This window comes from Streptomyces anulatus, from assembly GCF_014650675.1.
GTDB lineage: Bacteria > Actinomycetota > Actinomycetes > Streptomycetales > Streptomycetaceae > Streptomyces > Streptomyces anulatus.
The window spans coordinates 466,385-523,536 of record NZ_BMVK01000002.1 but is presented as its reverse complement, the minus strand read 5'-3'; the positions used below and the strand labels follow the sequence as shown (position 1 = coordinate 523,536).

Genomic DNA, 57,152 nt, shown 5'->3' with positions numbered 1-57,152 from the left:
TGCCCCGCGATGGACGCCACCATGTCCAGCACCTGCCGCGTCTCCTCCACCTCGTGCACCCGGTACACCCGCGCCCCCAGCCACGCCGAGACCGCCGTCGTCGCCAGCGTGCCGATGACGCGCTCCTTCACCGGCCGGTCCAGCGTCTCGCCCACGAAGTCCTTGTTGGACAGGGACACCAGCACCGGCCACCCGGTCTCCGCCATCTCCCCGAGCCGCCGCGTCGCCTCCAGCGAGTGCCGGGTGTTCTTCCCGAAGTCGTGCCCCGGATCGATCATGATCCCGTCCGGCCGCACCCCGAGCTCCACCGCCCGCTCGGCCAGTCCCACCGTCACCCGCAGGATGTCCGCCATGACGTCCTCGTACGCGATCCGGTGCGGCCGGGTCCGCGGCTCCGCGCCGCCCGCGTGCGTGCACACGAGGCCCGCCCCGTACCGCGCGGCGACCTCCGCCAGCTTCGGGTCCACCCCGCCCCACGCGTCGTTCAGCAGGTCCGCACCGGCCTCGCAGACCGCCTCGCCCACATCGTGCCGCCAGGTGTCCACGCTGATCACCACGTCCGGGTGGCGGCGGCGGACCTCGGCGACGAACCCGACCGTGCGGCGGGCCTCCTCCTCGGCGCTCACCTCCTCGCCGGGACCTGCCTTCACCCCGCCGATGTCGATGATCGCGGCGCCCTCGGCCACCGCCTGCTCGACCCGGGCCAGCGCCGGCTCGTCGCCGAAGGTGGCGCCCTGGTCGTAGAAGGAGTCCGGGGTCCGGTTCACGATCGCCATGATCACCGGCTCGTGCGGACCGAATTCCCGCCGCCCCAGCCTGAGTGCACCGCTTCGCATCCCGTGTTTCCTCCTCAGATAGCCCGCTTGCGACCCTAAGGCCTTATCGGGTCGGCCCTGACTTGTCCGTGTCGCATGGCACGATCGGAGCCGGACGAGGTTTCCGCCCCCGGGGAGATGCGCGTGTTCTGGTTCTTGCTGCTCACGATGGTCGTGGTCGTCACCGCGGTCACCCTCGCGGTGGTCGGGGGCGGTGGGAGCGCGGTGCTCCAGGACGTCCCGCCCGACCGGTTCACCGATCCGCTGCCCGCGACCCGCCCGGTCGGCCGGGCGGACATCGAGGCGCTGCGCCTGCCGATGGCCCCCCGCGGCTACCGGATGGCGGACGTCGACGAGGCGCTGTCCCGGCTCGGCGCCGAGCTGGCCGAGCGCGACGCCCGGATCGCCGAGCTGGAATCCGCCCTGGCCGGGGTGCAGGCGGCCGCGGTGACGACGGGCACCGACCTGTTCAAGCAGCCCGGCGACCGGCAGGGCGACCGCCCCGCCGAGCCGACCGGCCAGGAAGGCGTCCGGGACCGCACCGAGGAGGACGGGCGATGACCGGCGCGGCCGTGGCCGCCCCCGACGGCGGGCTGCGGTGCCCGTGGGGCCTGTCCGCCGAGGACTACCTCGCCTACCACGACACCGAGTGGGGCCGGGCGGTCCACGGGGACGACGCCCTGTTCGAACGGCTCTGCCTGGAGGCCTTCCAGTCCGGGCTGTCCTGGATCACGATCCTGCGCCGCCGCGAGACCTTCCGTACCGCGTTCGAGGGATTCCGGATCGAGGCGGTCGCGAAGTTCACCGACACCGACCGGGAGCGGCTCCTGGCCGACCCGGGGATCATCCGCAACAAGGCCAAGGTCGACGCGACCCTCGCCAACGCGAAGGTGCTCGCCGACTGGTCGGAAGGGGAGCTGGACGAGCTGATCTGGTCCTACGCCCCCGACCCGGCCGGCCGGCCCGCCCCGCGCAGCCTGTCGGACGTCCCGGCCGTCACGCCGGAGTCCACCGCACTCGCCAAGGCGCTGAAGAAGCGTTCGATCCGCTTCATCGGTCCCACCACCGCCTACGCGCTGATGCAGGCCTGCGGACTGGTCGACGACCACCTCGCGGACTGCGTGGCGCGCGGCGGCGGGGGAGCACCGCGCTGAGCAGCGGCTACTTCCCGAGGTAGACCGGCTTCTCCTTGGCCAGGAACGCCTCCACCGCGATGGTGTGGTCCTGCGACGCGCCCGCCCGGGTCTGGAGTTCGTCCTCCTTCTCCAGCGCCTCGGCGAGCGTGTGCCCGGCGCCGTACGCCATCGACTCCTTCAGCGCCGCGTACGCCACCGTGGGGCCGTCCGCCAGGGCACGGGCCACCGCCGCCGCCTGCTCGGCCAGCTCGGCCGCGGGGACGACCCGGTTGACGAGGCCCAGCTCCAACGCGTCCTGCGCGGAGATCGACCGGGGGAAGAACAGCAGATCGGCGGCGCGGCTCTGCCCGATCAGCCGGGGCAGGGTCCAGGACACGCCCGAGTCGGCGGTGAGTGCGACGCCCGCGAACGAGGTGTTGAAGGAGGCGGTGTCGGCGACCACCCGGTAGTCGGCCGCGAGCGCGAATCCGAACCCGGCCCCCGCCGCGACGCCGTTCACCCCGGCGACGACGGGCTTGGCCATCTCCGTGATGGCCCGCACGATCGGGTTGTAGTGCTCCCGCACGGTGCTCAGCGCGTTCCCGCCGCCCGCCTCGCGGGTGGCCGTGAGCGTGGCGACGTGCTCCTTGAGGTCCTGGCCGACGCAGAAGGCGCGCCCGGTGGCCGTGAGCAGTACCGCCCGGACGCCCGCGTCCGCGGCCGCCGCCAGCAGCGCGTCCCGCAGCGCGACCTTCGCCGCGGTGTTCATCGCGTTCATCGCGCCGGGTCGGTTGATCGTGATCGTCGCGAGACCCTCGCTCACGTCGTACAGGACGCTGTTCGCCGGCTCGTCGGCCATTCCGGTATCCCCTCGCTGCTCGGGCATCGTTGCCACTGGAGGCAAGCATGGCCGATGCGGGGCTGGGCAGAGATGTGACCTGCGTCTAACAATTGGCTCTCACCTGGGGGTCCGGGGCGGCGCAGTATCGCAGCCGGATCGCCGAATTGGGTGGTTTTGAGAGAGCGCGTTGCGCAAGCGATGCAGACCGATGTTGGTCATCGGGGTCATTGATGCGGGATAATGGCGAAGAAGCAATGTGTTCGATGCCGGTGAGGCAGCGCCTGTCATGGGGCCGCCGGTTGCGATGAGCTGGTTTCAGGAAGGGGAACGAGCATGGCGGCCATGAAGCCGCGGACGGGCGACGGCCCGCTCGAGGTGACAAAGGAGGGGCGGGGCATCGTCATGCGCGTTCCGCTCGAAGGCGGCGGTCGGCTTGTTGTCGAGCTGACTCCGGACGAGGCCGATGCCCTCGGCGACGCGCTGAAGAAGGTCGTCGGCTGACGCGGAACGCCCATCACCTTCACCACTGCCCGGTACGGATTCCGTACCGGGCAGTGGTGCGTCCTACTGAGGTTCTACGCGCTCACGATGGGGTTCTGCCTGCTCAGCCGCGCCGGACCGAGCAGAGCAGACCGTCGCCGACCGGCAGCAGGGTCGACATCAGCTCCTGGCTCTCACGCACCGCCCGCAGCAGCTCCCGCAGCCGCAGCACCTCGGCCGGCTGGGCCGCGGAGTCGACCGTGCGGCCGTCGGCGAAGACGCCCTCGAAGCAGACCAGGCCACCGGGCCGCAGCAGGCGCAACGATTCAGCGAGCACATCGAGGCTCTCCAGCCGGTCGCCGTCGCAGAAGACGAGGTCGTAACCGCCGTCCGCGAGCCGGGGCAGGACGTCCAGGGCGCGGCCGGGGATGAACCGGGCCCGGTTGGTGGCGAAGCCCGCCTCGCGGAACGCCGCCCGGGCGAACTGCTGACGCTCGGGCTCGGGGTCCACCGTGGTCAGGACCCCGTCCGGCCGCATGCCGTGCAGGAGATAGATGCCGGACACGCCGGTTCCCGTGCCGATCTCCGCCACCGCTTTGGCATCCGCGGCGGCTGCCAGCAGGCGCAGCGCAGCGCCGGTGCCCGGTGACACCGAGCGAAGCCCCAGCTCACGAGCCCGTTCCCGGGCCCCGTGCAGTGCTTCGTCCTCGGCGACAAAGGCGTCGGCGAACGCCCAGCTCGTCTGCCGGTTGGCGGTAATGACCCTCTCCTGTCCCCGTAGTTGGCGCAACGGTGACTGTATCCGCTGGACCCGGGAACCCGCAGATGGGACCGGGCGTTGTGCAAGCTGTGGGGAAAGCGCAGTGAGCAGGTCCGCGGACCGGACCGGCGAACTGCGGGAAAGTCCCGGGCGACGCCCGGCCCCATCAGGGAAAAAGGCTTATCCGGAGCTAACGGGCGAGGTGGCTATGGTAGGGGCTCCACTGGACACCACCAGAGCCGATAGGGGAGGTGCGGCTGCGCCTGTGGACCGGGGAGGGATGCTGCGGCGTCTCCTCAGGTCGGCCGGTGAGCCGAAATCCGTGACCAACATTGCTGACCGTTCTTCCGACGACTCCGCACCGACCGCGACCTTCGCCTCTGATGCGGATCCTCAGGCGTGGACCCCGCCCTCATGGGAAGAGATCGTCAGCACGCACAGCGGCCGTGTGTACCGACTCGCCTACCGGCTGACGGGAAACCAGCACGACGCCGAGGACCTGACCCAGGAGGTCTTCGTCCGGGTGTTCCGCTCGCTGTCGACGTACACGCCCGGCACCTTCGAGGGCTGGCTTCACCGCATCACGACCAATCTCTTCCTGGACATGGTCCGGCGCAAGCAGCGCATCCGCTTCGACTCGCTCGGCGACGACGCGGCCGAGCGCCTGCCGAGCCGTGAGCCGTCCCCGCAGCAGGTCTTCAACGACACCCACTTCGACGCCGACGTGCAGCAGGCGCTGGACACCCTCGCGCCCGAATTCCGTGCGGCCGTGGTCCTCTGCGACATCGAGGGCCTCAGCTACGAGGAGATCGCCGCGACCCTCGGGGTGAAGCTCGGCACCGTCCGCAGCCGTATCCACCGCGGTCGCTCCCACCTGCGCAAGGCGCTCAAGCACCGTTCGCCCGAGGCCCGCGCCGAGCAGCGCTCCCTGGCGGACGCGGTCCTGGCAGGGGAGGGCGGAACGGCGTGAGCGGCACAGGACCCACCCCCGCGGAAGCGCATCTGGGGGACCGCCTCGCCGCGCTGGTCGACGGCGAGCTGAAACACGACGCCCGCGATCGGGTCCTGGCCCACCTGGCGACCTGCGCCAAGTGCAAGGCCGAAGCCGATGCCCAGCGTCGCCTCAAGAGCGCTTTCGCCATGTCCACCTCGCCCTCGCCCTCCGAGGGCTTCCTGGCCCGCCTGCAGGGCCTTCCCGGGGGTCCTGGCGGCGACGACACCGGCTCCGGCGGACCGTTCGGCGGCCGGGGGCCCTTCGCCGACGAGTTCTTCCCCGGGCTGCGGCCCTCCGGCGGCAGCACCCGCGCCGACACCGCGTCCTCCCCCCTGGACGGCTTCGGATACCTCCCCGCCACCCACGGCTCCACCGCCGTGCTGCCCGGCGGCCCCGCGTCCGGTTCGGTCTTCCGCATACACGAGGTGGCCCGCGACGCGGACCGCTCGCCCTGGCGCGGGCGGCGCTTCGCGTTCGCCGCGGCCAGCGCCGTCTCCCTCGCGGCCATCGCGCTGGGCGGCACCCTGCCGCTGGACTCCGGCCCCGAATCCTCCCTGCGCGCCGAGGGCGCCGGGAACAACGTCACCCCGCTCGACGCCGCGACCCGCGCCGAGAGCGGCGCGAAAGCGGTCAGCCGCCGGGGCGGCGGAGCCCTCGCGGTGACCGGCGACGGCCGGGCGGCCGGGCAGCCCGTGTCCGGTACGGCCCCGGCCGGAACGAACCGGGTGCCCCCGTCGCTCACCGGTGCGACACCGGTGGTTCCCGTCGTCACCCCTCCGGTGAACCGGCAGGGGCCGCCGACCGCGCCGCCGCTGTTCGGTGTCCAGACCTCGGGCGGTCACCCCTTCACGCTCCCCGTGCTGAATGTGTCCGTGTCGCCGCTGATACGTCCGACGATGTCCGGCACCCCGCTGCTGGCGGCGGCGCTCGGCAGCGGTGCGGCGCCGAAGACGGTGCCCTCCTCGGTTTCCCCGGGGCCGCCCCCGGGCGCGCCGGCCAACGATCTGGCGAGCCCGCTTTCGCCCCGGCCCTGACCGGACCCTGCGCGGGGATTCGCAAACCTGGTTGAATTCCGGTGAGGGACGCCTCGGTGGGGCGTACAGAGGCCAGTTGCGGGGAGAGCATGGACGACGGGAAGCCCACCGGGCCGCAGGCGAAGTGGTGGAGCCGCCCCACGGCGGGGCGTGCCGACCGCACGGAGCCGGACAGCGGGCCGGCCCCGTCGGACGCTCCGGCGGCCGAGGACCGCGAGCCGGCAGCCCCGGACGCGGCTCCGGCACCGGCTTCGCCCCCGGCCCCGGACACAACCCCGGCCCCGGACACCACCCCGGTTCCGCCCTCCGACGCCTCCGTCCGGCCGGAGGAACACGGCGGCCAGGAGGTTCCGCGCCCCCGCCCGTCCGGGTCCCCGCTGCACGAGCCCGACGAGTACAGCACCCCGCCCTACGGCGGCCCCGGCCCCTGGGCGCCCGCCCCGCCGGTGCAGCGGCCCACCCCGGCCCACGGCACCGTCGTACCGCCGGGGGCCGGAGGCCCGTCCCAGCAGTACGCCGCGACGAACGGCGCCGGGATCCCGGCCCCCGCGTCGCCGCCCGCCCCTTCCCCGGCACCGCGGTCCGCGCCCGCCGACGGCTTCACGGCCCCGCACGCCCAGCCCGCCGACGGCTTCACGCCGCCGGGGCCCCACGCACAGCCCCAGGCGCCCGCCCAGCACACGACGGCCCCCGGGGCCCACCCGGCGCATGCCGCCCACGCACCGCAGCCGCCGCAGGGAGCCCCCGGGCAGCCGCAGGCAGCCCCCGGGCACCAGACGCAGCACCCCGCCCCCGCCCCGCACCCGGCGCCGCAACCGCACGCACAGCAGCACACCCAGTGGCTCCAGTACGACCCGTGGGGCGCTCCGGGACAGCCGCTGACCCGGCCGGGACCCCCCGAGGGCACCGACCCCGGCCGCAGGAAGAAGCGCCGGGGCGGGGCGTTCATGGGGGTGCTCCTGCTGACCCTGGTCGCCAGTGGCATCGGCGGCGGGGTCGGCGCGTACATCGAGCGCAACGGCGGGCTGACCACCGTCGAGCTGCCGCAGGCGGACCGCGACAACGGCGACCGGGCCCCCGAGAGCGTCGCGGGCATCGCCGCCAGCGCCCTGCCCAGCGTGGTCACCCTGCACGTCAGCGGCACCGCCGAGTCCGGCACGGGCACCGGCTTCGTCCTCGACGGCCAGGGCCACATCCTCACCAACAACCACGTCGTCGCCCCGGCCGGGTCCAGCGGGGACATCACCGTGACGTTCAGCAGCGGCGAGACGGCGTCCGCCGAGCTCGTCGGCAAGGACAGCGGCTACGACCTCGCGGTCGTCAAGGTCCGCGGAGTCTCCGGGCTCAAGCCCCTGCCGCTCGGCAACTCCGACAACGTCCAGGTCGGCGACCCGGTGGTGGCCATCGGCGCCCCCTTCGACCTGTCCAACACGGTGACCTCGGGCATCATCAGCGCCAAGCAGCGGCCGATCACCGCGGGCGGCGAGAAGGGCGACGGCAGCGACATCAGCTACGTCGACGCCCTCCAGACCGACGCCCCGATCAACCCGGGCAACTCCGGCGGACCACTGGTCGACACCCAGGCCCATGTCATCGGCATCAACAGCGCCATCCGCGCGGCCGACAGCGCCCGGGGCCCCGAGGCGGGCGGCCAGTCCGGCTCCATCGGGCTCGGCTTCGCGATACCCATCAACCAGGGCAAGCGCGTCGCCGAGGAGTTGATCAGCACCGGCAAGGCCACCCACCCGGTGATCGGCGTCACGCTGGACATGAAGTACACCGGTGACGGGGCCAAGGTCGGCACGAAGGGCGCCGACGGCGCGCCCGCCGTCGCGAAGGACGGACCCGCGGCCAAGGCGGGCATCAAGTCCGGTGACGTCATCACCCACGTCAAGGGCCAGCGCGTGCACAGCGGCGAGGAGCTGATCGTGAAGATCCGAGCCCACCGGCCCGGCGACGACCTCGACCTCAAGCTGACCCGCGGCGGCGAGGAGCGGACGGTGACCCTGACGCTCGGCTCGGCGAGCGGCACGTGACGGCCACCGCGAGGTACCGCCCGGACACCTTCGACAGGTACCTTTGAGCGGTCCGGGCAGCTGGGAGACCCGGGCCGCGATCGCACGGAGAACACGCGGAGAACACGAGGAGCAGCAAGGTGTTCAATGACATAGGCGCACTGGAGCTGTTGACGCTCGGGGTGCTGGCCGTGCTGGTCTTCGGCCCCGACAAGCTGCCCAAGCTGATCCAGGACGTCACGCGCACCATCCGTAAGATCCGCGAGTTCTCGGACAGCGCCAAGGAAGACATCCGCTCGGAGCTGGGCCCGCAGTTCAAGGACTTCGAGTTCGAGGACCTCAACCCCAAGACGTTCGTCCGCAAGCAGCTCATGGACGGCAACGACGACCTGGGGCTGAAGGAGATCCGCGAGAGCTTCGACCTGCGCAAGGACCTGTCGGACGTCACCGACGCGGTCAACGGGCGCACCCCGGCCGCGGCCGATACCGCCAACAGTGCGGCGAACGGCTCGGCGGGCGCGTCGGCGGAAGGCTCGGCGCCCAGCCTCACCAAGACCGGCGACACCGCTCCTGACCTGCTGAAGAAGACCCCGCAGCAGACGCAGCCCGAGCGCCCGCCGTTCGACGCAGACGCCACCTGACCCCGGTCAATCCCGACTCGCCCGGACGGTATGGCTATTCTCCATCTGTCCGGTTGCGAGGATGCCCAAGCCCGCGGGGGGCGGGCCGCTCCGGATCATGACTGATCGAGGAGGCGGCCGCGCAGATGGAGACGACGAGTCGGATTGATACGGACGGTGTCCCGGGCACGGCCACGGCGGAGGCGGTGCCGGCGAAGCGGCGTACCGTCGACGGTTACCTGGGAGCGACCTTCCCCTGGTACGGGCTGGACGAGGCCTTCACCGGCCCGCGCTGGCTGATGCAGGTCGGTACCGCGGCGGACGGCACGGTGCAGCACGGCGCGACGGGGCACGGCGACGAGCCATCGGTGAAGTCGGACGGCTCCGCCGACAAGGAGCGGTTCGCGGCGGTGATCACCGTGGCCGCGAGCCCGGTGAGACGCAGTGGCGACGGCACGGGCGTGCTGGACGCCACCACGGTGTCCTCGGCCGCCTGGCTCGCGGGCTCCGGCCTGCTGGCGTACACCTGGCCGCCGCAGATGGACCACACCCTGCGCGACGACTGGCTGGACCAGCAGACCGAGACGGCGTTCACCCTCGCCGACGACCTCGGCAGCGCGCCCTGGTCGACGCTTTCCCTCCCGGTGGACGGGGTGCCGGTGGAGTTCCACTACCGCGAGTCCGAGTTCGGCTGGGTCCTCGCCGGATCCGCCCACGAGGGCGTGCACATCGGGGCGTACGGGCGGGGCATGAGCGCGTACGGTCTCGGCTTCGCGGCCATCAAGGACATCGAGACGTACGCGTAGCAACGCGACAGGGCGGGCCGGATGACCACCGGCCCGCCCTGTGTCGCTCCGAGGCGCGTCAGAACTTGTTGCGCGGGGTGATGCCCAACGACATGCCCGACAGGCCGCGCTGACGGCCGCCCAGCTTCTGTGCGATCGAGCGCAGCGCGCTGCCGGCCGGGGAGTCGGGGTCGGACAGGACGACCGGCTTGCCCTCGTCGCCGCCCTCGCGCAGCCGTACGTCGATCGGGATCGAGCCGAGCACCGGCACCTCGGCGCCGACCGTGCGGGTCAGCCCCTCGGCGACCCGTGCGCCGCCGCCCGAGCCGAACACGTCGACCATCTCGTCGCAGTGCGGGCACGGCATGCCCGACATGTTCTCCACCACGCCGACGATCTTCTGGTGGGTCTGCACGGCGATCGATCCGGCCCGCTCGGCCACCTCGGCCGCCGCCTGCTGCGGGGTCGTGACGACCAGGATCTCCGCGTTCGGCACGAGCTGCGCCACCGAGATCGCGATGTCGCCGGTGCCCGGCGGCAGGTCCAGCAGCAGGACGTCCAGGTCGCCCCAGTACACATCGGCGAGGAACTGCTGGAGCGCCCGGTGCAGCATCGGGCCGCGCCAGACCACGGGCGCGTTGCCCGGGGTGAACATGCCGATGGAGATGACCTTCACGCCGTGCGCGGACGGCGGCATGATCATGTTCTCGACCTGGGTGGGCTTGCCGTCCGCACCGAGCATCCGGGGCACGCTGTGCCCGTAGATGTCCGCGTCCACGACGCCGACCTTCAGACCGTCGGCCGCCATCGCCGCGGCGAGGTTCACCGTCACCGAGGACTTGCCGACGCCGCCCTTGCCGGAGGCGACCGCGTACACCCGGGTCAGCGAGCCGGGCTGGGCGAAGGGCACCTCCCGCTCGGCGGTGCCGCCGCGCAGCGAGCTCGCCAGGTCCTTGCGCTGTTCGTCGCTCATGACGTCGAGGGTCACCTCGACCCGCGAGACGCCCTCGACCCGGGCGACCGCCTCGGTCACGTTCCGGGTGATCGTCTCGCGCATCGGACAGCCGGAGACCGTGAGATACACCGTGACAGCGACTACACCGTCAGGATCGATCTCGACCGATTTCACCATGCCCAGCTCGGTGATCGGGCGGTGGATCTCCGGGTCGTTCACTGTCGACAGTGCCTCAAGCACCGCGTCTTCCGTAGCCATACAGACGATGTTACGGCGCGGAGCACTACGGGCGGGTAGCTCTTCAGCGGTCGCCTTCGTCACTCTCGGCCGGGAACAGCACCTGCCGGTCCTCCATGTCCCTCACCATGTCCTGGAGTTCCGAGCGGATCCAGTCCCGGGTGGCGACCTCGCCCAGGCCCATGCGCAGGGCCGCGATCTCCCGCGTCAGGTATTCGGTGTCGGCGATGGAGCGCTCGTTCTGCTTGCGGTCCTGCTCGTGCGTGACCCGGTCGCGGTCGTCCTGCCGGTTCTGCGCGAGGAGGATCAGCGGCGCGGCGTAGGAGGCCTGGAGCGACAGCATCAGCGTCAGGAAGATGAACGGGTACTGGTCGAAGCGCAGATCCTTGGGCGCGAAGATGTTCCACAGCACCCAGATGATGATGATCAGCGTCATCCAGACGATGAACCGCCCGGTCCCCAGGAAGCGCGCGATCCGCTCCGAGAACCGGCCGAACGCCTCCGGGTCGTACTCCGGCAGCAGCCGCCGGCGCGGGTCCTTCGGCTGGTCCAGCCGGGTGCGCGGGGGCCGCACCAGGCCCGAGGAACCGGTCGACGCCGCCTTCGCCCGCTCATCGCCCGCCATGACCGATCCCCTCCTCCCCGTGCAGATCCGTCTCGCGCCAGTCGTCCGGCAGCAGGTGGTCCAGGACGTCGTCCACGGTCACCGCGCCCAGCAGCGAACCGGTCTCGTCCACGACGGGCACCGAGACCATGTTGTACGCGGCCAGATAGCTGGTGACCGTCGGCAGCGGGGTGTCCGGCGACAGCGGCACCAGGTCGCTGTCGACGATCGAGCTGACCAGGGTGAACGGCGGATCGCGCAGCAGCCGCTGGAAGTGCACCGTGCCCAGGTACTTCCCGGTCGGCGTGTCGTCGGGGGAGCGGCACACGTACACCTGTGCGGCGAGCGCGGGGGACAGGTCCGCCTGCCGCACCCGGGCCAGCGCGTCGGCCACCGTCGCGTCGGGCAGCAGCACGATCGGCTCGGTCGTCATCAGACCGCCCGCCGTCCGCTCCTCGTACGACATCAGGCGCCGGACGTCGGCGGCGTCGTCCGGCCGCATCAGCGCCAGCAGCCGTTCCTTGTCCTCCTCCGGCAGCTCGGAGAGCAGGTCGGCCGCGTCGTCGGGGTCCATCGCCTCCAGGACGTCGGCGGCCCGCTCCTCGGCGAGCTTGCCGATGATCTCCACCTGGTCGTCCTCGGGCAGCTCCTCCAGGACGTCGGCGAGCCGGTCGTCGTCCAGGGCGGCGGCGACCTCCGCCCGGCGTTTCGGCGAGAGGTGGTGCAGGGCGTTCGCCACATCGGTGGGCCGCAGCCGCTCGAACGTGGCGACCAGGCTCTCCGCACCCTGGCCGTGCTCGTCCAGCGAGAAGCCGCTGACCGCCGACCACTCCACCGTCAGGGTCTCGCCCTTGCGGCGCAGCGCCCCGCCGCGCCCCTTGCGGACGAAGTACTTGTCGATCTCCCAGTCGCGACGGGCCGGCAGCTGCTGGATGGCCACGTCCAGGACGGTGACCTCCTCACCGTCCTCGCCGGGGCCGTCCACCAGCCGCACCCGCCGGTCCAGGAACTCGCCGAGGACGAGACGTTCGGTGGGCCGCTGCTCGAAGCGCCGCATGTTGACGACTCCGGTGGTGATGACCTGGCCGGACTCGACGCCCGTCACCCGGGTCATCGGCAGGAAGATCCGCCGGCGGCTGATCACCTCGACCACCAGGCCCAGGATGCGCGGCGGCCGTCCGCCGACCCGCAGCATCGCCACCAGATCGCGGACCCGGCCGACCTGGTCCCCGTTCGGGTCGAAAACGGGTACGCCGGACAGGTGCGAGACGAAGACCCGGGGGGTGACTGCCGCCATCCTCGACCTCCTTCGTCCGTCCGTGTCCACCGTGTCCGTACGCTCCGCCCGACCTCCCGGACCGACGCCGCCGACCAGCGGATTTCGACGGGTACGCCGGGATCAGGCTAGCCCGTACCGCCGCACCGCGCCCCGGCGGACCCGTCCGTACGGCTGGCTGCCGGACGGTGCGCGCCTCCCGGGTACGCTGCCGTCTGCCACCCCCGATCGCAGTTGAGAGGCAGTGCGCCCGTGACCTCTTTCGCCCCGGCCGTGCGGAACCATCGCCGGACCGCCCTCGCTCTCGTGCTGTGCGGAGGGCTCACCGCGGCCCTGGCCGCCTGCGGCACGGAGGAGGACCCGGACAAGGGGACCAACGGCGTCGCCAAACTCTCCGCGGCCGAGATCGACGAGAAGGCCAGAGCGGCGGCCGACGCGGCGAGTGCCGTACGCCTGTCGGGCACGCTCGTCAGCAAGGGCGGCACCTACCGGCTGGAGATGAAGCTCAACGCGGAGGGCGGCATGGGCTCGGTGACCTCCAAGAAGCAGAGCTTCGCCCTGCTGCGGGTCGACGACGAGCTCTATCTGAAGGCGCCCGCCGAGTTCTGGACCCACGAGGAGAGCGGCGGCGGCGCGGACGGGTCCTCCGACGTGGCGGCCGCCGACAAGCTCGGCGGCAAGTACGTGAAGGTCCCCGAGGGCGACCCCAGCTACCGCCAGCTGCGCGGCTTCACCGACAAGAAGGTCCTGCTCGACGGGCTGCTCGCGCTGAACGGAAAGGTCAACAAGGGCGGCCGGGACACGGTCGCCGGGCACCGCACCATCCAGATCCTGGGCGGCAAGGGCGAGGGAGGGGCGTTCGACGTCTCCCTGGAGGACCAGCCGTATCCGGTCCGGGTGGCCCGGGGCGGCGGCGGGGGCACGGTCACGCTGGCCGACTGGGGGCAGGCCTTCCCCCTGGAGGCGCCCGAGGAGGACGACACCGTCGACTACGGCGGCCAGCTCCCCAAGTCCTCCGGCTGAGCCGGGCCGGGCCCCGCTCATCTCACGGGGCCCGGCTCAGCGCTTCCCGCGACGCTTCAGCAGCAGCCGGGGGAGCGCCGCCGGAGCGGGTTTCCGGGTGGTCGCCCCGGTCGGCAGCGGGACGGCCGCCAGCGAGGTGTCCGGCAGCGCGGTGCTGACGGTCTCGGGCGTCAGCCGCACCACGGTGCACTCGCGCGCCCACCGCTCCGTCATCGACTCGGCGTCCGGCGCGTTCAGCCGCTTGCCCTTCAGCTCGGCGACGGCCGCCTCCCACTCCTCGGAGTGCGGCGGAAGGAAACGGGACACCGCACTCCAGGCGACGATACGGCCGCCCTTGTCCTTGCTGCGTACGGTCACCTCGGCGCGGCCGCCGTCGGCCAGGCCCTCGGGCAGCGGCTGCTCGCCGGGCCCGCCGCCGACCAGATGCGCCGCGCCGTCGTGCCAGACGTGCCAGACGGCACGGGCCGGCCCGTCGCCCCGTACCCAGACGAGACCGGACTTCTTCGTGGCCTCCTCGACGAGGGCCCTCTCCAGCAGGTCGGCGGCGGCATCGGGCGCGGCGGCGTCAGTCATGGGCGCGAGCCTAGACCCACCGGCACCGCTCAGAGCCAGCCGTTGCGCTTGAGGATGCGGTGGATGGAGAAACAGACCGCCCCGATGACGCCCAGCACCAGCGGATAGCCGTACTTCCACTCCAGCTCGGGCATGTAGTCGAAGTTCATGCCGTAGACGCCGCAGATCATCGTCGGCACGGCGATGATCGCCGCCCAGGAGGTGATCTTGCGCATGTCCTCGTTCTGCGTGACGGTCGCCTGCGCCAGATTCGCCTGGAGGATCGAGTTCAGCAGTTCGTCGAAGCCGAGGACCTCTTCCTGGACCCGGGCGAGGTGGTCGGCGACGTCGCGGAAGTACTTCTGGATGTCGGGGTCGATCAGCCGCATCGGCCGCTCGCTCAGCAGCTGCATGGGCCGCAGCAGCGGCGAGACGGCCCGCTTGAACTCCAGCACCTCACGCTTGAGCTGGTAGATCCGGCCCGCGTCCGAACCGCGCGGGCTGCCCTTGGCCGGGGTGGAGAAGACATCGATCTCCACCTCGTCGATGTCGTCCTGCACCGCCTCGGCCACCGCGATGTACCCGTCGACCACATGGTCGGCGATGGCGTGCAGGACGGCGGAGGGGCCCTTGGCGAGCAGCTCCGGATCGTCCTGGAGGCGGTGGCGCAGCGCGCGCAGGGAGCCCTGGCCGCCGTGCCGGACGGTGATGACGAAGTCCCGGCCGGTGAAACACATCACCTCGCCGGTCTCCACGACCTCGCTGGTCGCGGTCAGTTCGGCGTGCTCCACGTAGTGGATCGTCTTGAAGACGGTGAACAGCGTGTCGTCGTAGCGCTCCAGCTTGGGCCGCTGGTGGGCGTGGACGGCGTCCTCGACGGCCAGCGGGTGCAGCCCGAACTCCCGCGCGATGCCCGCGAATTCGGCCTCGGTCGGCTCGTGCAGACCGATCCACGCGAAGCCGCCCTCCTCCCGCACCTGGAGCATCGCCTCGTGCGGTGTCGGGGTCGCGGGCGTCGCCAGCCGGCGGCCGTCGCGGTAGACGGCGCAGTCGACGACGGCGCTGGACGCGGACGGGTCGCGGGTGGGGTCGTACGCGCTGTAGGGGGCGCTGTTCTTACGGAGGGACGGGCGCAGGGACGGGCGCACGGCGGCGCGCAGGTCACGGATCATCGACATGGCTGGCTCCTTCACGGAGGGCCGTCGGCGAGGGCGTGGAACAGCCCGGAATGGGGACGTGCGCTCACGTCCGCAAAGCGGGCGGCACCGCGCGGGCGCGATGACGGCGTTCGCTACAGACAGGCAAAAACGAAGGGCTCTTCCGTCGCGCGAACTGCTGTCGAGGAGTCATCCGGACACGACGGCGATGTCGGCACCGGGCGACCGACGAGGCGTCGGATCAACGGGAAATACGAGGCGCGGAAGAGCGGTTGGTACTGCACGGTCGACTTGGATCCATAGCAGTCCCCACCTCCTCCGGCCGGTCCCCCGTGGGGGACGACGTGTCGTCGGGACGAAGAAGAGCAACGCTTCTGCGTGCTGTCCCGACCGGCGGCCAGGCTATCAGCCGCCCCAGGCCCAATCCCGTACTTTGCCCATTCCCTACGCGATCTATGCTCGCGGCATGGCAGAAATTCTCGCTCTGGTCGAGGCCCGGCTCCGTTCCGCCCTGGGGGAACCGGACGCCCGCGCCGATGTGACGTTCCTGGGCACCGACCGCATCGAGGTGCTGCGCTTCCTCGACGGGGACGTGGTGCGCTACGCGACGCTCGGCATGTCCGGTCAGCCGATGGCCGACCCCACCTCTCCGCTCGCCGACCCGGTGAAGGGCCCCCGCGCCGAGCTGATCCTGTCCGTACGGGGCGGGCTCGCCGACACCGACCAGGTGCTGCGCCCGCTCGCCGTGCTGGCCGCGTCCCCGCAGGTCGAGGGGTTGATCGTGGCCGCCGGCGCCTCGCTGGACCTGGGGGAGCCGCTGTGGACCGGGGCGCCGTTCACCTCGGTGCTGGTCGCCGAGTCCGGCGGTCTGGTGGAGGACCTGGAGCTGGACGAGCCGATGGACCCGGTGCGCTTCCTGCCGCTGCTGCCGATGACGCACAACGAGGCCGCCTGGAAGCGGGTGCGCGGCGCGCAGGAGCTCCAGGATCGGTGGCTGACGCACGGTACGGACCTGCGCGACCCGCTGCGCACGTCCGTACCGCTGGACTGACCGGCCCGGGAGGTCAGTCGGCGAAGACCGCCACACCGTCCTCCAGCGCGTGGGCCGGCTCCCGTTCCTCGGCCTCGTGGTTCAGCGCCGTACGCCGTACGCCCACGACGGCCGCTCCGACGAGGGCGGCGAGCGCGGCCACCACGAACGGGATGTGGACGTCGGTCCACTCCTCGATCTTCGGGGCGAGGAAGGGGGCGGCCGCCGCGGCGAACCAGCGGACGAAGTTGTATCCGGCGCTCGCCACCGGGCGCGGCGCGTCCGAGACCCCGAGGGCCAGTTCGGTGAAGACGGTGTTGTTCATGCCGATGAACGCGCCGGAGACGATCGTGGCGACGACGGCCGTGCCGTGGCTGCCGTACCCGAGGACCAGCAGGTCGACGGCGAGCAGCACCAGGGAGGCCCCGAGCACCTTCAGCGAGCCGAAGCGGCGCTGGAGGCGCGGGGCGACCAGCACGGAGAAGACGGCCAGCAGCAGGCCCCAGGCGAAGAAGACCGCGCCGGACTTGTACGGGGTCATGTTCAGCACGAACGGCGTGAAGGCCAGGATCGTGAAGAACGCGTAGTTGTAGAAGAACGCCGAGGCCGCCACCGAGGCGAGCCCGCCGTGTCCGAGCGCCTTCACGGGATCGAGCAGTGACGTCCTGCGGGCGGGCTTCGGCTGCTCCTTGAGGAACGCGGCGATGCAGAGGAAGCCGATCGCCATCAGCGCGGCCGTGCCGAAGAACGGGTAGCGCCAGCTGGCGTCCCCGAGCACCGCGCCGAGCAGCGGCCCGCACGCCATGCCGAGGCCGAGCGCCGACTCGTACAGCAGGATCGCCGCCGCGCTGCCGCCCGCCGCCGCCCCGACGATCACCGCGAGGGCGGTGGAGACGAACAGGGCGTTGCCCAGGCCCCAGCCGGCCCGGAACCCGACCAGTTCGGCGACGGAGGACGAGGTGCCGGAGAGCGCGGCGAAGACGATGACGAGCGCGAGGCCGGCCAGCAGGGTCCTGCGGCCGCCGATGCGGCTGGAGACGAAGCCGGTGACCAGCATCGCGAAGGCGGTGATCAGGAAGTACGAGGTGAACAGCAGCGACACCTGGCTCGCCGAGGCGTCCAGTCCCTGGGCGATGGACGGCAGGATCGGGTCCACCAGGCCGATGCCCATGAAAGCCACCACGGAGGCGCCCGCCGTGGCCCAGACGGCCTTCGGCTGCCGCAGGATGCTGCCTCCCGTCGCTCCTTCGTCGAACGGATCCTCTCCCTGCATGGGTTCTCTCCTTCTCCTCCGGCGTCTCCGGAGGTCTTCGGCTCCGGATCGATGCGTTATGCACAGAATAAGTTAGGCAAGCTAATAAGTGCAAGCTACATCTATCTTTCCCGGTCAGGGCCACGCTGCGGACGGGTGATCGTCCTTGACGCGAGGACCGGCGGGGAGGACGGTTGGTCCCTATGAGGGGCGAACCCAGTTGCCCGAAGTGCGGTGGCCGGGTCAGGGCGCCCGGTCTCTTCGCCGACGCCTGGCAGTGCTCCGTGCACGGCCAGGTCCACCCGATGCAGCCGGTCATCCCGCCGAGCGTCGAAGGTCTCGGCGTCGTGGTGCACCGCGCCCAGGTCCCCGTCTGGATGCCCTGGCCGCTCCCCGTGGGCTGGCTGTTCACCGGGGTCGCCAGCGCGGGCGACGACCGCAGCGGCGGACGCGCCAGCGCCGTGGCCTGCTCCGGACCCGGCCCGCTGGGCGGAATGGGCGAGCTGCTGCTGGTCGCCGAGGAGCTCGGCGTCGGGCTCGGCGCCCGGTACGCCGGGATCGAGGGCCCGGACCCCGGCCTCCATCTCGACGTCGACTCCGCCCCCGACGCCAAGGTGCACGCCGCCGGCCGCCCCACCCCCCTCTGGCACGTGAAGAACGCTCCGTCGGACCGCGCCGTCTTCGCGGGCGAGGCGCGGGGGCTGTGGCTCTGGGCGATCCTGTGGCCCGAGCAGTCGGGACTGCTGATGTACGACGAACTGGTGCTCACCGACCTGCGGGACGCCGGGGGAGAGGTGGACCTCGTCCCCTGCGGCGCGCTCACCCCCCGCCTGCTCACCGCCCCCGAGGCGCCGCCCCGGCAGGCGACGGGCGAGCGGTAGGGGCCCTGAGCGCGGCCGGACGCCCGGCGTGCGGCGGTTATCCTTGAGCGGTCCCCCGTCCGCCCGCGAGCCCCGGAGTCAAGCGTCGTGCGCATCGATCTGCACACCCACTCCACCGCGTCGGACGGCACGGACACCCCCGCCGAGCTGGTCGCGAACGCCGCCGCAGCGGGCCTGGACGTCGTCGCGCTCACCGACCACGACACCGTGGGCGGCCACAAGCAGGCCATCGACGCGCTGCCCGACGGGCTCACCCTCGTCACCGGCGCCGAACTCTCCTGCCGCGTCGACGGTGTGGGCATGCACCTGCTGGCCTACCTCTTCGACCCCGCCGACGCCGAGCTGGAGCGCGCCCGGGAACTCGTGCGCGACGACCGGGTGCCGCGCGCCCAGGAGATGGTCCGCAAGCTGCGCGCCCTCGACGTCCCCATCACCTGGGAGCAGGTCGCCCGGATCGCCGGGGACGGCTCGGTCGGCCGGCCGCACGTCGCCGCCGCCCTCGTCGAACTCGGCGTCGTCCCCACCGTCTCCGACGCCTTCACGTCCGACTGGCTGGGCAACGGCGGCCGGGCGTACGCCGAGAAGCACGAGTTCGACCCCTTCGAGGCGGTCCGCCTGGTGAAGGCCGCGGGCGGGGTCACCGTCTTCGCCCACCCGGCCGCCGTGAAACGCGGCGCGGTGGTACCCGAGTCCACGATCGCCGCGCTCGCCGACGCCGGCCTCGACGGCGTCGAGGTCGACCACATGGACCACGACGAGCCCACCCGGGCCCGGCTCCGCGGCCTCGCCCGCGAACTGGGCCTGCTCACGACCGGCTCCAGCGACTACCACGGCACCCGGAAATTCGTCGAGCTCGGCGCGTGCACCACCGACCCCGAGATCTACGGCGAGATCACCCGGCGTGCCACGGGAGCCTTCCCCGTTCCGGGCGCCGGCGGAGCCGGTCCCCGCTAGCGGGTGTCCGGCGGATCACGGCCGGACAGCCCCCGGGCCCCCTCTTCCACCGCACCACGTCTCCAACTCCCCGCGCGCCCCTGTGCGTACCGCCGCGTGCCCGCCACGGCGGCGGCCGCCGCCCGGACCCCGCGCCCCCTCCGTAACGCCCGCTCTTCTCTCGCAAGGCTCACTGTGTTCGACGTCGCTGTCTTCGGATCCCTTTTTCTCACCCTATTTGTGATCATGGACCCGCCCGGGATCACGCCGATCTTCCTCGCCCTCACCGCGGGCCGCCCCGCCAAGGTGCAGCGCAAGATGGCGCTCCAGGCGGTCATGGTCGCGTTCGGCGTGATCGCCGTCTTCGGTCTGCTCGGTCAGCAGATCCTCGACTATCTGCATGTCTCCGTGCCCGCGCTGATGATCGCGGGCGGCCTCCTGTTGCTGCTCATCGCGCTCGACCTGCTGACCGGCAAGACGGACGAGCCGACGCAGACCAAGGACGTCAACGTGGCGCTCGTACCGCTGGGCATGCCGCTGCTGGCCGGGCCCGGCGCGATCGTCTCGGTCATCCTCGCGGTGCAGCACGCCGACGGTGTGGGCGGCCAGCTCTCGGTGTGGTCCGCGATCGTCGCCATGCACGTGGTGCTCTGGCTGACCATGCGCTACTCGCTGGTCATCATCCGCGTGATCAAGGACGGCGGTGTGGTGCTGGTGACCCGGCTCGCCGGCATGATGCTCTCCGCCATCGCCGTCCAGCAGATCATCAACGGCGTCACCCAGGTCATCCAGAACTCCTGAACCCGCCCCACGCACCACTGCGCCCCCGCACGGACGTTCCGTGCGGGGGCGCTTCGTCTTCAGCGGCGCAATGCGGTGAGGCGCGGGGCCTCGGCAGGCGTCATGAGCCCATGAGCGTTACGAAGCCGAGCTGTCGGCCGGACGGATGTAGATGCGCTGGCCCATCGCTGCGGCCTGCTGCACGATCCGGTTGACGGAGGCGGCGTCCACGACGGTGCTGTCCACGGCGGTACCGTCGACGTCGTCGAGTCGCATGATCTCGAAGCGCATAGGGCTTCCCTTCGTCTGATCCTCCTGCTGGAGAACTGCTGGCGCCGGTGGGGCGTCCCACCGGCAAGACTAGGAACGCGAGGCTTCCCTCGCGTTCCACGTGGGTTACAACGGCTTGCCCCCTGCAAACATTCCCTACGCTAAGGAAATTTTTTGGATGTCTAAGTACCCGTCGGTAGTCACGTCACCACAGACCATGAGGTTCGCATGAACGAGGCGGACCCGCAGTCCATCGGCGGAGCCGGCCTCGGCGCCCGCCTGGACCGCACCAACGAGCTGCTCCAGCGGATGCTCATCGAGGTCTCCAAGACCCCGTCGACGCACGCGATCTTCGTGGACGCCGGCTATGTGTACGCCGCGGCCGGGCTGCTCGTCACCGGCACCGAGGACCGGCGCTCCTTCGACCTCGACGCCGAAGGGCTGATCGAGGCCTTCATCGACAAGGCCCGCACGATCTTCGCGGACAGCAGGCTGCTGCGCGTCTACTGGTACGACGGGGCCCGCCGCCGCATCCACACCACCGAGCAGCAGGCCATCGCCGAACTCCCCGACGTCAAGGTGCGGCTCGGCAATCTCAACGCCAACAACCAGCAGAAGGGCGTCGACTCGCTCATCCGCACCGACCTCGAATCCCTCGCCCGGCACCGCGCCATCAGCGACGCGGCGCTCGTCGGCGGCGACGAGGACCTGGTCTCGGCGGTCGAGGCGGCCCAGGGCTACGGGGCACGCGTGCACCTCTGGGGCATCGAAGCCGCCGAAGGCCGCAACCAGGCCGAACCGCTGCTGTGGGAGGTCGACAGCCAGCGCACCTTCGAGCTCGACTTCTGCCGCCCCTACGTCACGCGGCGGCCCGTCACCACGTACGAGGACGACAGCCCGGCCCCCTCCCGGGAGGACGTCCGCTTCGTCGGCGCGCAGATCGCGGCCGCCTGGCTCGCCGCACGCGGCCGGGAGTCCCTCGCCGACCTGCTGCCCGGCCACCCCTATCTGCCGGGCTCCGTCGACCAGGACCTGCTGGTGGAGGCGGAACGCCTGCTCCAGCACTCGCTGCGCGGCCACGCCCACCTGCGGCGGGCGCTCCGCGACGGCTTCTGGCAGCACCTGCAGTCGCAGTACTGACGGCCGCGGGGCCGGTGGCGGCGCGTCAGGCGGCCGGCAGGCCGTCCCAGAACGCGGCCAGTGCCTTCGCGGTCTCCTGCGGGCGGGCGGTGTTGGGGGAGTGCTCGGCGCCGGCGATCGTGGTGCGGCGGGCGCCGAGACGCCGCGCCATGGAGTCGAACAGCTCCACCGGCCAGACGTCGTCGCGCTCCCCGGACAGGACGTGGACGGGCAGCCCGACGGCGGCCAGCTCGTCCACCCGGTCCGGTTCGGCGGCCAGCTGGGCCCCGGTCGCGATCAACTGGGCCGGGTGGTGGGCGAGCCAGCGGTGGCGCATGTCCGCACCGTCGCCGGTGTCCGCGTCCTGCGGGGGGTCCAGCGCCCGCATCGCCTGCCAGACCTCGTCCATGGACAGCACGGACAGCGCTTCGCTCAGCATCCTCACCTTGTCCCGCTGGGCCGCGACGACCTCCGCCGGACCCGAGGACATCAGCGTCAGGGAGCGGAACGGGGCGGCGTCCAGCAGGACGGCGGCGCGGGCGATCTGACCGCCGAGCGAGTGCCCGAGCAGATGCAGCCCGCCGTCCCCGCCGCCCAGGGCAGCCGCCTGGGCCAGCACGTCGCGCGCCAACTCTCCCTGGGCGTAACTCTCCTGGCGGTCCGTCCCCTTCGACTCGTACTGCCCCCGGCCGTCCACGGCGACCACCCGGTAGCCCGCCGCGCACAGCGGTTCCAGCAGCGCGATGAAGTCCTCCTTGCTGCCGGTGTATCCGGGCAGCAACAGGGCGGTGGCCCGTGCCGGGGTACGCGGTACGGCGTCCAGGACGGCGAAGTCGCCGCGCTCGGTGCCAAGGACACGGGCGCGGGCACAGGGAGGCGGGGCGAAGGTGGGCGGGCGGCTCATACGGCGAGGCTATCCCCGTCGCACCCGTCCCCGCCTCACCGGGAGGCGTCACCGGCCCCGCTGCCGCGCTACTTCCAGCGCGCGAGCTGTGCCCCGGGAACCGGGCTCCGGGAACTGTGCCCACCGGAGCCGGTCCCCGCGCCGAACGCGCTCGCCGCCGCCCGTCCCGCCCGTGGGCACGATCATTCGGTGCCGTGCCGATGGAACCCCGGTCTTCTTTACCCTGTCATTACACAGGGGGTCCTCAGCGCGCTGTCCATCGGCGCCGCTCCCTCATGGCTCCGCGCCGGGATCCTCGCATCCGGTTGCTCTTCCGCTCACCCAGGAGATACCTCATGTCCGTCCCCACCCCGGACGCCCCTTACGGCTTCGACCCACAGGGCCGCCCGTACTCCGACAAGTCGAAGGTCATCGCCGGTGTCCTCCAGATACTTCTCGGAGGTCTCGGCATCGGACGCTTCTACGTCGGGTCCATCGGTGTGGGTATCGCCCAGCTCCTCACCTTCGGCGGTCTCGGCGTCTGGGCGCTGATCGACGGCATCCTCTACCTCACCAGCAATGACCGCACCGACAAGCAGGGCCGCGTCCTCCGCAACTGATCCGGCACCGCCCGCGCGGACACCGGACGGACCCCGTCGGCCCCGGGGAACGACTCCGCCCCGTCGATCATCGGATCGACGGGGCGGAGCGCTGCGTGTGGTGCGGTGTGGCCGGAAGCGTCAGCTCTCGGTCGTCGTCGCCGACGCCTTGCCCGCCGGGCGGGTGGCGCGACGGCGGCGCGGCTTCGTCTCGGCGGCGGCCTCGCTCACCACGGCCTCGGCCTCGGAGACCACGGCGGCCTCCTGGGTCGCGGTCGAGGTGACGCTGCGGGTGGCGCGGCGGCGGCGCGGCTTGGCGTCCGCCTCGACGGCCGGGGCCTCGACGGCGGGCTGCTCGGCGGCGACCGCCTTCGCGGTGGCCTTCTTCGCCGTGGCCTTCGAGGCGACCTTCGCGGTGACCTTCTCCGTGGTCTCCGGAGTCTCCGCCGTCTCCGCCTTTGCCCGGGACTTCGTCGTCCTGGTCGCCCGGGCCTTCGGCTCGGCCGACGTGGCCGCGGCCTTCGGCTCCGCCTTGGCCTTCGTCGTGGCGCGGGCCGGACGACGACGCGTCTTCGCCTCGGGCTCCGGCTCGGCGGCCGGGGCGATCTGGAAGTCGACCTCGTCGGCCGGCTTCACGATCCGGGTGCGGCGGCGCGGCTTGACGGCCTTCGGCTCGGCGACCGGCTCCGCCACGCCCGCGGCGACGGCCACGGTCTGGAAGTCGACCGGGGCCGGTGCGGCCGGAGCCGCGGCGACGGGCGAAGCCGTCTCCTCGGCCACCGGCTTCACGGTGGCACGGCTGCGCCGACGCCGCGGCTTGGTCTCCGGCGCGGCCTCCGCGACCGGCTCGGCCACGGGAGCGGCCTCGATCACGGGAGCGGCCTCGGCCACCGGAGCGGGCACCACCGGGGCCTCGGCGACCGCCACGGCCGCCTCGGCGACGGCCTCGGCGGCGCTGACGCGGGTACGGCGGCGACGGCGCGGCGTACGCGGCGCGTCGTCGGACGCGGCGTCACCGGCCGGTGCGACCGAGGCGACCGGGGAGGTCTCCTTGGCGGGTGCGGGCACCGTCGCGGCGCCCTCCTCCGCGACGGAACCGCCACGGGTGCGGCGACGCTGACGCGGCGTACGGGTGCGGGGCTCGCGCTCCTCACGGGCGGGGGCCGGCGCGGCGGCCTTGCGGCCCCGTCCGCCGGTCTCGCCGAGGTCCTCGACCTCCTCCGCGCGCAGACCGGCACGGGTCCGCTCGGCACGCGGCAGCACACCCTTGGTGCCCGCCGGGATGCCGAGCTCCTCGAAGAGGTGCGGCGAGGTGGAGTACGTCTCGGGCGGGTCCGGGAACTTCAGGTCCAGGGCCTTGTTGATCAGCTGCCAGCGCGGGATGTCGTCCCAGTCGACCAGCGTGATCGCGATGCCCTTGGCGCCCGCGCGGCCGGTGCGGCCGATGCGGTGGAGGTAGGTCTTCTCGTCCTCCGGCGACTGGTAGTTGATGACGTGGGTCACACCCTCGACATCGATACCGCGCGCGGCGACGTCGGTGCAGACCAGGACGTCGACCTTGCCGTTGCGGAAGGCGCGCAGCGCCTGCTCGCGGGCGCCCTGGCCGAGGTCGCCGTGGACCGCGCCGGAGGCGAAGCCACGCTTCTCCAGCTGTTCGGCGATGTCGGCGGCCGTGCGCTTCGTGCGGCAGAAGATCATCGCGAGCCCGCGGCCGTCGGCCTGGAGGATGCGGGAGAGCATCTCCGGCTTGTCCATGTTGTGGGCGCGGTAGACGTGCTGGACCGTGTTCTTGACGGTCGTGCCCTCGTCGTCGGGCGACGTGGCGTTGATGTGCGTCGGCTGCGACATGTAGCGGCGCGCGAGGCTGATGACGGCGCCGGGCATGGTGGCCGAGAACAGCATCGTCTGGCGCTTGGGCGGCAGCATCGTGATGATGCGCTCGACGTCGGGCAGGAAGCCCAGGTCCAGCATCTCGTCGGCCTCGTCGAGGACGAGCCCGCGGATGTGGGAGAGGTCGAGCTTGCGCTGGCCCGCCAGGTCCAGAAGACGGCCCGGGGTGCCGACGATCACGTCGACGCCCTTCTTGAGGGCCTCGACCTGGGGCTCGTACGCCCGGCCGCCGTAGATCGCGAGAACGCGGACGTTACGGACCTTGCCGGCCGTGAGCAGGTCGTTGGTGACCTGCTGGCACAGCTCGCGGGTGGGGACGACGACGAGCGCCTGCGGCGCGTCGGTCAGCTGCTCGGGCTTCGCGCGGCCCGCCTCGACGTCGGCGGGAACGGTCACGCGCTCCAGGAGCGGGAGTCCGAAGCCGAGCGTCTTGCCGGTGCCGGTCTTGGCCTGGCCGATGACGTCGGAGCCGGAGAGCGCTACGGGGAGCGTCATCTCCTGGATGGGGAAGGGGGACGTGATGCCGACAGCCTCAAGGGCTTCGGCCGTCTCGGAAAGAATGCCGAGGTCGCGGAACGTAGTCAGGGTGCTGCCTCTTCTGTGAGACGCGGTCCGAGGCGAACGCTGGGGGTCGTACCGTGCCGGGGTTGGTCATCCGGCCGTGGATGGGCCGGGTGGCGCGGGACCACTGCCGTCGCTCGAGCGCTCGTGCCGCTGAGGGGGCCCCTCATCTGCAGTCGTACGTGTCGTACGCACCGCGTGGAGGGCTGTCGGGTCGGAGCCGATCGGGCCACCGACCGGGCATCCTCATTCAAGGGCGCGCCCCTGGCACAGCACAGTGCTCAGTAAGCGCAATACCACTGTACCCCGGATTCGCGCATGTGTGTTGGACGAATTCATCGGAACGGTATGAGGCCCCCGGCTGACCAGGCCCTTCCGCCCTGCGCGGAGCGGGCTATCGTTCCGTTCATGGAGACGCCTGACCACGCCACTGAGACCCCCGCCGAAGCTTCCGCAGCCACCGGGATCGCCGCCCAGGACTGGGCCACCGCGGCCGCCGACCCGCAGTACCGCGCCGCGGTCGTGGACCTGCTCGGCGCCCTCGCCTACGGAGAGCTGGCGGCCTTCGAGCGGCTGGCCGAGGACGCGAAGCTCGCGCCGACGCTCGGCGACAAGGCGGAGCTGGCGAAGATGGCCGCCGCTGAGTTCCACCACTTCGAGCAGCTCAACCAGCGGCTCACCGCCGTGGACGAGGACCCCACCGCCGCGATGGAGCCGTTCGCCAAGGCCCTCGACGACTTCCACCGGCAGACGGCGCCGTCCGACTGGCTGGAGGGCCTGGTCAAGGCGTACGTCGGCGACTCGATCGCGAGCGACTTCTACCGCGAGGTCGCGGCCCGGCTGGACACCGACACCCGGTCCCTGGTCCTGTCCGTGCTCGACGACACGGGTCACGGGAACTTCGCCGTGGAGAAGGTGCGCGCCGCGATCGAGGCCGACCCGCGACTCGGCGGCCGGCTCGCGCTGTGGGCGCGACGTCTGATGGGCGAGGCGCTGTCGCAGGCCCAGCGGGTGGTCGCCGACCGCGACGCCCTCTCGACGATGCTGGTGGGCGGCGTCGCCGACGGCTTCGACCTGGCGGAGGTGGGCCGGATGTTCTCGCGGATCACCGAGGCCCACACCAAGCGGATGGCCGCACTGGGACTGGCCGCCTAACACCCCGCTCCCTGATCCGGCCTGATCCAAACGAAAGACCCTAGGCCGCCGCCGACCGGGCGAGGCGGCGGCCGCGTGGTCGGATCAGGAGCGACAGCGTCACCGCCCCGACGGACACGGCTCCGATCAGCGTCGCCAGGACGTGGTCGGTACCCAGCGCGGCATGCGTCAGATACGCGCCGAACAGGGCGCCGAGCGTGCCGGTGAGATATACCGCACGGCCGGACGGCAGGCGGTCGGCCAGTGATCGGAGCGCCACCCAGGACAGGGCGAGTCCGAGGACGGCGGCGCCGAAGGATTCCCAGATCACGGAAGATCACCTCGCGGGGGTGTGCGGGGCGGGCAAAACGGTCGTAGGCGGTACTACCCCCGGCCTGTGGAGGGCAACCCTCCAACGACCCGTTACGACCCGTACGGGAGACCCGCCCCGGACAGAACGCAGGAGCGGCCCTGCGGGGAAAACCCCGCCGGGCCGCTCCTGTGATCAACGCGTCCGGTGGACTACAGCGTCCCGAACCCCACCCGGCGGGTGGTCGGCTCACCGATCTCCACATACGCGATCCGGTCGGCCGGCACCAGGACCTTGCGGCCCTTGTCGTCCGTGAGGCTGAGCAGCTCCGCCTTGCCGCCCAGTGCCGCGGCGACCGCGCTCTCGACGTCCTCGGCGGAAAGCCCGCTCTCCAGAACGATCTCGCGGGGCGTGTGCTGCACCCCGATCTTGACCTCCACGGCTATGTCCCTCCGACGGTCAGTCCTTGCGCGGCGAACCGCGCCGTACGCAGCCACATTAGCCCGGCGGGGGCGGCGCTCAGGGCCCGACCGGCAACGCCCGCAGCGAACACGGCGTCAGGCGTCGTCCGCCGGAGGGCTCAGGGCTGCTCGACGCCGTGCAGCGGGAAGCCCGCGATACCTCGCCAGGCCAGCGAGGTGAGGAGCTGGACGGCCGTGTCACGGGGGATGGCGGACCGGCTGGAGAGCCAGTAGCGCGCCACCACCTGGGAGACGCCGCCGAGGCCCACGGCCAGCAGCATGGACTCCTCCTTGGACAGGCCGGTGTCCCCGGCGATCACGTCGGAGATGGCCTCGGCGCACTGGAGGGACACCCGGTCGACCCGCTCGCGCACGGCGGGCTCGTTGGTCAGGTCGGACTCGAAGACCAGCCGGAACGCGCCGCCCTCGTCCTCCACGTACGCGAAGTAGGCGTCCATCGTCGCCTCGACGCGCAGTTTGTTGTCCGTCGTCGAGGCGAGCGCCGTGCGCACGGCCTGGAGCAGCGACTCGCAGTGCTGGTCGAGGAGGGCCAGGTAGAGCTCCAGCTTTCCGGGGAAGTGCTGGTAGAGCACAGGCTTGCTGACTCCGGCCCGCTCGGCGATGTCGTCCATCGCGGCGGAGTGGTAGCCCTGCGCGACGAAGACCTCCTGTGCGGCGCCCAGCAGCTGATTGCGTCGGGCGCGGCGGGGAAGGCGTGTACCCCGCGGGCGCGCCGCCTCTGTCTGCTCGATGGCTGTCACGCCGCCTCCCAAATATGTGTTCCAGCACAGCCGGTCCGTGCACGCTGCGCCGTACAGCCATCGTACTTTTGGGTAACCCGGGTATGCGCGGCGCGGACGCAGAATTTCATGGACCGGACGGCTGTGGAAGCCACAGTTCTTCCTGGTCGCGAGCAAACCGGGGCGTATTACCGGTAATCGTCCTCATCCAAGGGAATCACCCTGCGCTGTTCCGCCACATCGGCCTCATTGGCGGTGTCCGGGTCGATACTCTCCGCCCGTTCGTCGTCCTCGGGCCGGACATCCGCCCGCTGCTCGGCGGCGTCCGCCTCCGGGGCCTCGGGCCCCGGCCGTTCCGGCTCGGCGTTCTCGAAGGTGTCCGGGTCGCTCGGGTCGACCGTCATGTGCAGCTCCCTTCCTTCCCCTGAAGAGTAGGAGCTACCCGTCCACCCCGCGATGCGGCCTGTGACGGCGAACACATGAATGAGGGCGTGATCGTCTCGTAACATTGCCGCATGTCTTCGACCGAGCTGCCGGGTGTCCAGGCCGCCGCAGCCGCGGTGGCCCCCACGGTCAGTGCCGTCCGGGTCGCCGACGGCGAACGGCTGCGCTCCGTGTCGCTGCCGGGGATCGGGCTGAACGTCCGCTGCCGGCCGGGCGACCGGACCGGACTGCCCCCCGCGCTGTACGTGCACGGGCTCGGCGGCTCGTCGCAGAACTGGTCCGCGCTGATGCCGCTGCTGTCCGACGTGGTCGACGGCGAGGCCGTCGACCTGCCCGGATTCGGGGACTCGCCGCCGCCGGACGACGGCAACTACTCGGTGACCGGACACGCCCGTGCGGTGATCCGGCTGCTGGACGCGGAGGAGCGGGGGCCTGTTCACCTGTTCGGCAATTCGCTGGGCGGCGCCGTCGCCACCCGGGTCGCCGCCGTCCGCCCCGACCTGGTGCGCACCCTCACCCTGATCTCGCCCGCCCTGCCGGAGTGGCGGGTGCAGCGACCCGCCGTCCCGACCGGTCTGCTGGCGGTGCCGGGAGTCGCATCCCTGTTCGCCCGGCTCACGAAGGGCTGGACGGCGGAGCAGCGGACGCGCGGAGTCATGGCACTCTGTTACGGCGATCCGGCACGGGTCTCCGACGAAGCCTTCCGCAACGCGGTGGCCGAGATGGAGCGACGGCTGGAGCTGCCGTACTTCTGGGACGCGATGACGCGTTCGGCCCGGGGCATCGTCGATGCGTACACCCTGGGCGGCCAGCACGGACTGTGGCGCCAGGCCGAGCGGGTGCTCGCACCGACCCAGCTCGTGTACGGCGGACGGGACCAGCTCGTCTCGTACCGGATGGCACGCAGGGCGTCCGCGGCATTCCGCGACGCCCGGCTGCTGACGCTGCCCGACGCGGGGCACGTGGCGATGATGGAGTACCCGGAGGCGGTCGCCCAGGCGTTCCGGGAACTGCTGGACGATTGCGGCGGGAGCTGATCCGGGGCGTGGGACGACACAGTCGAAAGGGCTCCGGGGCGATCCGCCCGGACGCGGCGGCAACGGAACCGGGCGGCGAGCGCGCCGCGGCGAGGCCCGCGCCCGGCGGCGGGCGGCGCAGACGGACCGCTCCCACGCCGACCGGTGACGGGCGGGGCCCGTTCTCCCCCGACGCCCCGCAGGTGCGCGGCGGCCACCCCGAACAGCGTGAGCAGGGCGGCGGCTGGGGCACCGGTCCCGTGCCCCGCTACGGCCAGGGACCCGGCGCCCCCGCGCCCCGCAACGCCCCCCACCCGCACTCCGGCCCGTACCCGGGCCAACGCCCCGGTCCGGACAGCCGTCCCGCCGACGCCCGGCCCTACCCCGCCGGACCCCAGGACGCCGCCGCCCGGCAGCAGGCCGTGGCCCGCCAGGTGTCCGCCCAGCGCGCGGCCCAGCGCGCCGCGGACGGCCGGGCGGCACAGCAGTCGGCGCCCCCCGGCGCCCCGGTGCCGGGCCCGCGCCGGGAGTTCGTGGACGCCTTCGACGCCGACGCCCCGTCCGGCGCGCCCGCCGAGCCGCCGGCGCGGACCCCGGACGGCGTGGACGACACCGAGACCGGGGAGCCGGACGAACGCGCCGCGCCCCGGGGCTCCAAGGGGCGGACCTTCACCGGGATCGCCGCCGCCGCGGTGACCACGGTGCTCGCGGTCGTGGTGGCCGGACAGGTCGCCGAGGACTCCGGCGACCGTGCGGCCGCCGCGCGCGCCGCCGATGTGGAGCGGCAGGAACTGGGCGAGGAGGCCTCCCGCTCCGACGCCCGCCCGACCCCGGAGCAGTCCTCGGCCAAGCCCGAGGTCAAGCCCCTCTCGTACGCGGACAAGATGGCGCAGCCGTTCCCGCTCGCCGCGGACCTGAAGGCGAGCGGCACGTTCGAGGCGGTGCCCGGTCTGGCGAAGGCCCCCGGAAAGGGGCAGAAGCACCGCTACCGGATCGATGTGGAGAAGGGTCTCGGCCTCGACGCCGGCCTTTTCGCCGAAGCCGTGCAGAAGACGCTCAACGACGACCGGAGTTGGGCGCACAACGGTGCGATGACCTTCGAGCGCATCTCCTCGGGGACCCCGGACTTCGTGATCACGCTCGCCAGTCCCGGGACCACCGGCGACTGGTGTGCCAAATCCGGTCTGGACACCACGATCGACAACGTCTCCTGCGATTCCGCCGCGACCGACCGCGTGATGATCAACGCCTATCGCTGGGCGCAGGGCGCCGCCACCTTCGGTCCGAAGGAATTGCTGCCCTACCGCCAGATGCTCATCAATCACGAGGTCGGCCACCGGCTGGGCCACAACCATGTGAGCTGCCGCACTCCCGGCGCCCTGGCTCCGGTCATGCAGCAGCAGACCAAGACCCTTGAGCTCGAAGGCATCAAGTGCAGGGCCAACCCCTGGGTGCACCCCGAGAGTTGACCTCGACACGTCCGCATCGTGAGACGGCCGTCTTGATCCGCTTTGACAGCGGTCAAGGCGGTCGTTCATATTTCTCGGCATGTCGCGCAGCCCCGCACCTTCCGAGATCGCCGCTCTTGAGCTGGCGCTTCTCGGCGTGACCGGGCACTGCGTAGCCGACGTTCTCTGTCGCTGACGCCTGTCCGAGCGCGCGTCGGCCCTTTTTTCTTTCTCTTTCCCCGTGAGCCCTTTTCGGCTCCGGCGGGCCCCCATGACTGCCGCGCCCGGACGTATTCCGTCCGCAGGCGCGGCCTTTTCCTTTTCGTTCCCCGACAACGGGGTCCGTACGTCCTTCTCGTCGTCGCCTGCGCGGATGCCGCCCTTTTTCGCTTCCTCCGCTTCATTCGCTCGCAGCACTCCGAGAGGTCATCTTCCGATGCGTCAACCGTCCGTCATATCCCGCCGCGTGGCAGCGTCCACCGCGGTTCTCGTCCTGGCCGCGGGCGTCGCGGCCTGCGGCCCCGAGGACAGCAAGGGCGCGGCCGGCACCTCCGGGGCCGAGGGCAAGCCGCAGAAGGGCGGCACCCTCACCGTCCTGAACAGCAACCCGCAGCAGGACTTCGACCCCGCCCGGCTCTACACCTCCGGCGGCGGCAACGTCCCCTCCCTCGTCTTCCGCACCCTCACCACCCGCAACCGCGAGGACGGGGCCGAGGGCGCGAAGGTCGTCCCCGACCTGGCCACCGACCTGGGCACGCCCAGCAAGGACGCCACGGTGTGGACGTACACCCTCAAGGACGGCCTGAAGTACGAGGACGGCACCGCGATCACCTCCGCCGACATCAAGTACGGCATCGAGCGCTCCTTCGCCGCCGAACTCTCCGGCGGCGCCCCCTACCTGCGGGACTGGCTGATCGGCGGGGCCGACTACCAGGGCCCGTACAAGGACAAGAAGGGCCTCGACTCCATCGAGGTGCCCGACGAGAAGACGATCGTCTTCCACCTCAACAAGCCCGAGGGCGAGTTCCCCTTCCTCGCCACCCAGACGCAGACCACCCCGGTGCCGCAGGCCAAGGACACCGGCACCAAGTACGAGGAGCACCCCGTCTCCTCGGGCCCGTACAAGGTCGTCACCAACGAGAACGACGGTGAGCGGATCGTCCTGGAGCGCAACCCGCACTGGTCGGCGGAGACCGACGAGGAGCGCAAGGCCTACCCCGACCGGATCGACGTCCGCTCCGGGCTCGACTCCGCCGTCATCAACCAGCGGCTCTCCGCCTCCCAGGGCGCGGACGCCGCCGCCGTTACCACCGACACCAACCTCGGCCCGGCCGAACTCGCCAAGGTCGGCAGCGACAAGAAGCTCGCCGCCCGCGTCGGCACCGGCCACTTCGGCTACACCAACTACATCGCCTTCAACCCGAAGGTGAAGCCCTTCGACGACCCGAAGGTACGCCAGGCGATCTCGTACGCCGTCGACCGCACCTCGATCGTCAACGCGGCGGGCGGCTCCTCGCTCGCCGAACCCGCGACCACCTTCCTGCCCGAGCGGGACTCCTTCGGCCACACGCCCTACGACCACTTCCCGGCCGGGAAGACGGGCGACGCGGCCAAGGCCAAGGAGCTGCTGAAGGAGGCCGGGCACGCCGACGGCCTGACCATCACCCTCACCCACTCCAACGACAAGGACTTCGAGACCAGCCCCGAGATCGCCACCGCGATCCAGGCCGCGCTCAAGAAGGCCGGGATCACCGTGAAGCTCCAGGGCCTGGAGAGCAACGACTACTCCGACACCATCCACAGCGCGAAGAAGGAGCCCGGCTTCTTCCTCGCCCACTGGGGAGCCGACTGGCCCTCCGGCGGCCCCTTCCTCGCCCCGATCTTCGACGGTCGCCAGATCGTGGAGGACGGCGCCAATTTCAACACCGGCTTCCTGAACGACCCCGCGGTCAACAAGGAGATCGACGAGATCAACAAGATCACCGACCTGAAGGCCGCCGCCGCCCGCTGGGGCGCGCTCGACGAGAAGATCGGCGAGCAGGCCCTGACGGTGCCGCTGTTCCACCCGGTCTACAAGCGGCTGTACGGCGAGGACGTCAAGAACATCGTCATCAGCGACTGGACCGGCGTCCTCGACGTCTCCCAGGTCGCGGTCAAGTAGCCATGTCCGAAGCACTTCTGGTCCAGGAGGCGGGAGCGGCGCCGGCCGTCGCCCCCGCCTCCGGGGCCCGGCTGTTCCTCCGGCGGCTGCGCGCCCAGCGCGCCGCCTCCGCCGCGGCCCTCGTCGTCCTCCTGCTCGTCCTGGTCGCGCTCGCCGCACCGCTGCTCACCGCACTGGCGGGCCAGGACCCCAACGCCTACCACCCCGACCTCGTCGACTCGGCGGCCGGCGGCGTCCCCATCGGCTCCTTCGGCGGCATCAGCGGCGAGCACTGGCTCGGCGTCGAACCGGGCACCGGCCGCGACCTGTTCGCCCGGATCGTGTACGGGGCCCGGGTCTCGCTCGGCGTCGCCCTCGTCGCCACCGTCCTGCAGATCGCCCTCGGCCTGGTCATCGGGCTCGCCGCCGCCCTCGGCAGCCGCGGGGTCGACCAGGTCCTCGGCCGGATCACCGACATCAACGTGGCCCTGCCGGTCATGGTGATCGCCCTGGCGCTCCTGGCGATCGTGCCCGAGTCCTTCCCCCGCCCGGTCCTGATCGCCCTCGTCATCGGGGGGATCGGCTGGTCCGGTACGTCGAAGATCGTGCGGGCCCAGGCGCTCGCCCTGAAGTCCCTCGACTTCGTCGCGGCGGCCCGGCTCAGCGGGCGGGGGAAGTGGTCCATCGCCCGCCGTGAACTGCTGCCCTCGCTCGCCGCGCCCGTCATCACGTACGCGGCCCTGGCCTTCCCCACCAACATCATCGTCGAGGCGGCCCTGTCCTTCCTCGGCGTCGGCATCAAACCGCCGACCCCGTCCTGGGGGCAGATGCTCACCGAGGCCGACACCTGGTACCAGGCGGCGCCGACGTACCTGCTGATCCCCGCCGGACTCCTCTTCGTCACCGTCCTCGCGCTCACCGTCCTCGGCGAGGGTGTGCGCACCGCACTCGACCCGCGCGCCGCCTCCCGCCTGGGCGTCGGCACCGGTACGGCCAAGGAGGGCGCGGCATGACCGGCTTTCTGCTCCGGCGGCTCGGCGGGGCGGCCCTCGTCCTGCTGGCCCTGACCGCACTCCTCTACGCGATCTTCTACGTGGCCCCCGGCGACGTCGCCCAGATCGCCTGCGGCCCCCGCTGCTCGCCCGCCCAGGTCGCCCAGGTCACCGAGCAACTGCGGCTGGACGACCCGGTCTACGTGCAGTACGCCCACTTCCTCCAGGGCATCGTCGCCGGGCGCGACTTCTCCACCGGGACCGGCACCGAGCACTGCGCGATGCCCTGCCTCGGCGTCTCCTACCAGTCCGACCAGCAGGTCACCCAGCTGATCCTGGCGAAGCTCCCGGTCACCGGCTCCCTGGTGATCGGCGCGTTCGCCGGCTGGCTGCTCCTCGGCGTCGGCACCGGCGTGCTCTCCGCCTGGCGGCGCGGCCGGCTCACCGAACGGGTGCTGACCTGGCTGACCCTGGCCGGCTCCGCCACCCCCGTCTTCGTCATCGGGCTGCTGCTCATCATCGTGTTCTGCTCCACCCTGCAGTGGCTGCCCGCACCCTCCTACGTACCGTTCACCGAGAACCCCGAACAGTGGGCCTGGGGACTGCTGCTGCCCTGGACGTCACTGGCGCTCATCGAGTCCGCCAAGTACGCCCGCCTCACCCGCAGCGCCATGCTGGAGACGCTCGCCGAGGACCATGTGCGGACCTTTCGCGCGTACGGGGTCGGCGAGCGGGCCATCATCGGCCGGCACGCGCTCCGGGGCGCGGTCGCCCCCGTCATCGCCCTGAGCGCGCTGGACTTCGGCTCGATGTTCGGCGGCGCGGTGCTCACCGAGTCCCTCTTCGGCATCCCCGGCATCGGGCGCGAGCTGGTCCACGCGGTCAAGGTCGTCGACCTGCCCGTCGTGGTCGGCATGGTGCTGGTGACCGGGTTCTTCGTCGTCCTCGCCAACGCCGTCGCGGACCTGCTGTACGCGCTGGCCGACCGACGGGTGGTCCTGTCATGACAACGCGCGATCCCCTGGTCGAGGTCTCCGGCCTCACCGTCGACTTCGGCCCCGTCCGGGCCGTTGACGGGCTCTCCTTCACCCTGGAGGCGGGCGGCGCGCTCGGCGTGGTGGGGGAGTCGGGCTCCGGCAAGAGCGCCTCCGCCTACGCCCTGCTCGGCCTCCACCGGGGAACGGGCGCCCGGGTCGGCGGGAGCGTCCGCGTCGCCGGTACGGACGTGAACACGGCCGACGACCGTGAACTGCGGGCGCTGCGGGGCGCGGGGGCCGCCATGGTCTTCCAGGACCCGCTGTCCTCGCTCGACCCCTACTACCCGGTCGGCGACCAGATCGCCGAGGTGTACCGGGTCCACCGCCCCGTCTCCCGCAAGGCCGCCCGCGCCCGCGCCGTCGAGGTGCTCGACCGGGTCGGCATCCCGGACGCGGCCCGCCGCTCACGGCTGCGCCCGCACGAGTTCTCCGGCGGCATGCGGCAACGGGCCCTCATCGCGATGGCGCTCGCCTGCGAACCGGGCCTGCTGATCGCGGACGAGCCGACCACCGCCCTCGACGTCACCGTGCAGGCCCAGATCCTGGACCTGCTGCACGATCTGCGCCACGAGACGGGCATGGGGCTCCTGCTGGTCACCCACGACGTGGGCGTGGCGGCGGAGAGCGTGGACGAGGTGCTGGTGATGCGGCACGGCAAGGAGGTGGAACGCGGCCCGGTCGCCCGGGTCCTCGGCGCACCGCGCGAGCCGTACACCAAGGAGCTGCTGGCCGCCGTGCCGCGCGTGGAGACCCGCAGGGTCGTACCGGTGCCTCCGCAGCGTGTCGCGGAGGATGAGGCGCCGCTTCTCGAAGCCGTCGGTCTGCGGCGCGAGTTCGGCCGGGGGAGCGGGCGGGTCGCCGCCGTGGACGGGGTCTCGCTCACCGTGCACGCCGGGCGCACGCTCGGCATTGTCGGCGAGAGCGGCAGCGGCAAGACCACCCTGGGCCGGATGCTGGTCCGCCTGCTCGACCCGACGGCGGGCCGCCTCCGTTACGGGGGCCGGGAGATCGGCTCGCTGCCCGAGAAGGAGCTGCGGTCCTTCCGCCGCGACCTCCAGATGGTCTTCCAGGACCCCGTCGCCTCCCTCAACCCCCGCCGCTCGGTCGGGGAGTCCGTCGCCGACCCGCTGCGGGCCGCGGGGGAGAGCGACGAGGGCCGGATCCGGGACCGGGTCGGCGAACTGCTGGAGCGCGTCGGACTCGACCCCGGCCGCTACGAGCGCTACCCGCACGAGTTCAGCGGCGGACAGCGCCAGCGCGTCGGGATCGCCCGCGCGCTGGCCGCCGGACCGAAGCTGATCGTCTGCGACGAACCCGTCTCCGCGCTGGACGTCACCACCCAGGCCCAGGTCGTCGAGCTGCTCTCGGAGCTCCAGCGGGAGCTGGGCATCGGCCTGGTCTTCATCGCCCACGACCTCGCCGTGGTCCGGCAGGTCAGCGACGAGGTCGCGGTGATGCGCCGGGGCGTGATCGTCGAGCAGGGCAGCGCCGACGCGGTGTACGCGGACCCGCAGGACCCGTACACACGCCAACTGCTGGCGGCCGTGCCCGCCCTCGATCCCGGGCTCGCGGCGGCCCGCCGGACGGCCCGCAAGGAGCTGGCCCGGGCCTGACCCTCCGTAACAACCGACCGCCGTATCGCGACGGAACGCGACCGGGGCGGGAAAGTTACGACGGTTCACCCCTTTCGGTGGCGCGACGGACAACCGTCCGTCGCGCCACCGGCGTATCCGCTTACGGTCGTCCCGCTGCGAGTCGCCATTTCAACGGCGGCCGCCCACAAGGGAGATCGGGGGTGTATTCGTGCGGATCGGACTGCTCACCGACGGTGGTTATCCGTATGCGACCGGTGAGTCCAGACTCTGGTGCGACCGACTGGTGCGCGGGCTGCCGCAGCACGAGTTCGACCTGTTCGCCCTGAGCCGCTCCGCCCACCAGGAGGACCAGGGCTGGGTCCGGCTGCCGCCGCAGGTCAGCCGGGTGCGCACCGCGCCGCTGTGGACCCCCGAGGACGGCACCCTGCGCGGCAGCGGTGAACGCGGCCTGCTGGCCCGGCTGGTGACCGGGGGCGAACAGTCCTACGGCCGGCGCGACCGCAGGCGCTTCACCGAGCACCTCACCGCCCTCGCCGGCGCGATCTGCACCCCCGACGAGGCCGGTACGGAAGCGGGCGAGGGCCCCGGCGCGGAGCTGTTCACCGAAGGGCTCTACGGCCTCGCCGAGCTGGCCCGCGAACGCGGCGGACTCCATCTCGCCCTGCGCTCCGAGGCCACCGTCCGGATCCTGGAGACCGCCTCCCGCGCCCGCGGCACCGGCCGCACCGTGCAGAACGCCACCGTCCCCGACCACCTCGCCTTCGCCGCCGAGCTGGAGCGCGCGCTGCGCCCGCTCTCGCTGGACTGGTACGACCAGGAGAGCCTCGGCGCGGTCGACCTCTGCCATGCCGCCTCCGGCGGGGCGGCCGCCCTCCCCGGGCTCCTGGCCAAACGCTTCTTCGGGGTGCCGCTGCTGGTCACCGAGCACGGCGTCCCGCTGCGCGCGCACTACCTGGCCGCCTCCGGCACCCCGTACGGAACCCCCGTGCGCGCCCTCCTCGCCGGATTCCACGGCCGCCTCACCACCGAGGTCTACCGGCAGGCCGCGATCGTCACCCCCGGCAACACCCATGTCCGCCGCTGGCAGCAGCGCTGCGGAGCGGACCCGGCCAAGCAGCGCACGGTCTACCCGGGCATGGCGGCCGAGCGGTTCGGCCAGGTCGGCGAGGACGCCGAACGCTTCGGCGCGGCCGGCGGGAGCGACGACGCGGGCGGCCCCGGCACGCTGGTCTGGGTCGGCCGGATCGAGCCCGCCAAGGACCTGATCGCCCTCCTCCACGCCTTCGCCGAGGTCCGCCGCGCCGAGCCCGGCGCCCGGCTGCGCGTCTTCGGTGCCCCGGCGGAAGGCGACGAGGCCACCACGTACCTCGCCCACTGCGAGGCCCTGGCCGCCCAGCTGTTCCCGGACGAGGCCACCGGCGCGCACACCGAGGGCGTCAGCCCGGTCACCTTCGAGGAGATCGGCGGCCCCGAGGTCCCCGACCTCGTCGAGGCCTACGGCGCGGGCGGCGTGATCGTGCTGTCCAGCGTCGTCGAGGGCTTCCCGGTCAGCCTCGTCGAAGCCATGTTCTGCGGCCGGGCCACCGTCTCCACCGACGTGGGCGCCGTCGTCGAAGTCATCGGCGGCACCGGCCTGGTGGTGCCCCCGCGCAATCCCAAGGCGCTCGCCGACGCCTGCGTCGCGCTGCTGCGCGACCCCGAGCGTCGAGCACGCCTGGGGGCCGCCGCAAGGGCCCGCGCGCTCGAACTCTTCACCGTCGAACAGAACCTCGCGGCATTTCGCGGCATTTACCTGGAGCTGATGTCGCACACCCCGGTGCGTCGCGAGGCCGACACGGTGGACGCCCACGGCGACCCGCTGCCCTTCGCCACCCCGCCGGAAGCCCGCCTCCTCGGCCACTGGACCCAGCCCGGGCCGCACCTCCGGCCGCAGCCGGACCCGGAGCCGGACCCGTCCGCCGCCGTGCCGCATTGGGCCGCGCCCGGGGCCCGGCTGCCGGACCGGCCGGGCGAACCCGAGCCGCAGCACACGCGGGAGCCGGAGCCCGAGGGCGTCTGCGCGGTCGCGGCCGGACCGGCGGGGGACGGCGATGCGTGACCACCTGGCCCTCCATGCCCCGGCGCTTGGTGACCCGGCCTTCCACGATCCGGCGCTCGGTGACCCGGTCCTTCACGATCCGGCCCTCCATGCCCCGGCCCTCCATGCCCCGGCCCTTCACGAACCGGCCCTTCACGAACCGGCCCTTCACGAACCGGCCCTTCACGAACCGGCCCTTCACGAACCGGCCCTTCACGATCCGAGCCTCCACCACCACGGAGACCACTCCGGCCCCGGAGGCCGACCCGACCACGGAGACTCCCCGATGACCCGTCCGGACGACCCGGCGACCCCCGCGGCCACCCCGGAACGCCCCGCATCCGCCCCGGAACGCCCCGCGGAGATCCGGCCCCGCACCACGGCGCGCCGGGCGCCGGGCGCCGCCGCCCGCCGGGGCCCGGCCGACCCGGTGAAGTCCCTCCTCCACCACCACCGCGACCTGTGCGAACGGGCCGTGGACCCCCTGGAGATCGCCGCCGGACTGGAAGCGCACGGTCTCACCGACCGCACCGCCGCCCGCTACCGCCACCGGGACGTCTTCGCCCTCGCCGAGGAGCTGTACGCCCGCATGCCGCCCCGAACGCGGGAGCCCGCCGCCGGCCGGCCCCCCGGCCCCGGTCCCGACACCGACGCACGGGCCGCCTGGACGCTTCTCGCCCTGCTCCCCGGAGCCGCCTGCCTGGCGACCGCCGGGGTGCTCCGGGTCACCGAGGGCGTCCTCGGCGACGGGACCCGGGCCCTCGTGACCGTCGTCGGCGCGCTCCTGGCCTGCCTGGCGCTCCGGGCGTGCCTGGGCCGCGGCCCCCTGCGCGCCCCCGAAGGAGCGGGCCGCGCCGGGATGTACGGCTGCTGGCTGCTGAGCTACGCGGTGTACGGCGAGGAACTGCTCGCCCAGATCATGACCGGCGGCCCGGACGGCCCGTGGGACGGCACCCCGGCCCCGCTGCTCGGCCTCGCCGCCGCGGTCGCCCCGGCCGCCTGGTGCGCCCACCTCTTCACCGTCCACGCCCACCGCAAACTGACCGGCAGCCGCGCCCTGGAGGAATTCGGCGCGGGCGTGCGCCCCCTGCTCCTGGCGGCCGTCACCCTCTTCCTCGGCGCGCTGCTGCCCCTGCTGTACCTGGCCGACCTCGGCCTCGGCGGAGGCGGCACGCCCGTCGCGGCCGTCGCCCTCGGGGTCCTGTTCTTCGTGGCCCGGCTGCTCGCCGCACACGGGCTGCCCGAGCCGGGCACCGTCGCGCTCGCCGCCGCCTGCGCCGTCGAGGCCGGGGCCCCGGCCCTCGTCCTCTCCGCCCGGCTCCCCGGACTCGAACCCCTGGCCCAGCCCGTGAACGCCCTCGTCTCGGCGGGCGGGACAGGAGCCGTGTCCGCCCTCGCCTGCGGCGGGGCCGCCGTCGGCCTGCTCCTGCACGCGGCCTTCGCGCTCTCCCGGGCCTCCGCCCACACCCGGACCTGAGCCCGCCCCACCGACGTACCACCCCGCACCACCCGCCGACGTACCACCGCACCACCCACTCCGACCGTTCCACCGCTTCACCGACCCACTCCCGCGGAGCCGACGCCGCGGGCTCGTCCAGCACCGCACGACCGACTCGATGACCTAGGAGAAACCCGCCATGACCCCCCAGTCCCCCGCACCGGCAGTGAGCCGTCGGCACCGAGGCGGTGCGCGATGAGGGTGCTGCTGCTCGGAGCCAACGGATTCCTCGGCCGCTTCGTCGCCGACCGTCTCCTCGCCGACCCGGCCGTCCACCTCACGGCGCTCGGCCGCGGCGACGACGCCGACGTCCGGTTCGACCTCGCGGGCGGCAGCCCCGGGGCGCTCACCCGCTTCCTCGACGCCGTCCACCCCGGAGTCGTCGTCAACTGCGCGGGCGCCACGCGCGGCGGGGCCCGGGATCTCACCCGTCACAACACCGTCGCCGTCGCCACCGTCTGCGAGGCGCTGCGCCGCAGCGGCTGCGGGGCGCGGCTCGTCCAGGTCGGCTGCGCCTCGGAGTACGGGCCCTCGCAGCCCGGGTCCTCCACCGCCGAGGACGCGGTCCCGCGCCCCGGCGGCCCGTACGGCGTCAGCAAGCTCGCCGCCACCGAACTGGTCCTCGGCTCCGGCCTCGACGCCGTCGTCCTGCGGGTCTTCTCGCCCGTCGGGCCCGGCACCCCGGCCGGCTCCCCGCTCGGCCGGCTCGCCGAGGCGATGCGCCGGGCCATGCAGTCCGGCGACGGCGAGCTGAAGCTCAGCGGCCTCGGCGTGCAGCGGGACTTCGTCGACGTACGGGACGTGGCGCGGGCTGTTCACGCCGCCTCGCTCTCCGCCGCCCAGGGCGTCGTCAACATCGGCACCGGGCGGGCCGTCCGCCTGCGCGACGCCGCCGCCGTCCTGGCGAGAGTCGCCGGGTACGCGGGTGCGCTCCACGAGCTGGACTCGCCGCCCCCGCGCCTGCCCATCGGGGCCCCGCGCACCTCTGCCGAGTCCGTCATGGAACACCTCTCCGCCACCCCGTCCCCGTACCCCGACGGCTGCGGGGTCTGGCAGCAGGCCGACGTCCGCACCGCGCGGGACCGGCTCGGCTGGCGGCCCCGGATCAACCTGGAGGAGTCCCTCGCGGACATCTGGATGGAGGCGGCGTGCCGCATCTGACCGCGCCCGCCGACGCCCGCCGCACCGCGGGCGGCGAACAGCTCGGCTTCGGCGTCCCCGGCTACGCCCACCCGCTGCTCGCCCCCGCCGAATGGGCCGGGCTGGCCCGTCCCGGCACCCCGCTGCACTGGGCCGTCCTCAACATCGCGGACGGCCCCGGCTCCCGGCCCGACCCGCACTGCCTGGAGGCGGCGGGCCGACTGCACAACGCCCGTGAACGCGCCCTGCACGGCGGCTCCCCGGACGACACCGTCCGGGCCTCCGGCGGCAGGCTGCTCGGCCACCTCGACCTCGCCCACGGCGAGCGGCCGTTCGAGGAGCTGATCGCGGACGCCCGGTCCTTCATCGACTGGTACCGCATCGGCGGCTTCTACCTCGCCCGGTGCCCCACCGAGCGGGCCGGCCTGCCCGCGGTCCGCCGCCTCACCGGTACGCTCCACGCCCTGCTGGCGGAGAGCGACAGCGCGGACGGCGGGGGCCGCCTGGTGCTGGGCCACGGCACGCACCCGTATCCCGGGTACGCGGAGGCGGCCGACCAGCTGGTCACCTTCCAGGGCCCCTGGACCGACTACCGCTGGTCCCAGGTGGCCGAGTGGACGGCCGACTATCCACCGGAGCGGTTCGCCCACTTCGTCCACGGGGTTCCCCGCACCCATCTGGAGGAGGCCATGCGCATCGCCCGCTGGCAGGGCGCCGGGACGATCTTCTTCACCGACCGGGACGGCCGAAGCGGACAAAGTGACCCATTCGCGACGCTGCCCAGGTACTGGGACGAAATCGTCTCGCGGATCGGACCGGGTATCTCGGAATGAGAAGGGGCGTGGCAGTGTTACGGGGAGAACAACCGTACGTAGTCGACCGTAAGAAGTCGGTCTACGTAGAATCCGACCACCTGCATTGTTGAGGTTCCTGTGTCGCTGCCACCCCTGGTCGAGCCAGCTGCTGAGCTCACCGTCGACGAGGTCCGCAGGTACTCCCGCCACCTGATCATCCCGGATGTCGGGATGGACGGACAGAAGCGCCTGAAGAACGCCAAGGTGCTGTGTGTCGGCGCCGGTGGCCTCGGCTCGCCGGCCCTGATGTACCTGGCCGCGGCCGGTGTCGGCACGCTCGGCATCGTGGAGTTCGACGAGGTCGACGAGTCGAACCTGCAGCGCCAGATCATCCACAGCCAGGCCGACATCGGCCGGTCCAAGGCGGAGTCCGCCAAGGACTCGGTGCTGGGCATCAACCCGTACGTCAACGTGATCCTTCACGAAGAGCGGCTCGAAGCCGAGAACGTGATGGAGATCTTCGCGCAGTACGACCTGATCGTGGACGGCACGGACAACTTCGCCACCCGCTATCTCGTCAACGACGCCGCGGTGCTGCTGAACAAGCCGTACGTCTGGGGCTCGATCTACCGCTTCGACGGCCAGGCCTCCGTGTTCTGGTCCGAGCACGGGCCCTGCTACCGCTGCCTCTACCCGGAGCCCCCGCCGCCGGGCATGGTCCCCTCCTGCGCCGAGGGCGGCGTGCTGGGCGTGCTCTGCGCGTCCGTCGGCTCCATCCAGGTCACCGAGGCCATCAAGCTGCTCGCCGGGGTCGGCGACCCGCTGGTCGGCCGGCTGATGATCTACGACGCCCTGGAGATGCAGTACCGCCAGGTCAAGGTCCGCAAGGACCCCGACTGCGCGGTCTGCGGCGAGAACCCCACCGTCACCGAGCTCATCGACTACGAGGCCTTCTGCGGCGTCGTCTCCGAGGAGGCGCAGGAGGCGGCGCTCGGCGCGACGATCACTCCCAAGCAGCTCAAGGAGTGGATCGACGGCGACGAGAAGATCGAGATCATCGACGTCCGCGAGAAGAACGAGTACGAGATCGTCTCGATCCCCGGCGCGAAACTGATCCCGAAGGGCGAGTTCCTCATGGGCACCGCCCTCCAGGACCTCCCGCAGGACAGGCGCATCGTCCTGCACTGCAAGACGGGCGTCCGCAGCGCCGAGGTCCTCGCGGTCCTCAAGTCCGCGGGCTTCGCCGACGCGGTGCACGTCGGTGGCGGCGTGATCGGCTGGGTCAACCAGATCGAGCCCGAGAAGCCGGTGTACTAGAGCGTTCCGTACGGCATTCGTACGAGGGAGGGGCCGGTCCGCGCACACGCGCGGACCGGCCCCTCCCTCTGTGCCCGGCCTCCCGGGCCCCCGGCTACGAACAGGTCGTGCCGTCCTCCGGGACCTTCCCGTCCAGGAAGTAGTCGTCGATCGTCGAGGTCACACAGTCGTTGCCGCCGTAGGCCCCGTGACCCTCGCCCTTGTTGGTCAGCAGCACACCGACGCCCTTGCCCAGCTCGTCCGCCATCCGCCGTGCCCCCTCGTACGGGGTCGCCGGGTCGCCGGTCGTCCCCACGACCAGGATCGGACCCGCGCCCGGCGCACTGGTCTCCGGCGTCTCGTTCTCCCCCTCGACCGGCCACTGGGCGCACCAGCCCGCGGTGTCCCAGGCCAGGAACGGGCCGAAGACCGGTGACAGCTTCCGGAACTCCGGCAGCAGCGCACGGGCCTCGTCCACGGTGGGGCGGGACGTCGAGTCGGCGCAGGAGATCGCCCGCTGGGAGTGGTTCTGGGTGTCGTAGCGTCCCTGCTCGTCACGTCCGTTGTACGAGTCGGCGAGCCGGAGCAGGCCGTTGCCCGTACCGTTGTTCTCCGCCTCGTCGAGCGCGGCCGTCAGGGCGGGCCAGCCCGACTCGGAGTACAGCGGGGTAACGATGCCGGTGATGGCGAGCGACTCGCTTAGCTCACGGCCCGAGTCGGTCGGCAGCGGGCTCCGGTCGATGCGGGCCAGCAGCCGGGCGATGCGCTCGGAGCCCGTCTTCGGGTCCTGGTCGCGGTCCTTGAGGTAGTTCTCCAGCGCGCGCTGGAAGCCCGTGGTCTGGTTCCGGGCGTGCCCGGTCCCGTCCGCCGTCGGGTCGACGACCGCGTCCAGCACGGTGCGTCCCACCTTGTGCGGGAAGATGTGCGCGTACGTTCCGCCCAGCTCCGTACCGTAGGAGAAGCCGAAGTAGGACAGCTTCTCGTCGCCCAGCACCTCGCGGATCAGGTCCAGGTCGCGGGCGGCGTTGACCGTGCCGACGTGCGGCAGGACCGCGCCCGAGCGGCGCTCGCAGCCGGCGCCGAAGTCCGCGGCGTCCTCGATGAACGCCTTCTCCTCGGCCGCCGTGTCCGGAGTCAGGTCGACGCTCCGGTGGGCCTGCTCCTGCTCCTTGTCGGTGCGGCAGCGCACCCCGGAGCTGGCCGCGACCCCGCGCGGATCGAAACTCACCAGGTCGTAGCGGGAGTTCAGCTTCGCGTACGCGTCGGCCGAGCGCGGCAGCGTCCCGACGCCGGATCCGCCGGGGCCGCCGAAGTTGAACAGCAGCGAGCCGAGCCGCCGCCCCTTGTCGCGGGCCTGCTTGCGGACCAGCGCGATGGAGAGCGTCTCCCCCGACGGTTCCGTGTAGTCCAGCGGTACGTCCACGCTCGCGCAACGCCAGGCGGAACCGGGGGCCTCGCCACCCTGCGGTGCCGGGCACCGCTGCCAGTCGAGGCGCTGCGCGGTGAGGGCGGACGGCAGCTCCGGCGTCTTGGGGGAGTCCTCGAGGTCCGTCGGCGTGGGTGCGGCGGAGGCGTCGCCGGGGCGGCCGTCGGCCGGTTCGCTCGCCTCCGGCTCCGACCGCAACAGGCCGCAGCCGGCGAGCAGTCCGGCCGCGAGGAGAGCCGCTCCCGTCCTGACGGCGGCCCGATGGACACGACGGTGCGCACGCATGATCCGGCTTCCCTCCCCTAGGGGGGTGTCCTGTCGGTCAGGGCAGACACCCCCTGGCCCGAAGCCGGTGGCGACGCGACGGGCGGCTGTGATGTGCGGCCATGCTAACCGCCGTGCACGGCCCGGGAGTCGGGGGTCGGGTCACCCGCAGACGGTGCCGGACTTCGGCACCGTACCGTTCAACAGATAGCCGTCCACCGTTCGTTGCACACACGCGTCCTTGCTGTTGTATGCCCCGTGCCCCTCGCCCTTGTAGGTCAGCTCGACGCCGACGCCCTTGCCGAGCTGCTGCACCATCGCCTTCGCGCCCGCGTACGGGGTCGCCGGGTCGCCGGTGTTGCCGATGACCAGGATCGGGGCGGAGCCCGGGGCGCTGACGTCCGGGGTCTTCCAGGCGCCCGCCACCGGCCAGCCGGTACAGCTCATCAGGCCCCAGCCCAGGTAGTCCCCGAACAGCGGGGACGCCTTGCGGAACGCGGGCAGCGCCGCCTTCGTCTGCTCCAGGGAGAACCGCTGCTCGCTGTCCGCACAGTTGATGGAGATGTTGGCGGCGTTGGAGTTGTCGTACCTCCCGTCCTCCGAGCGGCCGTTCAGGGAATCGGCCAGGGCGAGCAGCAGCCCGCCGTTCCCGCCGCCCGCCTCGTCCAGGCCCTGCTCCAGCAGCGGCCAGGTCTCCTGGGAGTACAGCGCGGACGCGATGCCGGTGGTGGCCAGCGTCTGGGTCAGCGCCCGGTCGCCGAGCCCGTCGATGGGCTCCTCCTCCAGCTCGCCCAGCAGGTCGGCGATGCCCTGCTCGACCTCCTGCCGGGTGGCCCCGGGCAGCGCGCAGTCGTCGCGTTCCGCGCAGTCCTTCGTGAAGTTGTCCAGGGCGAGCTGGAAGCCCTGGGCCTGGCCGATGGAGGACTGCTCGGCGTCCTTCGTGGGGTCGACCACCGCGTCGAAGACCGCCCGGCCGACCTTGTCCGGGAAGAGGTGGGCGTAGACGCCGCCGAGCTCCGTGCCGTACGAGATGCCGAAGTAGTGCAGCTTGTCGTCGCCCAGCACCGTGCGCATCAGGTCCATGTCGCGGGCGGCGTTCGTCGTGCCCACGAAGGGGAGTTCGGAGCCGGAGTTCTCCTCGCAGTCCGCGATGAAGTCCTCCTGCCCCTGGACGAACTGCTTCTCCTCGGCCGCGTCGTCCGGGGTGGAGTCCTCCTGGTAGAAGGCGTCGAGCTGGGCGTCGTCCGCGCACTGGACGCCCTCGCTGCGGCCGACCCCGCGCGGGTCGAAGCTCACCAGGTCGTACCGGGTGCGGAGCTTGTCGTACTCGGTGCCGAACGCGGGCAGCGTCGCGACGCCGGACGCGCCGGGTCCGCCGAAGTTGAACACCAGCGAGCCGATCCGCCGCTTCTGGTCCTTGGCCTTCGCCCGCACCAGCGCCAGTTCGATCGTGCGGCCGTCCGGCTCCGCGTAGTCGAGGGGCACGTCCATGAAGGAGCACTCCCACACCACGCCGCCGGGCAGCGGGGACGGCGACTCGCCGCCGCCCTGGGCCGAGTTCGGGGGTGGACACGGGGACCATTCGAGCTGCTGCGACGCCAGGTCCTCGGGGGTGGAGGACGGCGAGGCGGTCGAGGCCCCGGTGGGCGTCGAGGACCCGTCCCCGTCGCCGCCGTCCGAACAGGCGGCCAGCGGCAGCAGCACGGTGGCGGTGGCGGCGAGGGCGGCGGCACGCAGAGCGGGGGAAGTCCTCATGACCCCATCGTGCGGCGGGGCGCCGGGGAGCGCGGCCGGGCGCGGTCCATGCGGGTGGCGGCGGGTCCGCCCGCCCTGCCCGGGCCGGGCGGGACCGCCCGCACCGCCCGGGCCTCAGGCCCCGGCCCGCCTCGCGGGTCGGCCGGCGACCGGACCTCCGGCTACAGCTCGCCCTTGCGGGTCAGCTGGTTGAAGGCGATCCACCCCGGCAGCACCGGCAGCCACAGCGTCATCACGCGGTACAGCAGCACCGCGGGCGCCGCGACCTCCTTCGGCAGCCCGACCGCGATCAGGCCCAGCGTCAGGGCCCCCTCGACCGCGCCCATGCCGCCCGGCGTCGGGGCGGCCGAGCCGAGCGCGTTCCCGGCCAGGAAGACCACCGCGATGCTCGCGTAGCTCAGCTGGGGGACGTCCGGGCCGCTGAACGCCCGGATCGAGGCGTCCAGGCAGAGCACGAACAGGCCGGTCAGCAGCAGCATGCCGCCGATGCCCGTGAGCAGCTTCTGCGGCCGCTGCACCACGTCCAGCATGCGCGGCACGACCCCGGCGAACAGCGAGCGCACCCGGGTCACCACGAACTTCCGCAGGAACGGGATCGCCGTCACCACCAGCACCAGCACCGCGACCGTGAGCAGACCGGCGATCACCGTCCGGGACGGGGTCAGCGAGTCCGGGGTCCTCTCCGTACCGGTGAGATACCCGAACAGCGCCAGCAGCATGATGTGGGCGCCGAGCCCGAAGAGCTGGGAGGCCCCGACGCTCGCCACCGCGAGACCGGGGCGCACCCCGGCCCGCTGGAGGAAGCGGGTGTTCAGCGCCACGCCCCCGACCGCGGCGGGCGCCACGATCTTCACGAAGGAGCCGGCCACCTGCGCCTGCACCGTCTTCAGGAACGGCACCCGCTCCGGCACGAAGCCCAGCAGGCTCATCGCCGCCGCCACGTAGCTCAGCGCCGAGAAGCCGAGGGCGGCCGCCACCCAGCCCCACTCCGCCTGCTCCACGACCGCACCGAAGTCGGCCTGGGTGACCTGGGAGATCAGGAAGTACGCGGCGATGGCCCCGGCGATGAAGCTGAACAGGGTGCGCGGCTTGATGCGCTCCAGACGGACCGGTTCGACCGGGGCCTGCGGGCGGATCAGCAGCACCTGACGGCGGATCTGGGCGAGCAGATCCTCCTCGCGGGCCTCCTCCAGCGCGTCGTCGATGGCGCGCTTCTCGGCCTGCTTCTCGGTGCGCAGCGTCTTGCGCTCCGCCTTGAGATCCGCTTTGGGATCCGTCCTCTGTTCGGCCTTCCGGTCCGCGCCGTGATCCGGGTGCGGCCCCTCGGCGGATTCCGCGGCGGCCTGCGCCTTCGCCTGCTTGGCCGCCTGCGAGGCCTCCACCACCGCTTCCCGCTCGCGCTGCGAACGCTCGCGGGCGATCCGGCGCAGCGTCGCCCGGGTGGAGCGGCTCAGCGCGATCGGCTGGAGCAGCGGCAGACAGTCCGCCACCGCGTCCGGGCCGAGCACGGCCAGCGCCCCGGCGACCGACCGCTCGGCCCCCACCCGCAGCCCCAGCGTGGTCAGCAGCTGGGCCACGTCCATCCGCAGCACCAGGTCACCGGCGGCGATCTCGCCACCGCGCAGGTCCGTCACGAACGCCCTGCCGGAACGATCCACCAGGAGCGCGTCACCGGTCAGTCTGCGGTGCGCGATCCGCCGTGACTGGAGGGCCTTCACCTGACGCCAGGCGCCGCGCACCAGATCGTCGGTGATCTCCTCGTCCTCCATCGAGTCCAGCGTCCGCCCGCCGATGTGCTCGTAGACGAGCATCACCGCGTCGGGGCCCAGCTCCGAGGTGGCGATCAGCTTGGGCGCGTTCGCCCCGGCGGCGATGGCCGCGTACGCGAGCAGCGCCTCCTGCTCCAGCGCCTGGCGCAACGACTGGATCGAGCGCCGCTGGGTGATCCCGCGCAGCGTGAGCCGCCGCCAGGCCCGGTAGAAGAACCCCTGGGCCTGCTGTTCCCGGTCGACGACGGTGACGTCCAGCGGGGGGCCGTCCTCCAGGGTGACCAGATAACGCCGCCCCCGGTCGTTCTGGTCGGCGTGGTCCGGGGCGTCCTCGGTGCGCATCGCCGCGACCGGGCGGAAGCCCACGTGCCGCAGCCCCGCCATCAGGTGCTGGCCGGTGGGGCGGACGTTCGGCGAGCCGACCGCGTACAGCGTCCCGTACGCCACGGTCCAGCCGATCAGCACGGTGAGGATGATCGAGAACGGGGTGGTGTACCCGCCCACCAGCATCGCGAACGCGTCGAGCAGCAGCACCACCCACAGCACCACGCGCCAGCGCGGCCGCCGTGCCATCCCGACCGCCGTCATGTACGCGATGACCGGCGCGAGATAGCCGTGCACCGGGTCGGTGAGCCCGCCGGACGTCTGCGGCTGGGTCAGCGCGTCCTGGATGGTGCCGGGCGCGGACCGCGAGACCCAGAGGTCGGTGGCGAGCGTCACCCCGTGGGCGAGCACGGCCGCGAGCACACCGTCCGCGATGCGCAGACCGTCGCGTTTGATGAGGCGTTCGATGGCGAAGGCGACGGGCACCAGCAGCACGGCGATGCTGGAGACCAGACCGGCGATCTTGATCAGCAGATCGGGCGCCTGCTCGGTGCCCTTGGAGATGTCGTCCTCAAGACCGGTGGTGGTGCCCTGGGCGAACGCGGCGATCGAGAACAGGACCGCGATCGCGAGCACCCCGATGAGCAGCCGCATCAGGTCGGAGGGGCGGTGCACCCGGGCGGGGAGCAGCGGCTCGTCGCCGGAGACGCGGTCGGTCAGGGCGGCTTCGGCCGAGGCCAGCGTCGAGCCGGCCAGATGTCCGGTGGTGGACGTCGTGGGGCCGTCGGCACGGGGCGTTCCGGAGGACTCGGAATCACCCTGCGGGCGCTCCCCGGCATCGGAGGCGTCCGCCGCCTTCGGTGGCTGCACGCCCTGCTCCTTCGTCGCCTCTGGTTCGTCTTCGTGTTCTGGTATCACCGGTCACCGCCCGCATGATGGTGGCACGGCCCGTAGACAGAGGAGGGCATCAGGGTGCATTGCACGGGCGCGGGAAGCGCAACATACGCTCCTTTCCACCCGTGTGCACGCGGTGTGCCCGGACGGATACCGTTTCGGCCGGGCTGTCGGTGGCGTACGGCAGGATGGGACGGATGAGCCAGGACCAGACGGACGGGGGCGGGTCCGGCACCGCCCCGACCGGCGCCGAACTGCCGGAGTACGCGGAGCGCGTCCTCGATGTGGCCGATCTGATCCCGCCCGGCCGGGTGATGACGTACGGCGACATCGCGGAGTGGCTGGGCGAGGGGGGACCCCGCCAGGTCGGCCGGGTCATGGCGCTGTACGGATCGGCCGTGCCGTGGTGGCGCGTCGTCCGCTCCGACGGGACGCTGCTCCCCGCCCACGAGCTGCGGGCGCTGGACCACTACCGGGCCGAGGGCACCCCCCTGCGTGAGGCGTCGCACCGGGCGGAGGGGCACATCCCGCGCATCGACATGCGGCGCGCCCGCTGGGACGGCGGCGGGCAGGCGGATGCCGCACCCGACGAAGGGCGCGGTCCGGGCGATCAGGACGGACCGGGCGAACCGGGCGGTCCGGGCGGTCCGGGCGGTCCGGGCGAGAAAGCTCACACCTGACAGCATCCGCCATCGGCCTCCGGCGGATACGGCCCGACGCGGCAGCGCACGTGACGAGGGACGCAGCGCGGCCGCCGCCTCCCACGCCGCCGCTGGCGTAGCGTCGTCATCGCGCGGCACGCTCCGCCCGCCCCCTTCCTCCTGCTCGACTGCACCGACCCGTCCCTCAACACCAGCACACCCGCGTACACCCACCAGGACCGGCGATCCACGTGAGTTCCTCCTCCACCCGGCACAGTCCGCACCGTGAGTCACGGCCGCGGACCACGGGCGCGTACCGCCTGGTGCGCACTCCGCCGGGTTCCGTGGATCCCCCTCTCCTGGACGCAGGCCAGCGCGCGGTGGTTGATCACCCCGGCGGCCCGCTGCTGGTCCTCGCCGGGCCCGGCACCGGGAAGACCACCACCCTCGTCGAATCCGTCGCCGCGCGGGTGAACCGGGGCGCCGACCCCGCCCGCATCCTCGTCCTCACCTTCAGCCGCAAGGCCGCCGTCGAGCTGCGCGACCGGATGGCCGCCCGCCTCGGGGCGGCCCGGGGCCCGCAGGCCACGACGTTCCACTCGTACTGCTACGCCCTGGTCCGGGCCCACCAGGACGCCGATCTGTTCGCCGATCCGCTGCGCCTGCTGTCCGGACCCGAGCAGGACGTCACCGTTCGCGAGCTGCTCGCGGGCCAGCTCGACCTGGAGAAGGAGGGCCTGGCCCACGTCCGCTGGCCGGACGAGCTGCGGTCCTGCCTGACCACCCGAGGCTTCGCCGACGAGGTGCGCGCGGTGCTGGCCCGCAGCCGTGAACTGGGTCTCGGCCCGGACGCGCTGGCCGCCTTCGCCCGCCGCACCGGCCGCCCGGACTGGACGGCGGCGGCCCAGTTCCTCGCCGAGTACCTCGACATCCTCGACGCCCAGGGCGTCCTGGACTACGCCGAGCTGGTCCACCGCGCGGTCCTGCTCGCCGAGCGCCCCGAGGTGGCGGAGCGGCTGGCCGGGAGCTACGACGCGGTGTACGTCGACGAGTACCAGGACACCGACCCGGCCCAGGTGCGTCTGCTGCACGCGCTGGCGGGCAACCGGGGGCGCGCGCCGGGGCACGACCGGGAGCGCGGTGCGGATGCGCGCGGTGGACGGACGCTGATCGCCTTCGGCGACCCCGACCAGTCGATCTACACGTTCCGGGGCGCCGACGTGAACGGCATCCTCGACTTCCCCGACACCTTCCGCCGGGCGGACGGGGGCCCCGCGCCCGTGGGCGTCCTCACCACCTCCCGCCGCTCCGGGGCCGGACTGCTCGCGGCGACCCGGCTGCTCACCCGCCGGATGCCCCTGACCCGGCTGCCCGCCGACACGGTCCGCGTCCACCGGGACCCGGCCGCCGTCCGGGACGGCGGCCTCGTCGAGACGTACACCTACCCGACCGCGTCCACGGAGCTGGAGAACATCGCGGACCTGCTGCGCCGCGCCCATCTGGAGGACGGGGTGCCGTGGCAGGAGATGGCCGTGCTGGTACGGGCCGGAGGCCGCTCGCTGCCCGCCGTCCGCCGCGCCCTCACCTCCGCCGGCGTCCCCCTGGAGGTCGACGGCGACGACCTGCCGCTGCGCCACGAACCGGCCGTCGCCCCCCTGCTGACGGCGCTGCGGACGGTGGCCACCGCGGCGCTGCACCACCGCCCCGCTGAAGCAGAAGCCGAAGCAGAAGCCGAAGCAGAAGCCGAAGCAGAAGCCGAAGCGGAAGCCGAAGCGGAGGATCAGCCGGAGGAAGCGGCAGCGGAAGGGCCGGAGGGGGGTCCCGAGGAGAGTCCCGAGGAGGGGCCCGCACCCTGGCTCGACACCGAAACCGCCCTCACCCTCCTCACCTCCCCGCTCGGCTCCATGGACGCCGCCGACCTGCGCCGCCTCGGCCGGGCCCTGCGCGACGAGGAGCGCGCCGCCGGGATCCGGGTCCCCGCACCTTCCGACGCACTGCTGGCCCGCGCCCTGGCCGAGCCCGAACGGCTCGTCACGCACGACCCGGCGTACGCCCACGGAGCGCAGCGCCTCGGCGCGCTCCTGCGCAAGGCCCGCGAACTCCTCGAAGGCGGCGGCACCGCCGAGGAGGCCCTGTGGACCCTGTGGAACGGCACCCCCTGGCCCGGCAGGCTGGAGCGGGCCGCACTGCGCGGCGGGGCGGGCGGGCGCAACGCCGACCGCGATCTCGACGCGGTGTGCGCCCTGTTCGAGACGGCGGCGCGCGCCGAGGAGCGCACCGGCGGGCGCGGGGCCCTCAACTTCCTCGAAGAGGTCGACGCCCAGGACATCGCCGCGGACACCCTCACGCGGCGGACCGCCCGCCCCGACGCCGTACGCCTGATGACCGCTCACCGCTCCAAGGGCCTGGAGTGGCGGCTCGTCGTCGTCGCCGGGGTCCAGGAGGGCGTCTGGCCCGACCTGCGCCGCCGGGGCTCCCTCCTGGAGGCCGACCGGATCGGCCGCGACGGACTCGCCGAACCCCTCACGCCCGGGGCCCTCCTCGCCGAGGAGCGCCGGCTCTTCTACGTCGCCGCCACCCGCGCCCGTGACCGCCTCGTCGTCACTGCCGTGAAGGCCCCCGCCGACGACGGCGACCAGCCCTCCCGCTTCCTGACCGAGCTGGGCGTCGAACCCCGCGACGTCACCGGCCGCCCGCGCCGCCCCCTCGCCGTCGCCGCGCTCGTCGCCGAACTGCGCGCCACCACGGTCGACCCGGCCGCCTCCGACGCGCTGCGCGAGGCCGCCGCCCACCGCCTCGCCCGGCTCGCCGCGCTCACCGACGACGAGGGGCAGCCGCTGGTGCCCGCGGCCCACCCGTACCGCTGGTGGGGCCTGGAGGAGCCGACCCGCTCAGCCGTCCCGCTGCGCGACCGCGACCAGCCCGTCACCCTCTCCGGCAGCGCGCTGGACCAGCTCGCCAACACCTGCGCCCTCCAGTGGTTCCTGGGCCGCGAGGTGAAGGCCGACGCCCCGGCCACCGCCGCCCAGGGGTTCGGCAACGTCGTCCACGTACTCGCCGACGAGGTCGCCTCCAGCCGTACGCCCGCCGACCTCGACGTCCTCATGGAACGCCTGGACTCCGTGTGGAACGGCCTCGCCTTCGACGCCCCCTGGAAGTCCGAGCAGGAGAAGGACCACGCCCGTGCCGCCCTGGAACGCTTCCTGCACTGGCACGTCCTGGACCGGGGCGGCCGCACCCCCGCCGCGAGCGAGCACGACTTCGACGTGACCCTGGAGGCGGGCGAGTACGCCGTACGCATCCGGGGCTCGATGGACCGGGTCGAACAGGACGCCGAAGGCCGGGCGTACGTCGTCGACTTCAAGACCGGCAAGGGCGCGCCCACCAAGGACGAGGTCGCCGCCCACCCCCAGCTCGCCGTCTACCAGCTCGCCGTCCGCGAGGGCGCGGTCGACGAGGTCTTCGACGGCAAACGCCCCGAGCCGGGCGGGGCCGAGCTGGTCCAGCTCCGCCAGCCCGCCCCCAAGAAGGAGGGCGGCGACGCCTTCCCCAAGGTCCAGGCCCAGGAACCACTGGCCGGGGAATGGGTCTCCGGGCTGCTCGCCACCGCCGCCGGAAAGGTCCTGGACGAACGCTTCACGCCCACCACCGGCACCCACTGCTCCCACTGCGCCTTCCGTGCCTCGTGCAGCGCCCAGCCGGAGGGGCGGCAGGTGGTCGAGTAGCCGCCGCATCCGGGTCGCCGGGTGGTGGAGCGGGGAATCCGGTTCGTGCCGGGTTGTCGGTGGGCCCGGTTACCGTTGTCCGGGTGTCCCCACGTCTCACCGATCCCGAGCAGCTCAAGGAGCTCCTCGGGATTCCGTTCACCCCGGAGCAGACGGCCTGCATCACCGCGCCGCCCGCCCCGCAGGTGATCGTGGCCGGAGCCGGGTCGGGCAAGACCACGGTGATGGCCGCCCGCGTGGTCTGGCTGGTGGGCACCGGACAGGTCGCGCCGGAGCAGGTCCTCGGCCTCACCTTCACCAACAAGGCGGCGGGCGAGCTGGCCGAGCGCGTCCGCAGGGCGCTGATCGCCGCCGGGGTCACCGACCCCGACGTGATCGACCCGGACAACCCCCCGGGCGAACCCACCATCTCCACCTACCACGCCTTCGCCGGCCGCCTCCTCACCGAGCACGGCCTGCGCATCGGCCTGGAGCCGACCACCCGCCTCCTCGCCGACGCCACCCGCTACCAGCTCGCCGCGAAGGTGCTGCGCGAGGCCCCGGGCCCCTATCCGGCGCTCACCCGGTCCTTCCCCACTCTGGTCAGCGATCTCCTGGCGCTCGACGGGGAGCTGTCCGAACACCTCGTACGGCCCGGCGCGCTCGATACGTACGACACCGAGCTGCTGAGCGCCCTGGAGCACGCCAGGCTCAGCAACGCCGATCTGCGCAAGATCCCCGAGACCGCCGAGGCCCGCCGCTCCCTCCTCGGCCTCACCGAGCGCTACCGGGCCGCCAAGCGCAGCCGGGACCTGCTGGACTTCGGCGACCAGATCGCCCTCTCCGCCGAGCTGGCCCTGACCCGGCCCGAGGTCGGGAAGATCCTGCGCGAGGAGTTCCGGGTGGTTCTCCTCGACGAGTACCAGGACACGTCGGTGGCCCAGCGACTGCTGCTCTCCGCGCTGTTCGGTGCCGGTACGGAGTCCGGGGAGGGCAGCCACACGCCCACCGGCCACGCGGTGACCGCCGTGGGCGACCCCTGTCAGGCGATCTACGGCTGGCGCGGCGCGTCCGTCGCCAACCTCGACGACTTCCCCGAGCACTTTCCGCATGCCGACGGCGCCCCCGCCACCCGCTACAGCCTCAGCGAGAACCGGCGCAGCGGCGGCCGTCTCCTCCAGCTCGCCAACGGCCTCGCCGAGCCCCTGCGGGCGATGCACGAGGGCGTCGAGGCGCTGCGCCCCGCCCCCGGCGCCGAGCGGGACGGCATGGTCCGCTGCGCGCTGCTGACCACGCACACCGAGGAGATCGACTGGCTCGCCGACTCCCTCGCCCACCTCGTGCGCACCGGCACCCCGCCGGGCGAGATCGCCGTCCTGTGCCGCACCGCCGGGGACTTCCCCGAGATCCAGGCCGCGCTGGTCGCCCGGGACATCCCGGTCGAGGTCGTCGGTCTCGCCGGGCTGCTGCACCTGCCCGAGGTGGCGGACCTGGTCGCCGTCTGCGAGGTCCTCCAGGACCCGGGGGCCAACGCCTCCCTGGTCCGCCTCCTCACCGGACCGCGGTGGCGCATCGGCCCCCGTGACCTCGCGCTCCTGGGCCGCCGCGCCCGCCTCCTCGTGCACCGGGCCGGCCACGCGGACGACGCCGACGCGGACCAACGGCTCGCGGACGCGGTCGAGGGCACGGACCCGGCCGAGGTGATATCGCTCGCGGACGCGCTGGACACCTTCCTGGTCGTGGGGGACGCGGCCGACGACGGGCTGCCGTTCTCCGCCGAGGCCCGCGTCCGTTTCGCCCGCCTCGCCCGGGAGCTGCGTGACCTGCGCCGCTCGCTCGCCGACCCCCTGATGGACGTCCTGCACCGGGTCCTGGCCACCACCGGACTGGAGGTCGAGCTGTCCGCGTCCCCGCAGGCGCTGGCCGCCCGCCGCCGCGAGACCCTCGCCAACTTCCTGGACACCGCGGCCCGGTTCGCCTCCCTGGACGGCGAGGCGACCCTGCTCGCCTTCCTCGGCTTCCTGCGGACCGCCGCACAGTACGAGAAGGGCCTCGACAACGCGCTGCCCGGTGGCGAGAACACCGTCAAGGTGCTGACCGCGCACAAGTCCAAGGGCCTGGAGTGGGACGTCGTCGCCGTGCCGGGACTGGTCACGGGCCAGTTCCCGAGCGACCGGGCCCGGGAGGCGTGGACCGCCCAGGCCCAGGTGCTCCCGCACGCCCTGCGCGGCGACGCGGAGACGCTCCCGGCCCTGGACACGCACGACGGCCTCGACGCCAAGGGGATCAAGGCGTTCAAGGCGGAGATGAAGGAGCACCAGCACACGGAGGAGCTGCGCCTCGGGTACGTCACGTTCACCCGCCCCCGCTCCCTGCTCCTCGGCTCCGGCCACTGGTGGGGCCCGTCGCAGAAGAGGACCCGCGGCCCGTCCGCCTTCCTCGACGCGCTGTACGAGCACTGCGCCGCGGGCCACGGCGAGATCGAGGCCTGGGCGGACGAGCCCGCGGAGGACGAGGAGAACCCGGCCCTCGCGGAACGGGACGCCGACCTGGCCTGGCCGCTCCCGCTCGACGCCGACGCCCTGGCCCGCCGCCGCGCCGCCCGGGACACGGTGCTGGCCCACCTGGAGCGCCTGGCCGTCCACGGGGACGAGGAGGCGCCGGCGTACGGGCCCGGGCCCGATGACGTACCGGCCGACGAGGCACTGTTCGACGAGGCACTGTTCGAGGAGGAGCCGTTCGACGAGGAGCCGGTCGACGAGGACTGGGACTGGGACGCGCTCCCCACGGAA

General features: G+C 72.7%; 50 protein-coding genes (2 of these 50 running past the window's edge). 31 read left to right on the top strand and 19 right to left on the bottom strand.

The genetic code is table 11. The features are described 5' to 3' along the window. Positions 1-836, bottom strand: partial view of a dihydropteroate synthase gene (folP, locus tag IE272_RS07055; protein WP_056700751.1) — the 5' portion only. 37 nt of this gene lie to the left of the window's left edge; only the first 836 of its 873 coding nucleotides appear in the window; the start codon lies at positions 834-836; its stop codon lies beyond the left edge, outside the window. A gap of 75 nt (positions 837-911) precedes the next feature. Here folP and IE272_RS07050 point away from each other — a divergent pair, with 75 nt between their 5' ends. Then, a complete protein-coding gene (locus IE272_RS07050; protein ID WP_050360568.1) occupies positions 912-1,376 on the top strand; it encodes a DivIVA domain-containing protein in 465 nt (154 codons plus the stop codon). Continuing rightward, the gene (locus IE272_RS07045) at positions 1,373-1,969 is read left to right on the top strand and encodes a DNA-3-methyladenine glycosylase I (RefSeq protein ID WP_050360567.1); all 597 of its coding nucleotides are present in this window, start codon (positions 1,373-1,375) and stop codon (positions 1,967-1,969) included. Before IE272_RS07050 ends, IE272_RS07045 begins: the two co-directional genes overlap by 4 nt. A 7-nt stretch (positions 1,970-1,976) precedes the next feature. Here the strand turns inward: IE272_RS07045 and chcB are convergent, their stop codons facing one another. Further along, the gene (chcB, locus tag IE272_RS07040; protein ID WP_050360566.1) at positions 1,977-2,789 is read right to left on the bottom strand and encodes a 2-cyclohexenylcarbonyl CoA isomerase; all 813 of its coding nucleotides are present in this window, start codon (positions 2,787-2,789) and stop codon (positions 1,977-1,979) included. 315 nt (positions 2,790-3,104) lie between these two features. Here chcB and IE272_RS07035 point away from each other — a divergent pair, with 315 nt between their 5' ends. Then, positions 3,105-3,272: a DUF3117 domain-containing protein gene (locus IE272_RS07035; protein ID WP_003966491.1), complete on the top strand. Its 168-nt coding sequence runs from the start codon at positions 3,105-3,107 to the stop codon at positions 3,270-3,272. A gap of 103 nt (positions 3,273-3,375) precedes the next feature. Here IE272_RS07035 and IE272_RS07030 read toward each other — a convergent pair whose 3' ends face one another. Next, complete coding sequence (locus IE272_RS07030) at positions 3,376-4,041, bottom strand: O-methyltransferase (protein WP_007446831.1); 666 nt, start codon at positions 4,039-4,041, stop codon at positions 3,376-3,378. 250 nt (positions 4,042-4,291) lie between these two features. Here IE272_RS07030 and sigE point away from each other — a divergent pair, with 250 nt between their 5' ends. The 5 genes from sigE (at position 4,292) to IE272_RS07005 (ending at position 9,480) form a co-directional block, all read left to right on the top strand. After that, the gene (gene sigE, locus IE272_RS07025) at positions 4,292-4,981 is read left to right on the top strand and encodes an RNA polymerase sigma factor SigE (RefSeq protein ID WP_079044258.1); all 690 of its coding nucleotides are present in this window, start codon (positions 4,292-4,294) and stop codon (positions 4,979-4,981) included. After that, entirely contained in the window at positions 4,978-6,039 is a 1,062-nt protein-coding gene (locus tag IE272_RS07020; protein ID WP_056700749.1) for an anti-sigma factor family protein, read from the top strand. The genes sigE and IE272_RS07020 overlap by 4 nt, the downstream gene beginning before the upstream one ends. A gap of 89 nt (positions 6,040-6,128) precedes the next feature. Beyond that, positions 6,129-8,075 carry a trypsin-like peptidase domain-containing protein gene (locus IE272_RS07015; RefSeq protein ID WP_190006465.1) on the top strand — a complete coding sequence of 649 codons (1,947 nt, stop codon included), beginning with the start codon at positions 6,129-6,131 and terminating at the stop codon, positions 8,073-8,075. Between the two features lie 119 nt (positions 8,076-8,194). Then, entirely contained in the window at positions 8,195-8,695 is a 501-nt protein-coding gene (locus IE272_RS07010) for a sec-independent translocase (protein ID WP_007446823.1), read from the top strand. A gap of 125 nt (positions 8,696-8,820) precedes the next feature. Continuing rightward, complete coding sequence (locus tag IE272_RS07005) at positions 8,821-9,480, top strand: hypothetical protein (RefSeq protein WP_047178650.1); 660 nt, start codon at positions 8,821-8,823, stop codon at positions 9,478-9,480. Between the two features lie 58 nt (positions 9,481-9,538). On the opposite strand, the gene IE272_RS07000 is transcribed toward IE272_RS07005, so the two are convergent. From IE272_RS07000 to IE272_RS06990, 3 genes are read right to left on the bottom strand one after another with little or no spacing between them, the layout of a single operon-like run. Further along, positions 9,539-10,672 (bottom strand): Mrp/NBP35 family ATP-binding protein, encoded by a 1,134-nt coding sequence (locus IE272_RS07000; protein ID WP_073740090.1) that lies wholly within the window; start codon positions 10,670-10,672, stop codon positions 9,539-9,541. Between the two features lie 43 nt (positions 10,673-10,715). Then, entirely contained in the window at positions 10,716-11,276 is a 561-nt protein-coding gene (locus tag IE272_RS06995; RefSeq protein WP_050360562.1) for a DUF1003 domain-containing protein, read from the bottom strand. Further along, positions 11,263-12,552: a magnesium transporter MgtE N-terminal domain-containing protein gene (locus IE272_RS06990; RefSeq protein WP_050360561.1), complete on the bottom strand. Its 1,290-nt coding sequence runs from the start codon at positions 12,550-12,552 to the stop codon at positions 11,263-11,265. Before IE272_RS06990 ends, IE272_RS06995 begins: the two co-directional genes overlap by 14 nt. Before the next feature lie 231 nt (positions 12,553-12,783). Between IE272_RS06990 and IE272_RS06985 the strand changes: the two genes are divergently transcribed. Continuing rightward, complete coding sequence (locus IE272_RS06985) at positions 12,784-13,554, top strand: hypothetical protein (protein WP_050360560.1); 771 nt, start codon at positions 12,784-12,786, stop codon at positions 13,552-13,554. 36 nt (positions 13,555-13,590) lie between these two features. On the opposite strand, the gene IE272_RS06980 is transcribed toward IE272_RS06985, so the two are convergent. Beyond that, complete coding sequence (locus IE272_RS06980; protein ID WP_190006464.1) at positions 13,591-14,127, bottom strand: hypothetical protein; 537 nt, start codon at positions 14,125-14,127, stop codon at positions 13,591-13,593. Positions 14,128-14,156: 29 nt separating this feature from the next. Next, positions 14,157-15,284 (bottom strand): magnesium and cobalt transport protein CorA, encoded by a 1,128-nt coding sequence (locus IE272_RS06975; protein ID WP_057665652.1) that lies wholly within the window; start codon positions 15,282-15,284, stop codon positions 14,157-14,159. 445 nt (positions 15,285-15,729) lie between these two features. Here IE272_RS06975 and IE272_RS06970 point away from each other — a divergent pair, with 445 nt between their 5' ends. Continuing rightward, on the top strand, positions 15,730-16,314 hold the full coding sequence (locus tag IE272_RS06970; RefSeq protein ID WP_190006463.1) for a suppressor of fused domain protein: 585 nt from the start codon (positions 15,730-15,732) through the stop codon (positions 16,312-16,314). A gap of 13 nt (positions 16,315-16,327) precedes the next feature. Here the strand turns inward: IE272_RS06970 and IE272_RS06965 are convergent, their stop codons facing one another. Next, the gene (locus tag IE272_RS06965) at positions 16,328-17,566 is read right to left on the bottom strand and encodes an MFS transporter (RefSeq protein ID WP_097915878.1); all 1,239 of its coding nucleotides are present in this window, start codon (positions 17,564-17,566) and stop codon (positions 16,328-16,330) included. Between the two features lie 182 nt (positions 17,567-17,748). Here IE272_RS06965 and IE272_RS06960 point away from each other — a divergent pair, with 182 nt between their 5' ends. From IE272_RS06960 to IE272_RS06950, 3 genes are all read left to right on the top strand, one after another. Further along, positions 17,749-18,426, top strand: a complete 678-nt coding sequence (locus tag IE272_RS06960) for a DUF6758 family protein (RefSeq protein WP_056700741.1) — start codon at positions 17,749-17,751, stop codon at positions 18,424-18,426. 87 nt (positions 18,427-18,513) lie between these two features. After that, entirely contained in the window at positions 18,514-19,380 is an 867-nt protein-coding gene (locus IE272_RS06955) for a PHP domain-containing protein (RefSeq protein WP_050360554.1), read from the top strand. 174 nt (positions 19,381-19,554) lie between these two features. Further along, positions 19,555-20,160: a MarC family protein gene (locus tag IE272_RS06950; protein WP_007446806.1), complete on the top strand. Its 606-nt coding sequence runs from the start codon at positions 19,555-19,557 to the stop codon at positions 20,158-20,160. Positions 20,161-20,277: 117 nt separating this feature from the next. Here IE272_RS06950 and IE272_RS06945 read toward each other — a convergent pair whose 3' ends face one another. Then, positions 20,278-20,430: a DUF8834 family protein gene (locus tag IE272_RS06945; RefSeq protein ID WP_007446805.1), complete on the bottom strand. Its 153-nt coding sequence runs from the start codon at positions 20,428-20,430 to the stop codon at positions 20,278-20,280. A 207-nt stretch (positions 20,431-20,637) separates the two neighbouring features. Here IE272_RS06945 and IE272_RS06940 point away from each other — a divergent pair, with 207 nt between their 5' ends. Continuing rightward, positions 20,638-21,549: an NYN domain-containing protein gene (locus IE272_RS06940; protein ID WP_007446804.1), complete on the top strand. Its 912-nt coding sequence runs from the start codon at positions 20,638-20,640 to the stop codon at positions 21,547-21,549. A gap of 25 nt (positions 21,550-21,574) precedes the next feature. On the opposite strand, the gene IE272_RS06935 is transcribed toward IE272_RS06940, so the two are convergent. Next, on the bottom strand, positions 21,575-22,432 hold the full coding sequence (locus IE272_RS06935; protein WP_190006462.1) for an alpha/beta fold hydrolase: 858 nt from the start codon (positions 22,430-22,432) through the stop codon (positions 21,575-21,577). A 335-nt stretch (positions 22,433-22,767) separates the two neighbouring features. Between IE272_RS06935 and IE272_RS06930 the strand changes: the two genes are divergently transcribed. Then, on the top strand, positions 22,768-23,031 hold the full coding sequence (locus tag IE272_RS06930) for a TM2 domain-containing protein (RefSeq protein ID WP_073740081.1): 264 nt from the start codon (positions 22,768-22,770) through the stop codon (positions 23,029-23,031). Between the two features lie 120 nt (positions 23,032-23,151). Here the strand turns inward: IE272_RS06930 and IE272_RS06925 are convergent, their stop codons facing one another. After that, a complete protein-coding gene (locus IE272_RS06925) occupies positions 23,152-25,395 on the bottom strand; it encodes a DEAD/DEAH box helicase (RefSeq protein WP_190006461.1) in 2,244 nt (747 codons plus the stop codon). A gap of 474 nt (positions 25,396-25,869) precedes the next feature. On the opposite strand from IE272_RS06925, the gene IE272_RS06920 reads away from it, so the two are divergent. After that, on the top strand, positions 25,870-26,616 hold the full coding sequence (locus IE272_RS06920; RefSeq protein WP_007446800.1) for a ferritin-like fold-containing protein: 747 nt from the start codon (positions 25,870-25,872) through the stop codon (positions 26,614-26,616). A 40-nt stretch (positions 26,617-26,656) separates the two neighbouring features. Here the strand turns inward: IE272_RS06920 and IE272_RS06915 are convergent, their stop codons facing one another. The 4 genes from IE272_RS06915 to IE272_RS06900 form a co-directional block, all read right to left on the bottom strand. Next, the gene (locus IE272_RS06915) at positions 26,657-26,926 is read right to left on the bottom strand and encodes a hypothetical protein (RefSeq protein WP_050360550.1); all 270 of its coding nucleotides are present in this window, start codon (positions 26,924-26,926) and stop codon (positions 26,657-26,659) included. Positions 26,927-27,117: 191 nt separating this feature from the next. Further along, positions 27,118-27,345, bottom strand: coding sequence for a DUF3107 domain-containing protein (locus IE272_RS06910; RefSeq protein ID WP_003966467.1), 228 nt, complete (start codon positions 27,343-27,345; stop codon positions 27,118-27,120). Between the two features lie 140 nt (positions 27,346-27,485). Then, a complete protein-coding gene (locus IE272_RS06905; RefSeq protein WP_056700731.1) occupies positions 27,486-28,127 on the bottom strand; it encodes a TetR/AcrR family transcriptional regulator in 642 nt (213 codons plus the stop codon). A 167-nt stretch (positions 28,128-28,294) separates the two neighbouring features. Then, positions 28,295-28,510, bottom strand: a complete 216-nt coding sequence (locus IE272_RS06900) for an Rv3202a family protein (protein WP_056700729.1) — start codon at positions 28,508-28,510, stop codon at positions 28,295-28,297. A 111-nt stretch (positions 28,511-28,621) separates the two neighbouring features. Here IE272_RS06900 and IE272_RS06895 point away from each other — a divergent pair, with 111 nt between their 5' ends. The 12 genes from IE272_RS06895 (at position 28,622) to moeZ (ending at position 43,604) form a co-directional block, all read left to right on the top strand. Further along, positions 28,622-29,587: an alpha/beta fold hydrolase gene (locus IE272_RS06895; RefSeq protein WP_050360547.1), complete on the top strand. Its 966-nt coding sequence runs from the start codon at positions 28,622-28,624 to the stop codon at positions 29,585-29,587. An 8-nt stretch (positions 29,588-29,595) separates the two neighbouring features. Next, on the top strand, positions 29,596-31,035 hold the full coding sequence (locus tag IE272_RS06890) for a DUF3152 domain-containing protein (RefSeq protein WP_190006460.1): 1,440 nt from the start codon (positions 29,596-29,598) through the stop codon (positions 31,033-31,035). A gap of 79 nt (positions 31,036-31,114) precedes the next feature. Then, positions 31,115-31,210 (top strand): Ms4533A family Cys-rich leader peptide, encoded by a 96-nt coding sequence (locus IE272_RS39275; protein ID WP_316943073.1) that lies wholly within the window; start codon positions 31,115-31,117, stop codon positions 31,208-31,210. A gap of 240 nt (positions 31,211-31,450) precedes the next feature. Further along, entirely contained in the window at positions 31,451-33,175 is a 1,725-nt protein-coding gene (locus IE272_RS06885) for an ABC transporter substrate-binding protein (RefSeq protein ID WP_050360546.1), read from the top strand. A gap of 2 nt (positions 33,176-33,177) precedes the next feature. Continuing rightward, positions 33,178-34,167: an ABC transporter permease gene (locus IE272_RS06880; RefSeq protein WP_050360545.1), complete on the top strand. Its 990-nt coding sequence runs from the start codon at positions 33,178-33,180 to the stop codon at positions 34,165-34,167. Continuing rightward, positions 34,164-35,153, top strand: coding sequence for an ABC transporter permease (locus tag IE272_RS06875; RefSeq protein WP_050360544.1), 990 nt, complete (start codon positions 34,164-34,166; stop codon positions 35,151-35,153). The genes IE272_RS06880 and IE272_RS06875 overlap by 4 nt, the downstream gene beginning before the upstream one ends. Further along, positions 35,150-36,796, top strand: coding sequence for an ABC transporter ATP-binding protein (locus IE272_RS06870; protein WP_190006459.1), 1,647 nt, complete (start codon positions 35,150-35,152; stop codon positions 36,794-36,796). The genes IE272_RS06875 and IE272_RS06870 overlap by 4 nt, the downstream gene beginning before the upstream one ends. Before the next feature lie 190 nt (positions 36,797-36,986). Further along, positions 36,987-38,876: a DUF3492 domain-containing protein gene (locus tag IE272_RS06865; RefSeq protein ID WP_190006458.1), complete on the top strand. Its 1,890-nt coding sequence runs from the start codon at positions 36,987-36,989 to the stop codon at positions 38,874-38,876. Between the two features lie 265 nt (positions 38,877-39,141). Beyond that, a complete protein-coding gene (locus IE272_RS06860; protein WP_229897223.1) occupies positions 39,142-40,332 on the top strand; it encodes a hypothetical protein in 1,191 nt (396 codons plus the stop codon). Positions 40,333-40,548: 216 nt separating this feature from the next. Next, the gene (locus tag IE272_RS06855; protein ID WP_050360540.1) at positions 40,549-41,514 is read left to right on the top strand and encodes an NAD-dependent epimerase/dehydratase family protein; all 966 of its coding nucleotides are present in this window, start codon (positions 40,549-40,551) and stop codon (positions 41,512-41,514) included. Continuing rightward, on the top strand, positions 41,502-42,326 hold the full coding sequence (locus IE272_RS06850) for a spherulation-specific family 4 protein (protein ID WP_050360539.1): 825 nt from the start codon (positions 41,502-41,504) through the stop codon (positions 42,324-42,326). The genes IE272_RS06855 and IE272_RS06850 overlap by 13 nt, the downstream gene beginning before the upstream one ends. 99 nt (positions 42,327-42,425) lie before the next feature. Beyond that, positions 42,426-43,604, top strand: a complete 1,179-nt coding sequence (gene moeZ, locus IE272_RS06845) for an adenylyltransferase/sulfurtransferase MoeZ (RefSeq protein WP_007446771.1) — start codon at positions 42,426-42,428, stop codon at positions 43,602-43,604. Positions 43,605-43,698: 94 nt separating this feature from the next. Here the strand turns inward: moeZ and IE272_RS06840 are convergent, their stop codons facing one another. From IE272_RS06840 to IE272_RS06830, 3 genes are all read right to left on the bottom strand, one after another. Continuing rightward, positions 43,699-45,294, bottom strand: coding sequence for an alpha/beta hydrolase (locus IE272_RS06840; RefSeq protein ID WP_073957724.1), 1,596 nt, complete (start codon positions 45,292-45,294; stop codon positions 43,699-43,701). A 141-nt stretch (positions 45,295-45,435) separates the two neighbouring features. Then, positions 45,436-47,028: an alpha/beta hydrolase gene (locus tag IE272_RS06835; RefSeq protein WP_190006457.1), complete on the bottom strand. Its 1,593-nt coding sequence runs from the start codon at positions 47,026-47,028 to the stop codon at positions 45,436-45,438. 161 nt (positions 47,029-47,189) lie between these two features. Beyond that, a complete protein-coding gene (locus IE272_RS06830) occupies positions 47,190-49,991 on the bottom strand; it encodes a lysylphosphatidylglycerol synthase transmembrane domain-containing protein (RefSeq protein WP_190006456.1) in 2,802 nt (933 codons plus the stop codon). A gap of 221 nt (positions 49,992-50,212) precedes the next feature. Here IE272_RS06830 and IE272_RS06825 point away from each other — a divergent pair, with 221 nt between their 5' ends. From IE272_RS06825 to IE272_RS06815, 3 genes are all read left to right on the top strand, one after another. Then, positions 50,213-50,695, top strand: a complete 483-nt coding sequence (locus IE272_RS06825) for an MGMT family protein (protein ID WP_057665673.1) — start codon at positions 50,213-50,215, stop codon at positions 50,693-50,695. Between the two features lie 212 nt (positions 50,696-50,907). Continuing rightward, a complete protein-coding gene (locus IE272_RS06820; protein ID WP_190006455.1) occupies positions 50,908-54,381 on the top strand; it encodes an ATP-dependent helicase in 3,474 nt (1,157 codons plus the stop codon). A gap of 83 nt (positions 54,382-54,464) precedes the next feature. Beyond that, positions 54,465-57,152, top strand: partial view of an ATP-dependent helicase gene (locus IE272_RS06815; RefSeq protein ID WP_190006454.1) — the 5' portion only. It continues 936 nt past the right edge of the window; 2,688 of the gene's 3,624 nt are visible here — the first part of the coding sequence; it begins with the start codon at positions 54,465-54,467; its stop codon lies off the right edge, out of view.

Excerpts from the sequence above, each read along its gene's own strand:
- IE272_RS07050 (WP_050360568.1), top strand. The coding sequence starts at position 912 with ATGGCACGATCGGAGCCGGACGAGGTTTCCGCCCCCGGGGAGATGCGC.
- IE272_RS07045 (WP_050360567.1), top strand. The coding sequence starts at position 1,373 with ATGACCGGCGCGGCCGTGGCCGCCCCCGACGGCGGGCTGCGGTGCCCG.
- chcB (WP_050360566.1), bottom strand. The coding sequence starts at position 2,789 with ATGGCCGACGAGCCGGCGAACAGCGTCCTGTACGACGTGAGCGAGGGT.
- IE272_RS07035 (WP_003966491.1), top strand. The coding sequence starts at position 3,105 with ATGGCGGCCATGAAGCCGCGGACGGGCGACGGCCCGCTCGAGGTGACA.
- sigE (WP_079044258.1), top strand. The coding sequence starts at position 4,292 with ATGCTGCGGCGTCTCCTCAGGTCGGCCGGTGAGCCGAAATCCGTGACC.
- IE272_RS07015 (WP_190006465.1), top strand. The coding sequence starts at position 6,129 with ATGGACGACGGGAAGCCCACCGGGCCGCAGGCGAAGTGGTGGAGCCGC.
- IE272_RS07005 (WP_047178650.1), top strand. The coding sequence starts at position 8,821 with ATGGAGACGACGAGTCGGATTGATACGGACGGTGTCCCGGGCACGGCC.
- IE272_RS07000 (WP_073740090.1), bottom strand. The coding sequence starts at position 10,672 with ATGGCTACGGAAGACGCGGTGCTTGAGGCACTGTCGACAGTGAACGAC.
- IE272_RS06995 (WP_050360562.1), bottom strand. The coding sequence starts at position 11,276 with ATGGCGGGCGATGAGCGGGCGAAGGCGGCGTCGACCGGTTCCTCGGGC.
- IE272_RS06990 (WP_050360561.1), bottom strand. The coding sequence starts at position 12,552 with ATGGCGGCAGTCACCCCCCGGGTCTTCGTCTCGCACCTGTCCGGCGTA.
- IE272_RS06980 (WP_190006464.1), bottom strand. The coding sequence starts at position 14,127 with ATGACTGACGCCGCCGCGCCCGATGCCGCCGCCGACCTGCTGGAGAGG.
- IE272_RS06975 (WP_057665652.1), bottom strand. The coding sequence starts at position 15,284 with ATGTCGATGATCCGTGACCTGCGCGCCGCCGTGCGCCCGTCCCTGCGC.
- IE272_RS06970 (WP_190006463.1), top strand. The coding sequence starts at position 15,730 with ATGGCAGAAATTCTCGCTCTGGTCGAGGCCCGGCTCCGTTCCGCCCTG.
- IE272_RS06965 (WP_097915878.1), bottom strand. The coding sequence starts at position 17,566 with ATGCAGGGAGAGGATCCGTTCGACGAAGGAGCGACGGGAGGCAGCATC.
- IE272_RS06960 (WP_056700741.1), top strand. The coding sequence starts at position 17,749 with ATGAGGGGCGAACCCAGTTGCCCGAAGTGCGGTGGCCGGGTCAGGGCG.
- IE272_RS06945 (WP_007446805.1), bottom strand. The coding sequence starts at position 20,430 with ATGCGCTTCGAGATCATGCGACTCGACGACGTCGACGGTACCGCCGTG.
- IE272_RS06940 (WP_007446804.1), top strand. The coding sequence starts at position 20,638 with ATGAACGAGGCGGACCCGCAGTCCATCGGCGGAGCCGGCCTCGGCGCC.
- IE272_RS06935 (WP_190006462.1), bottom strand. The coding sequence starts at position 22,432 with ATGAGCCGCCCGCCCACCTTCGCCCCGCCTCCCTGTGCCCGCGCCCGT.
- IE272_RS06930 (WP_073740081.1), top strand. The coding sequence starts at position 22,768 with ATGTCCGTCCCCACCCCGGACGCCCCTTACGGCTTCGACCCACAGGGC.
- IE272_RS06925 (WP_190006461.1), bottom strand. The coding sequence starts at position 25,395 with ATGACGCTCCCCGTAGCGCTCTCCGGCTCCGACGTCATCGGCCAGGCC.
- IE272_RS06920 (WP_007446800.1), top strand. The coding sequence starts at position 25,870 with ATGGAGACGCCTGACCACGCCACTGAGACCCCCGCCGAAGCTTCCGCA.
- IE272_RS06900 (WP_056700729.1), bottom strand. The coding sequence starts at position 28,510 with ATGACGGTCGACCCGAGCGACCCGGACACCTTCGAGAACGCCGAGCCG.
- IE272_RS06895 (WP_050360547.1), top strand. The coding sequence starts at position 28,622 with ATGTCTTCGACCGAGCTGCCGGGTGTCCAGGCCGCCGCAGCCGCGGTG.
- IE272_RS39275 (WP_316943073.1), top strand. The coding sequence starts at position 31,115 with ATGTCGCGCAGCCCCGCACCTTCCGAGATCGCCGCTCTTGAGCTGGCG.
- IE272_RS06885 (WP_050360546.1), top strand. The coding sequence starts at position 31,451 with ATGCGTCAACCGTCCGTCATATCCCGCCGCGTGGCAGCGTCCACCGCG.
- IE272_RS06880 (WP_050360545.1), top strand. The coding sequence starts at position 33,178 with ATGTCCGAAGCACTTCTGGTCCAGGAGGCGGGAGCGGCGCCGGCCGTC.
- IE272_RS06875 (WP_050360544.1), top strand. The coding sequence starts at position 34,164 with ATGACCGGCTTTCTGCTCCGGCGGCTCGGCGGGGCGGCCCTCGTCCTG.
- IE272_RS06870 (WP_190006459.1), top strand. The coding sequence starts at position 35,150 with ATGACAACGCGCGATCCCCTGGTCGAGGTCTCCGGCCTCACCGTCGAC.
- IE272_RS06860 (WP_229897223.1), top strand. The coding sequence starts at position 39,142 with ATGACCCGTCCGGACGACCCGGCGACCCCCGCGGCCACCCCGGAACGC.
- IE272_RS06855 (WP_050360540.1), top strand. The coding sequence starts at position 40,549 with ATGAGGGTGCTGCTGCTCGGAGCCAACGGATTCCTCGGCCGCTTCGTC.
- IE272_RS06840 (WP_073957724.1), bottom strand. The coding sequence starts at position 45,294 with ATGCGTGCGCACCGTCGTGTCCATCGGGCCGCCGTCAGGACGGGAGCG.
- IE272_RS06835 (WP_190006457.1), bottom strand. The coding sequence starts at position 47,028 with ATGAGGACTTCCCCCGCTCTGCGTGCCGCCGCCCTCGCCGCCACCGCC.
- IE272_RS06825 (WP_057665673.1), top strand. The coding sequence starts at position 50,213 with ATGAGCCAGGACCAGACGGACGGGGGCGGGTCCGGCACCGCCCCGACC.